General features: G+C 44.4%; 46 protein-coding genes and 1 riboswitch (2 of these 47 cut by a window edge). Of the genes, 30 read left to right on the plus strand and 16 right to left on the minus strand.

Annotated elements, in window-relative coordinates:
- The 7 genes from ACWNM1_RS02315 to ACWNM1_RS02345 all read left to right on the plus strand — a co-directional run.
- On the plus strand, positions 1–458 hold the 3' end of the coding sequence (locus tag ACWNM1_RS02315; RefSeq protein WP_076283901.1) for a glycosyltransferase family 4 protein. It extends 682 nt beyond the left edge of the window; only the last 458 of its 1140 coding nucleotides appear in the window; its start codon lies off the left edge, out of view; the stop codon is at positions 456–458.
- A gap of 61 nt (positions 459–519) precedes the next feature.
- Entirely contained in the window at positions 520–1620 is a 1101-nt protein-coding gene (locus ACWNM1_RS02320; protein WP_036676592.1) for a glycosyltransferase, read from the plus strand.
- A gap of 4 nt (positions 1621–1624) precedes the next feature.
- Positions 1625–2965, plus strand: coding sequence for a UDP-glucose dehydrogenase family protein (locus ACWNM1_RS02325; RefSeq protein WP_449599561.1), 1341 nt, complete (start codon positions 1625–1627; stop codon positions 2963–2965).
- A 751-nt stretch (positions 2966–3716) separates the two neighbouring features.
- On the plus strand, positions 3717–5090 hold the full coding sequence (locus ACWNM1_RS02330; RefSeq protein WP_449599563.1) for a sugar phosphate nucleotidyltransferase: 1374 nt from the start codon (positions 3717–3719) through the stop codon (positions 5088–5090).
- 136 nt (positions 5091–5226) lie between these two features.
- Positions 5227–5306, plus strand: a riboswitch (cyclic di-GMP riboswitch).
- 12 nt (positions 5307–5318) lie between these two features.
- Positions 5319–6869 carry a glycosyl hydrolase gene (locus ACWNM1_RS02335; protein WP_449599565.1) on the plus strand — a complete coding sequence of 517 codons (1551 nt, stop codon included), beginning with the start codon at positions 5319–5321 and terminating at the stop codon, positions 6867–6869.
- 156 nt (positions 6870–7025) lie between these two features.
- Positions 7026–8546 carry a glycosyl hydrolase gene (locus tag ACWNM1_RS02340; RefSeq protein WP_449599567.1) on the plus strand — a complete coding sequence of 507 codons (1521 nt, stop codon included), beginning with the start codon at positions 7026–7028 and terminating at the stop codon, positions 8544–8546.
- A 51-nt stretch (positions 8547–8597) separates the two neighbouring features.
- Positions 8598–11303 (plus strand): discoidin domain-containing protein, encoded by a 2706-nt coding sequence (locus ACWNM1_RS02345; protein WP_449599568.1) that lies wholly within the window; start codon positions 8598–8600, stop codon positions 11301–11303.
- A 520-nt stretch (positions 11304–11823) separates the two neighbouring features.
- Here ACWNM1_RS02345 and ACWNM1_RS02350 read toward each other — a convergent pair.
- Positions 11824–12891 (minus strand): GNAT family N-acetyltransferase, encoded by a 1068-nt coding sequence (locus tag ACWNM1_RS02350; protein ID WP_449599570.1) that lies wholly within the window; start codon positions 12889–12891, stop codon positions 11824–11826.
- Between the two features lie 163 nt (positions 12892–13054).
- On the opposite strand from ACWNM1_RS02350, the gene ACWNM1_RS02355 reads away from it, so the two are divergent.
- Positions 13055–14533 carry a potassium/proton antiporter gene (locus ACWNM1_RS02355; RefSeq protein WP_341050060.1) on the plus strand — a complete coding sequence of 493 codons (1479 nt, stop codon included), beginning with the start codon at positions 13055–13057 and terminating at the stop codon, positions 14531–14533.
- Positions 14534–14718: 185 nt separating this feature from the next.
- Positions 14719–15174, plus strand: a complete 456-nt coding sequence (locus ACWNM1_RS02360; protein ID WP_042185198.1) for a Dps family protein — start codon at positions 14719–14721, stop codon at positions 15172–15174.
- A gap of 79 nt (positions 15175–15253) precedes the next feature.
- Here the strand turns inward: ACWNM1_RS02360 and ACWNM1_RS02365 are convergent, their stop codons facing one another.
- Positions 15254–15958 carry an AIM24 family protein gene (locus tag ACWNM1_RS02365; protein ID WP_042185200.1) on the minus strand — a complete coding sequence of 235 codons (705 nt, stop codon included), beginning with the start codon at positions 15956–15958 and terminating at the stop codon, positions 15254–15256.
- 49 nt (positions 15959–16007) lie between these two features.
- Positions 16008–16475: a hypothetical protein gene (locus ACWNM1_RS02370; protein WP_449599573.1), complete on the minus strand. Its 468-nt coding sequence runs from the start codon at positions 16473–16475 to the stop codon at positions 16008–16010.
- A gap of 226 nt (positions 16476–16701) precedes the next feature.
- Between ACWNM1_RS02370 and ACWNM1_RS02375 the strand changes: the two genes are divergently transcribed.
- The 5 genes from ACWNM1_RS02375 to modB all read left to right on the plus strand — a co-directional run bounded on the left by ACWNM1_RS02375 (position 16702) and on the right by modB (position 21155).
- Positions 16702–17388, plus strand: a complete 687-nt coding sequence (locus ACWNM1_RS02375) for a M50 family metallopeptidase (RefSeq protein ID WP_076283905.1) — start codon at positions 16702–16704, stop codon at positions 17386–17388.
- Between the two features lie 191 nt (positions 17389–17579).
- A complete protein-coding gene (locus tag ACWNM1_RS02380; protein ID WP_449599575.1) occupies positions 17580–18266 on the plus strand; it encodes a hypothetical protein in 687 nt (228 codons plus the stop codon).
- 199 nt (positions 18267–18465) lie between these two features.
- On the plus strand, positions 18466–19431 hold the full coding sequence (locus ACWNM1_RS02385) for a helix-turn-helix transcriptional regulator (RefSeq protein ID WP_339269012.1): 966 nt from the start codon (positions 18466–18468) through the stop codon (positions 19429–19431).
- A gap of 237 nt (positions 19432–19668) precedes the next feature.
- Positions 19669–20457 carry a molybdate ABC transporter substrate-binding protein gene (modA, locus tag ACWNM1_RS02390; protein WP_449599578.1) on the plus strand — a complete coding sequence of 263 codons (789 nt, stop codon included), beginning with the start codon at positions 19669–19671 and terminating at the stop codon, positions 20455–20457.
- A gap of 35 nt (positions 20458–20492) precedes the next feature.
- Complete coding sequence (modB, locus tag ACWNM1_RS02395) at positions 20493–21155, plus strand: molybdate ABC transporter permease subunit (protein ID WP_449599580.1); 663 nt, start codon at positions 20493–20495, stop codon at positions 21153–21155.
- 174 nt (positions 21156–21329) lie between these two features.
- On the opposite strand, the gene ACWNM1_RS02400 is transcribed toward modB, so the two are convergent.
- The 4 genes from ACWNM1_RS02400 to ACWNM1_RS02415 form a co-directional block, all read right to left on the minus strand.
- Positions 21330–22301: a substrate-binding domain-containing protein gene (locus tag ACWNM1_RS02400; protein ID WP_449599582.1), complete on the minus strand. Its 972-nt coding sequence runs from the start codon at positions 22299–22301 to the stop codon at positions 21330–21332.
- A 66-nt stretch (positions 22302–22367) separates the two neighbouring features.
- Positions 22368–23117 carry a polysaccharide deacetylase family protein gene (locus ACWNM1_RS02405; RefSeq protein ID WP_449599584.1) on the minus strand — a complete coding sequence of 250 codons (750 nt, stop codon included), beginning with the start codon at positions 23115–23117 and terminating at the stop codon, positions 22368–22370.
- Positions 23118–23169: 52 nt separating this feature from the next.
- Entirely contained in the window at positions 23170–23793 is a 624-nt protein-coding gene (locus ACWNM1_RS02410) for a class F sortase (RefSeq protein WP_449599586.1), read from the minus strand.
- 42 nt (positions 23794–23835) lie between these two features.
- Entirely contained in the window at positions 23836–24126 is a 291-nt protein-coding gene (locus ACWNM1_RS02415; protein ID WP_449599588.1) for a hypothetical protein, read from the minus strand.
- A gap of 188 nt (positions 24127–24314) precedes the next feature.
- Between ACWNM1_RS02415 and ACWNM1_RS02420 the strand changes: the two genes are divergently transcribed.
- Positions 24315–25724 (plus strand): deoxyguanosinetriphosphate triphosphohydrolase family protein, encoded by a 1410-nt coding sequence (locus ACWNM1_RS02420; RefSeq protein ID WP_449599590.1) that lies wholly within the window; start codon positions 24315–24317, stop codon positions 25722–25724.
- Between the two features lie 317 nt (positions 25725–26041).
- Positions 26042–30784 carry a glycosyl hydrolase gene (locus tag ACWNM1_RS02425; RefSeq protein ID WP_449599592.1) on the plus strand — a complete coding sequence of 1581 codons (4743 nt, stop codon included), beginning with the start codon at positions 26042–26044 and terminating at the stop codon, positions 30782–30784.
- A 96-nt stretch (positions 30785–30880) separates the two neighbouring features.
- Here ACWNM1_RS02425 and ACWNM1_RS02430 read toward each other — a convergent pair whose 3' ends face one another.
- Together ACWNM1_RS02430 and ACWNM1_RS02435 are read right to left on the minus strand one after the other, a co-directional pair.
- Complete coding sequence (locus tag ACWNM1_RS02430) at positions 30881–31120, minus strand: GrpB family protein (RefSeq protein ID WP_449599593.1); 240 nt, start codon at positions 31118–31120, stop codon at positions 30881–30883.
- Between the two features lie 116 nt (positions 31121–31236).
- On the minus strand, positions 31237–32193 hold the full coding sequence (locus tag ACWNM1_RS02435; RefSeq protein ID WP_449599595.1) for a D-2-hydroxyacid dehydrogenase: 957 nt from the start codon (positions 32191–32193) through the stop codon (positions 31237–31239).
- 88 nt (positions 32194–32281) lie between these two features.
- Between ACWNM1_RS02435 and thpR the strand changes: the two genes are divergently transcribed.
- The 3 genes from thpR (at position 32282) to ACWNM1_RS02450 (ending at position 34609) form a co-directional block, all read left to right on the plus strand.
- A complete protein-coding gene (gene thpR / locus ACWNM1_RS02440; protein ID WP_449599597.1) occupies positions 32282–32884 on the plus strand; it encodes an RNA 2',3'-cyclic phosphodiesterase in 603 nt (200 codons plus the stop codon).
- A 76-nt stretch (positions 32885–32960) separates the two neighbouring features.
- The gene (locus tag ACWNM1_RS02445; protein WP_449599598.1) at positions 32961–33851 is read left to right on the plus strand and encodes a cell wall hydrolase; all 891 of its coding nucleotides are present in this window, start codon (positions 32961–32963) and stop codon (positions 33849–33851) included.
- 74 nt (positions 33852–33925) lie between these two features.
- The gene (locus ACWNM1_RS02450; RefSeq protein WP_449599600.1) at positions 33926–34609 is read left to right on the plus strand and encodes a metal-dependent hydrolase; all 684 of its coding nucleotides are present in this window, start codon (positions 33926–33928) and stop codon (positions 34607–34609) included.
- 84 nt (positions 34610–34693) lie between these two features.
- Here ACWNM1_RS02450 and ACWNM1_RS02455 read toward each other — a convergent pair whose 3' ends face one another.
- Together ACWNM1_RS02455 and ACWNM1_RS02460 are read right to left on the minus strand one after the other, a co-directional pair.
- A complete protein-coding gene (locus tag ACWNM1_RS02455) occupies positions 34694–35122 on the minus strand; it encodes an IS3 family transposase (protein WP_449599602.1) in 429 nt (142 codons plus the stop codon).
- Between the two features lie 112 nt (positions 35123–35234).
- Positions 35235–36422, minus strand: a complete 1188-nt coding sequence (locus ACWNM1_RS02460; protein WP_449599604.1) for an MGDG synthase family glycosyltransferase — start codon at positions 36420–36422, stop codon at positions 35235–35237.
- A 267-nt stretch (positions 36423–36689) separates the two neighbouring features.
- On the opposite strand from ACWNM1_RS02460, the gene ACWNM1_RS02465 reads away from it, so the two are divergent.
- From ACWNM1_RS02465 to ACWNM1_RS02485, 5 genes are all read left to right on the plus strand, one after another.
- Complete coding sequence (locus ACWNM1_RS02465; RefSeq protein WP_179085738.1) at positions 36690–37265, plus strand: TetR/AcrR family transcriptional regulator; 576 nt, start codon at positions 36690–36692, stop codon at positions 37263–37265.
- A gap of 203 nt (positions 37266–37468) precedes the next feature.
- A complete protein-coding gene (locus tag ACWNM1_RS02470) occupies positions 37469–39823 on the plus strand; it encodes a YhgE/Pip family protein (RefSeq protein WP_449599606.1) in 2355 nt (784 codons plus the stop codon).
- A gap of 364 nt (positions 39824–40187) precedes the next feature.
- A complete protein-coding gene (gene gltB, locus ACWNM1_RS02475) occupies positions 40188–44783 on the plus strand; it encodes a glutamate synthase large subunit (RefSeq protein WP_449599608.1) in 4596 nt (1531 codons plus the stop codon).
- A 216-nt stretch (positions 44784–44999) separates the two neighbouring features.
- On the plus strand, positions 45000–45911 hold the full coding sequence (locus ACWNM1_RS02480) for an ABC transporter ATP-binding protein (RefSeq protein ID WP_339804174.1): 912 nt from the start codon (positions 45000–45002) through the stop codon (positions 45909–45911).
- Entirely contained in the window at positions 45904–46692 is a 789-nt protein-coding gene (locus ACWNM1_RS02485) for an ABC transporter permease (protein ID WP_449599609.1), read from the plus strand. Before ACWNM1_RS02480 ends, ACWNM1_RS02485 begins: the two co-directional genes overlap by 8 nt.
- An 8-nt stretch (positions 46693–46700) precedes the next feature.
- On the opposite strand, the gene ACWNM1_RS02490 is transcribed toward ACWNM1_RS02485, so the two are convergent.
- Both ACWNM1_RS02490 and ACWNM1_RS02495 read right to left on the minus strand, forming a co-directional pair.
- Positions 46701–47150: a bactofilin family protein gene (locus tag ACWNM1_RS02490; RefSeq protein WP_449599611.1), complete on the minus strand. Its 450-nt coding sequence runs from the start codon at positions 47148–47150 to the stop codon at positions 46701–46703.
- Positions 47151–47190: 40 nt separating this feature from the next.
- Positions 47191–48309, minus strand: a complete 1119-nt coding sequence (locus tag ACWNM1_RS02495; RefSeq protein WP_449599613.1) for a peptidoglycan DD-metalloendopeptidase family protein — start codon at positions 48307–48309, stop codon at positions 47191–47193.
- A 208-nt stretch (positions 48310–48517) separates the two neighbouring features.
- Between ACWNM1_RS02495 and cls the strand changes: the two genes are divergently transcribed.
- Both cls and ACWNM1_RS02505 read left to right on the plus strand, forming a co-directional pair.
- Complete coding sequence (gene cls, locus ACWNM1_RS02500) at positions 48518–49948, plus strand: cardiolipin synthase (protein WP_449599615.1); 1431 nt, start codon at positions 48518–48520, stop codon at positions 49946–49948.
- 240 nt (positions 49949–50188) lie between these two features.
- Complete coding sequence (locus ACWNM1_RS02505) at positions 50189–51028, plus strand: YitT family protein (RefSeq protein WP_231573468.1); 840 nt, start codon at positions 50189–50191, stop codon at positions 51026–51028.
- Between the two features lie 237 nt (positions 51029–51265).
- Here ACWNM1_RS02505 and ligD read toward each other — a convergent pair whose 3' ends face one another.
- Positions 51266–52150, minus strand: a complete 885-nt coding sequence (ligD, locus tag ACWNM1_RS02510) for a non-homologous end-joining DNA ligase (RefSeq protein ID WP_149646489.1) — start codon at positions 52148–52150, stop codon at positions 51266–51268.
- A 144-nt stretch (positions 52151–52294) separates the two neighbouring features.
- Here ligD and ACWNM1_RS02515 point away from each other — a divergent pair, with 144 nt between their 5' ends.
- The 4 genes from ACWNM1_RS02515 to ACWNM1_RS02530 all read left to right on the plus strand — a co-directional run bounded on the left by ACWNM1_RS02515 (position 52295) and on the right by ACWNM1_RS02530 (position 55822).
- A complete protein-coding gene (locus ACWNM1_RS02515) occupies positions 52295–52876 on the plus strand; it encodes an RNA polymerase sigma factor (RefSeq protein ID WP_445164927.1) in 582 nt (193 codons plus the stop codon).
- Positions 52840–54024, plus strand: a complete 1185-nt coding sequence (locus ACWNM1_RS02520; RefSeq protein ID WP_449599617.1) for a hypothetical protein — start codon at positions 52840–52842, stop codon at positions 54022–54024. The genes ACWNM1_RS02515 and ACWNM1_RS02520 overlap by 37 nt, the downstream gene beginning before the upstream one ends.
- A 147-nt stretch (positions 54025–54171) precedes the next feature.
- Entirely contained in the window at positions 54172–54987 is an 816-nt protein-coding gene (locus ACWNM1_RS02525) for a hypothetical protein (RefSeq protein ID WP_449599618.1), read from the plus strand.
- Positions 54988–55012: 25 nt separating this feature from the next.
- Positions 55013–55822, plus strand: a complete 810-nt coding sequence (locus ACWNM1_RS02530; RefSeq protein ID WP_449599620.1) for a hypothetical protein — start codon at positions 55013–55015, stop codon at positions 55820–55822.
- Between the two features lie 47 nt (positions 55823–55869).
- On the opposite strand, the gene ACWNM1_RS02535 is transcribed toward ACWNM1_RS02530, so the two are convergent.
- Together ACWNM1_RS02535 and ku are read right to left on the minus strand one after the other, a co-directional pair.
- Positions 55870–56817, minus strand: a complete 948-nt coding sequence (locus tag ACWNM1_RS02535; RefSeq protein ID WP_449599622.1) for an ATP-dependent DNA ligase — start codon at positions 56815–56817, stop codon at positions 55870–55872.
- A 12-nt stretch (positions 56818–56829) separates the two neighbouring features.
- On the minus strand, positions 56830–57671 hold the 3' portion of the coding sequence (ku, locus tag ACWNM1_RS02540; RefSeq protein WP_449599624.1) for a non-homologous end joining protein Ku. Its footprint extends 130 nt past the window's final position; 842 of the gene's 972 nt are visible here — the last part of the coding sequence; its start codon lies beyond the right edge, outside the window; the stop codon is at positions 56830–56832.

The following is a 57671-nucleotide window of genomic DNA, read 5'->3' on the forward strand; positions in this document are numbered from 1 at the left end:
AGTTCTGGCTGGCCGGAGACGCTCTGTTTGGAGAAGAGGCTTATAAGCAGGAATTGCTTCAAAAGATAACAAACGACGAGCTTACTAATGTAAGCATGCTAGGGCATGTGGATGATATTCAAGGCCTTATGAATACTGCTGATTTACTGATTCACACTTCGGTAACTCCTGAGCCTTTTGGCCAAGTTATCGTTGAAGGAATGGCAGCGGGATTGCCGGTGATCGCCTCCAATGAAGGCGGGCCGGTAGAAATTGTAGTTCAAGGTGAGACAGGGCTACTGATAGAGCCTGGTGACGCGGCGATACTAGCAGACTCCATTAAATGGATGCTGGATCACCCAGAGGAAAGACGGCGGATGGCGGACAATGGGATGAAACGAGTGAAAGAGCATTTTGTTATCGAGAATACGGTCAAGGACATCGTTGACTACTATAAAGGTTTGTTGGCGGGCACCTGACAGATGATATGACACGGTAATTCTGAAGATGATGCTCCATAAAACTTTGAGGATGATTCACATGAAAATTGCGATAGCGCACGATTACTTAATCCAAATGGGCGGCGCGGAAAGAGTGGTGGAAGTCTTTCATCACATGTATCCCGAGGCTCCAATCTACACAACGGTTTTTAACGGAAGCCGCCTTACTGACAATCTCAAAGATGCGGATATCCGTGCCTCCTGGCTGCAAAAGATTCCGGGGGTAAAGACCAATTTTAAAGGGGTGCTGCCACTTTATCCAATGGCCATCCGTGATTTGGACTTTCGCGGTTTCGATATCGTCCTGAGTTCCAGCAGTGCTTTTATGAAAAGTATTCAAGTTCCTAAACATACGTTTCATCTTTGTTACTGCCATACGCCTATGCGCTTCGCATGGGATTATGACACCTACATGGAACGTCAATCGAATTCCGGGCTGTTCAAGAAAATGCTTAAGGTATACATGCAGCAGCTCAAAACGTGGGACCAGCGAACTTCCAAAAATGTGAATCAGTTCGTAGCCAATTCATCAGTAGTGAAGACGAGGATTCAGAATTATTATCACCGGGATGCAGATGTCATATTTCCACCGATTAATACAGCCCGGTTTACAAGCTCTTCAACCATTGGTGACTATTATTTAATTGTCTCCCGGCTTGTTTCCTACAAGCGGATTGATCTGGCAGTAGAGGCTTTTAACCGTAACGGACTTAAGCTTTATATCGTAGGGGATGGACCAGATCGCAAGCGTCTCGAAGGCATGGCTAAGGATAATGTATCGTTTCTGGGCCGGCTAGAAGATGAGCAAGTGACTGGAATGATGGCACAGTGTAGAGCGTTCATTTTTCCAGGAGAAGAGGACTTTGGAATTACACCGCTGGAAGCGAACGCTGCAGGAAGACCGGTAATTGCTTATCAAGCAGGTGGGGCACTGGATACTATTATTCCTTATGTAAATGGTGTGTTCTTTCAGCATCAAGAAGTGGAGGATCTGCTTAAGGCTATTTATGAGGTAGAGTCCTACGCTTGGGATATCGATCAAATCATGGAGCATGCACGTAAATTCGATGAGCAGGCGTTTATGGTTAAGTTCAAGCAGTATGTTGAGCAGGCGTATGTCAATTTTCTAAAAGGAGGATGATTATATGAAGCTGACAGTAATCGGTACTGGGTATGTGGGTCTTGTATCTGGCGTGTGCTTTGCACTGGGCGGACATCATGTCATCTGTGTGGATAAGGACGAGGAAAAGATTAAGAAGCTGAAACAGATGGAATCGCCCATCTATGAGCCGGGAATCGAGGAACTGATTGAACTGAATCTTCGTGAGGAACGGTTATCTTTTTCTGCAGATCTTCAAGCGTCGGTGCGCCATTCAGATATTATCATTCTTGCTGTAGGTACGCCATCATTGCCTAACGGTGAAGCTGACTTAACCTACATTGAGGGTGCAGCTGCTGAAATCGCTAAAGCGATGGAAGGGCACAAGATTATAATGACTAAATCTACAGTTCCTGTAGGGACAAATGAGAAAATCTCCAAAATGCTCTCTAAGTTTACCCATCATTCTTTTGATATCGTGTCTGCTCCCGAGTTTTTACGTGAAGGGTCAGCGATTCGCGATACCCTCCATCCCGACAGAATTGTCATTGGTCTTGATAATCCAGAGTTGGAACCAACCATGCGCGAGCTTCATAAGGGTTTCACAGAAAATGTATTTGTAACAGATATACGCAGTGCTGAAATGATCAAATATGCTTCGAATGCATTTTTGGCCACGAAGATCTCCTTTATTAATGAGATCGCCAATATTTGTGAAAAAGTGGGAGCTGATGTAACCGAGGTAGCACAAGGAATGGGTATGGACCAAAGAATCGGGTCATCCTTCCTGCAGGCTGGTATCGGTTATGGAGGCTCCTGTTTCCCGAAAGACACTAATGCGCTCATTCAAATTGCGGGCAACGTCGATTACGAATTCAAATTATTGAAATCTGTAGTAGAAGTGAACAAGGGACAACGGTTTATGATCATCTCCAAGCTGCATGAATCACTTGGCAGCCTTCGCGGTTCGACGATTGGGATATGGGGGCTTGCTTTTAAGCCGAACACTGATGATGTCCGCGAAGCTCCCGCCAGAGAGATTGTTGAGGCACTGGTGGCTGAAGGAGCAACGGTCAAACTATATGATCCAATCGCAGCTACAAATTTCAGGCAGCAATATGATCATCCGCAGCTTCGCTGGTGCAATCTGCCAGAGGAAGCGGCTGAGGGCAGCGATGCCGTATGCCTCCTGACTGATTGGAGCCTACTCAAGGAGGTTGATCTGCATCAGCTGGCGAAAAGCATGCGCAATGGGGTGCTGATCGATGGACGCAATGTGTATTCCAAGGAGCAAATCGAGGGTACCGGCCTCGTTTATCATTCTGTCGGTCGCCCGCAGATGGGTGGATTGAGTGGTTATTCTGCTAGTGTGGCTGGAGCGGTTTAATCTATATATATTGAACTTGAGATTTTTGTGTTAAGTGTCAGTCGCAACTGCGGTGAATGTTTGGACTTCCAGCCGCTGTTGTCTGCAGATTTCCTGATTCTAACCGCTAATAGCGGTAGAAATCCGCAGACAAAGGCGGACGCTATCGCTGCTCCAGTTCCAAAATTCTCTTCCGCCACTTCGTTCCCTTATTTTAAGGTTCTAAGCAATTTATAAAGTTAGGTACTCTGATTATATACCGCAGTAGCAGTAGCATTTGTAGTTGTCATTGCCATTGTCATTGTCTCTGTCTCTGTGGTGGCAACTAGTCTTGCTCTTGTAGTTGCAGTTGTTCTTGCAGTTGTTCTTGCAGTTGCAGCTGCCTCCCCCGGAGCAGAAGCAAATCTTTTGAAAAACGTGCTTGCTTCCGGCTGGTACAGCCCGGTGCGCACGGATCAAGTATTAAGAAGAAGTTGGTTAGGTTAAGAACGGAAAGGGAATTTGGAACTGTAGAAACGGAGTGTTCGCCCGAAAGATTTCCGTAGGAAAGCTAGCTTCGAAAGCATATGCTATCCTCGGATTTCTACCGCTAGAAGCGGTTCAATAAGGAAATCTGAGGATAACAGCGATAGGAAGTCCAAAATCCCTTGGAGTGGTTTCTACCTAACAAATTTTTTTAGTGCATCTGCTCGAAATAAGGCTAAGTGGAAGCTGACGTTTTGAAAACAATTCAAATATGCTCGATTTCCATAATTCAAGGAGGGTTCATTCTATGAAAATGGTACTTCTATCAGGCGGTTCAGGTAAACGGTTATGGCCGTTGTCCAACGACTCACGTTCAAAGCAATTTCTAAAGGTACTTGAAAGCCCTCAAGGTGAACCAGAATCCATGGTACAACGTGTCTGGAGACAGCTGGAGGAAGCGGGGATGGCAGAATCATCTTATCTGGCCACCGGCCGCGGCCAAGTAGAAATGATACAAAGCCAACTGGGAAGTCATGTGCCAATTATCGTTGAACCGGAGCGTCGGGATACTTTTCCGGCTATCGCCTTAACAGCTACCTATCTTTATTCAGTGGCAGGTGTTTCTCCAGCAGAGACGGTAGCAATATTGCCTGTTGACCCTTATGTAGAAGCATCCTTTTTCGATACCATAGCTATGCTTGAGGGGATCATGCTGGAAAGTGGAGCAAATCTGGCACTAATGGGTGTTGTTCCTGAACATGCCTCAGAGAAATACGGATATATTATTCCTACCACCGAAGAGGCGGGGGGAAATGGTTTTATGAAGGTGAGTCACTTTCAAGAGAAACCAGACCGTATACAAGCAGAACAGCTCATCGAGCAAAATGCATTGTGGAATTGTGGAGTGTTTGCCTTCCGCTTAGGGTACTTGTTAGATATTTTGCAGCGTAAAGGGTTGCCTTTAGGATATGAAGAATTGCAGAAGCAGTATAAGCTATTGTCTTCCATCAGCTTTGATTATGAAGTGGTGGAGAAAGAAGAACATATTGTAGTACAGCCGTATGATGGATTCTGGAAGGATCTTGGAACGTGGAATACGCTGACAGAGGAAATGAGCAGCAAGCATGTAGGAAAAGGTTTTGTAACGGCGGATTCTGAGGGGACTTGCTTGATTAATGAGCTGGATATTCCGATTACGGTAATTGGTGCGAAGGATCTGATCATTGCGGCTAGCCCGGATGGGATTCTAGTTACCCATAAAGCTGAGAGCCCACGGATTAAAGAAGTGCTGAAGACCTTTGAACAAAGACCGATGTACGAGGAACGCCGCTGGGGTCATTACAAAGTTATTGATTATGTGAAATATGATGAAGGCAATGAAGTGCTGACCAAACGGATTTTTATATCTGAGGGGAATAATATCAGCTATCAATTACATCGCAAGCGTAGTGAAATATGGACAATCGTCAGCGGAGAAGCAAGTATTGTGCTGAATGAGAAAAAACATAATGTGAAGGCTGGGGACGTGGTACGTATACCGGAAGGAACGAAACACGCGATCCTTGCTTTGACGGATGTCGAGTTTATAGAGGTACAGACGGGTTCTGAATTAGTAGAAGAAGATAACATTCGTATTACTTTAGACTGGAATGATATAGAACTACAACAATTCATTTCATAGGTCTAACCTATCTATTTAACCAATCCAAAATTTCTTGAAACAGGTAAATTGACTCAATTATCAAAAAAAGTCATAAAAACACTAAATATATCATTAATTGTCGTCGATACTTACGGTAAGAGAGATTATTTCTCTTAAATTGAAAAGGCAAACCTATCGAAAGGTAGGGACGCAAAGCTATAGGGCCTTCGAAAGAGTGGCAGCCTGGCTACCGAAAGGGAGATTATTTTGAAAGCTTACCGTACGTATCGATTATTTGGCGCATTTCTGTCACTCGTCTTGTTTCTGACTGCACTTCCGCTTACTGTTGGAATTTCGCCGTCTGTTGTCATAGCTGCTTCAAATTCTGGAACGCCAGTTACCCCAGGAGCCTCACCTGAAGCCGTAAAGCTGCTTAACTATTTTTACTCAATTTCAGGAAAAGGTATTATTGCTGGCCAACACGACTATTTAGAAAGTCCAGATGAAATTAACAATATGCTGAAGGGAACCAGCGGACAATATGCGGCTCTTCATGGTTATGAACTGGGCGCGATCAGCGGTCAGTCAGACGGAACGATGGCCTGGCAGCGTCAAAATGTGGTGAACAGCGCCATCAACTGGAATAAAGCGGGCGGGATTGTAGCTATGACTTTTCATGCTAACCTGCCGGGCACCTCTTATGACTGGGATAATGTGAAAAAAACACTTAGTCAGAATGAGTTCAATAGTTACGTTACACCGGGTACCAAGCAATATAACAGTCTGATCGCTGAACTTGATAAGGTGGCAGTCTCTTTAAAAAGCTTGCGCGATGCCAATGTTCCGGTGCTTTGGAGACCCTATCATGAAATGAACGGAAACTGGTTCTGGTGGGGGAAGAAAAATAACTTTTCTAAACTTTGGAATATTATGTATGACCGTTTTGTTAACGTTCATAAATTAAATAATTTGTTATGGGTATGGAGTCCGAATGCTCCGAATGTTTGGTCAGATCCTTATGCGTTAACTTATCCAGGAGCAGATAAAGTAGATATTCTGGCAGCAGATATATACGAAAATGATTACCAGCAAAAATACTATGACAGCTTGTTGACTCTAGCCGCTGGCAAACCGATTGCGATCGGGGAGAATGGTGAAATGCCAAATCTGGAGAAGCTTCAGCAAACACAAAGTAAATGGACGTATATGATGAGCTGGGGAAAAATGCTTTACGAGAATAACAGTACAGATACAATCAAAACATTTATGAATAGCAACTATACCCTGACTAGAGATAAATTAAATGATAGCTTGGCACCCACGCCTAGCGCAGCACCAGTGCCGGCACCTCCCGAAGAAGAGGGTGAGGCAGCAATTCCTCTTGCGAAGGGGCTTGCAGGTGAATATTATAACAACATCCAGCTGTCGGGAGCAGCAGCTCTTACTAGAACTGATGCAATTATCGATTTCAATTGGCGGCAAGGATCGCCGGATGCCACCCTCGGGATTGATCGTTTCTCCATACGTTGGAGCGGTAAAATTAAGCCATTATATGATGAGCAATATACATTTTACACTACCTCAGATGATGGCATCCGAGTGTGGGTGAATGGGCAATCCGTGATTGATAGTTGGACTAAGCAAAGTGGTACTGAGCGTAAGGGGAATATAACGCTGAAGGCTGGCCAGCTATACGATATCAAGGTGGAGTATTACGAGAATGAAGGCGATGCGAGAGTCCGCTTGATGTGGGAAAGTGCTAGTCAAGCTAAAGAGACAGTTCCAGCAAGTGCCCTTTTTCTTCCGGATGTCTCCTGATTGATGAAAATTAAAGGTCGATCCTTAGTGGCTCTGCGTTATTGTTGCAGAGCTACTAAGCTATAGTCCTCATTAGGTCAGAAGACGATTGTCCGATAACAGGTATGTTTATTTAGCACCTGTGGAGGCAGTACAGCTACCGAAAGGAGGATTTATTTGCGTAAATATTATAAGCAAAACAGATTGTTGTTTACTATATTACCGGTGTTTATTATTTTTTCCTTGCTGCCTTGGGGAGAGGTTAAGAGTCTTCCGAAGGCTATGAGTGTTTCTTCCTCTCTTCCTCCGGCTATACCAAGCAATCCATCAGCTTCTGAAGAAGCCAAGCAACTGCTGAGTAATTTGGTGAATCTACGTGGCAAAGGAATCCTGTCTGGCCAGCATGATTATCTAGAAAGTCCAGATGAACTGGTTCATAAGCTGAAGAATACATCGGGACAAAATGCCGTTCTACATGGTTATGAATTGGGGGCAATTAATAATCAACCCAAAGGGACGATCGCAGAACAGCGACAAGCTGTTTTAGACAGTGCAATTGAGTGGCATCAAGAGGGTGGCATTGTAGCCATGACATTCCATCAGAGTTTGCCGGGGACTTCTCCGGAATGGTCCAATGTAAACAGAAGTCTCAGTCAAGAGAAGTTTAATGCTTATGTTACGCCTGGGACGGCTCAGTATAAGAGTCTAATCTCTGATCTAGACGAGATCGCGGGCTATTTGGGACAACTGCGTGATGCCGGAGTTCCAGTCTTATGGCGACCATACCATGAAATGAACGGCGGTTGGTTTTGGTGGGGGAAAAAGGACAATTTTTCAGCGCTTTGGAATATTGTCTATGATCGTTTTGTAAACACACACAAGCTAAATAATCTACTGTGGGTGTGGAATCCAAATGCGCCGAATGAATGGGCAGATCCTTATGCTGCATATTACCCCGCTTCGGATAAAGTCGATGTTCTGGCTGCGGATATCTACAATAACGATTATAAGCAGTCCTACTATGAGGATCTGCTCACACTGGGCGAAGGTAAACCTATCGGAATCGGGGAGAGTGGACAGCTGCCGAACCCGGATGTATTAACTGAGAAACAAAATAAATGGGTCTATATGATGACTTGGGGAAAATTACTAACAGAAAATAATACGCTACAGTCAATTAAAAGCTTTATGAATGACTCGTTTATAGTATCGAGAGAGGATTACGTTCTCACAACAGGAGGCCCTTCGATAGCACCGGTAATCCCGGTAACCCTAGCGGGTTTAACTGGAGAATACTATAACAATACTGATTTAGAGGGAGAAGCGGTACTTATCCGCGATGATCGTAAGATTGATTTTAATTGGCATGGCGGGTCACCTGCACAGGAGATAGATGAAGATCATTTTTCTGTTCGCTGGAAAGGGAAGCTCAAACCCAAATTCAGTGAAAAATATACGATTTCGGCATCCTCTGATGATGGAGTCCGTGTCTGGATTGACGGAAAGCTGATCATCGATAATTGGAAAAATCAAAGTGCAACCCTTCATAAAGGAAGTATCCCGCTCACAGCCGGAACACTTTATGATATCCAAATTGAATATTATGAGAATGAAGGAGATGCTAATCTTCGCTTGCTGTGGGAGAGTTCCAGCCAGAAGCAGCAGGTGATTCCACAAGGGGCATTGTTCCTTCCTTAATCTAATGAAATGATAGGGCTAGACATTCCGGAAGAAAGAGAGGACCTATGGATGGGAATAACGAGGAGAATATCTAATAGAAAAAATAGGATAACTGCAAACAAACCATTACTGTTATTACTGAAATTCACCGCATTAACCGTCTTGTTTCTGTTGTCTGTCTCTGTTTTCGGAACGAATAAGACGAACGATTATAAGGTAGGTGCCAATATACCAAGATTAGCTACAGGAAGTGATGTTGCAGCAGAAATACCGGATGGTACTGTGATCTGGAATCTGGGACAACATGATGGCTCAACAGCTGAGTTCGCTGCGAGTGGCACTTCTGGCAGTAAGAAGGTATTTAATGTTCCTTCTTCAGCGCTCAAATCATCGGCTCTTCAGAGCTTGCCTGCAGGCTTGAATGGAAAGACCCAGCCGGAATTAACGATCACCTATCAGCTAAATAAGATCCCGGAGAATGGGGTCTTATTTAGCGTAGGAATTCTGGATGCTTATAAATCCGTGCCACAAATGAGTGTGTTTTCCAATCATCAATTGTCAGGGATCATTCAAATTGCGGGCGTATCGGGCACAGAAAGTGAATATAGCTTTCAAAAATCCTATGAATTATACATTCCCAAGGAGCAATTGAAGCTGGGAACGAACGAATTGAAGCTGCAAACGGTTCGATGTTTATATTGCAGTGACAAAGAAGACGAATATTCCTGGTGGACTTGGGATAATCTCCGTTTAGAATCTCTTAACGCTCCAATTTCCGAGCCTATTCATGGCAGCTATACACTGACCGGAACAGTAGTGAATAATAAGCAGTTTTACTTTGATGAAGGCGCGGTTACGCACTTGCCTTATGTTATCAAATGGCTAGGGATGGCTTATAGCGGCAATGTGATGCGTACCAGCTGTGCTAGTGATGTCGGGAGATCCTGCTCAGATATGCTGGAATATTACAAGGTATTGCAGGATTACAACATGCAGGCGGTTGCTCTGTATTTGCATACTGGTGATATTAAGCTTAAGGCAGATGGATCGTTGCCTGCTGATGCGGAGAAAAAGCTGACAGATTATTTTGAACAATATAGCCCTTATTTTCAATATTATGAGGTAGATAATGAGCCAGGGTTATTCAATCGTTCTAAGGCAGTTAACTTGGCGATTGCGGACTGGTTGAATAAAAAGGGTAAGCAAATCGCGCCCCATTTACAAACTGTTGCTCCGGGCTGGGCGTATTGGCCGAGCTACAGTGAAGATTCCTGTGGTAATCAGAAGGGAACTGGGAAGGAATGTGGAGATCCGGATGGCTGGGAACGTGATCCAGAGCAACGTATGGAGCTGGAGAAGGTTACGGATTTGACCAATGGACATTCCTACGGCGACTCTTATATTTTTAGTAATGGAGGAAGCTTTACTGAGAATTTGAAGACCTTCACTGGCGCAGACAATGGACTAGGCAAAAAAATGCTGACCACTGAATTTGGTACCTCGGACAGTCATGTGGATGCCTATCAATACGGGGCAACGGAGCGGACAGCAGCTGTATTCGACCGGATCATGCGTGCACATATTGGTTATGCGGATATGTTTGTGCAGCATGCTGCTTTTTTTAAGGATTTCAGTTTATTCAAATACGGGTTTAATTTAGAAGAGCATGATCCGGCAACCACAGAGATTTATTATACAAAAGAAAATGAGGATTCACGTGTCAGCATCATGAGAAGGCTCAGTCTTGCCTATGCTACACATGGCGCTCCATTAACTTACCAAGTTGCAAACAAAGATGTGTTAGCCGACAAGCTGGTATATGTTCGGGCCGTGGATACTTCTACATTGAAGCCTCTTGCGGGAAGTGGAGCGACCTCAAATAAGGTGCTGGTTAATTTTGTTAACTTTGAGTCTACTCCACAGACCGTGAGTGTAAATGTGACTATGCCGAAAAACGGGGTGTATGAAGGGGAACGTTTTGGAAACGGGGATACGTATGAAAAAGCAAGAAGTTATGTAACAGGTAAAAAGGCTACTCCCACGTTAACCTTTACGGAGACACTTGCTCCGGGAGAGGCTGTGCAGTATATTTTGCAGCCTTCCACTGAAGTAAAGCCGTCGGCACCTAAAGGATTCAAAGCCGAAGCAACAAAAGGTTTAGCTGTAAAATTAAATTGGTTGGAGGCACCAGGAGCAAGCTATGAGCTGCTTTGCGCTGAAGGTAGCGGTGGGGAAATGAAAGTGATCGCTACTGATGTGAAGCTTACAGAATACACGGATCATAATTTACGTGAAGGGACGTTATATACCTACGCGGTAAGGGTATCCGGCTCTAATTTACTGTCCGATAAAGTTCAGATTACAGCCACCGGACTGGTTCCTCTGGATCGGACAAAGTGGAAGGTATCCTCAAATGTGAATACGGCAGCATCAGCTCCGAGTCTGGCCATCGATGGGGATCGGCGCACTCGCTGGGATACGGGGAAACATCAGGCTTCTGGAGAGTATTTTCAGATTGATCTGAGTGGAGTACATGAAATTGAAAGTATAGATCTGGACAGTACGTTATCACCTTTTGATTATCCAAGAGACTATGTAGTTTATATTTCTGACGATGCTCAAAACTGGAACAAACTCACGTCTGGAAAAGGTACGAAAGAGCTTACTAAGATATCCTTTTCTAAAGTAAAGACGAGGTATATCAAAATTGTACAGACCGGTTCCGGCGGGAATTATTGGTCCATTCAAGAGCTGCAGGTGTATTCCAGAGAATAAGGGTATCATTTGAATTTATATAATCGTTTGTAGCGCTACTAAATAACTGTGAGATAGATCTACAATTGAATAGGGAATTCTTCCCTATAAATTTTGTGTTTTAGGGTTAAACAGGTGGAATATAGGGAATTTCTCCCTGTATTCCAGCGGATATCGCCGTCTTTTAGAAAATCCTTCGTATTATAGGGAGAAATTCCGCATAACTGGGCAATTGTGAGGAAATTATCCTAAATAGAGGGAGTTTTTCCCCATAAAACTCCCTCCCCAACGCCCCATCACAATTTCTTAGACTGAGTGCAGAAGGTGGGGGAGTTTTGGATATGAAATTTTGCAAAATGTACAACAATGATTGCCTCGTACACTCCAATGATAAGTTAACAGAGGCTTATTCACCCGCGATGGTGATTTTGCTCATAGATCAGAATGTATATGTTCCACGGCATATATTATCTTTCTCTTTCTCGCAGAAACGGAAGCCGTCCTTAATAGGACGGCTTCCGTTTATTCTTGTTTAAATCCGTTAAATGAAACGAAGTCCAGACATATACGGCAAAGGAATTGTCTCTGATTCCCCCGAGGAATCAGAGGTGTGAAGCGGGCTCGCTGGATCAAAGAGCAGCGAGATCAGCTCCTTGTCGTCCTGCACGGACGACAAGTCGAGGCCCTTGCGGCAGCCTTCGGTCTGCCGCAAAAGCGCTGCCCGGTCTGCGATGCAGACCGTTCCGCTGTTCGCGCCGGCGCTTAAGCTGGCGCCGGCATCCCGCAGGAGCGCGAGCAGGCTGCGCTCCTGCCACGGCACAGGCACTTGCAGCGTGCCCACGCCGCCGCACAAAGCTGCCTTGGCCAGCAACGCCGCGACCGCGCTCGGCTGGCCGGCCCATTCCACCGCCGTCGCCGCGCTCGGCGCTGGCACTTCCGCCGCCGCGGGCACAGCCACCGCGGCGAACCCCTCAATGCTGCCGTCCCGGACGGCTACGAGTGTGCGCTGGGCTAAGCCCAGCACACCTGCGTAAGCCTCGGCACCCAGCAGCAGCGCCAGCTCACCCGGACTGTACACCTGTCCGGCTTCGCGTTCATTCAGCAGCCGGTTGACGGCGAAGAAGTCGCCCGGCTGCATAGGCCGCAGCGTCCATTCTTCCCCTGCTGCGGCTGCAAGTGCCTGAGCTGAGCATGTGTTCAGCTCGGCAAATTGCGTACCTCCGAACGGTACGCACCCCGCTCGGGTGTATAGCGAACGATCACCCGAGACAAAAATCAGCGATGCCTCGGCCTCGGCAGCATGACTCTGGCATAGCTGTAGAAGTTGGCCCGCCAGTCCTTGGCCCCGAAAAGCGGGATCGGTGCAGACAGCACCTATGGAGAATACATTCAGGAAAGCATCTCCAGTCTTGATCGTGGAGGGAACGAGCCCCATGAAAGCAGCAACCGTTCCGTCATCGGCAATAGCCGCGTAGGAATGGCTGAGTCCAGGGCGGAAAATAAGTGGAAACAGTTCTTTCATTGAAGTGGCACCCGGTTCACGAAAGACAGAATCTGCGAGCAGAGCCGCTTGGTCTAGCTCCGCAGGTTTAATTAATCTCAATTGCATAACATTCAACCTCCTATATGTACACACGATGGGGAGAAAGCATTTACATAAAGTATAAGGCCCGGGGAATGAAATCTCCAATCTTGTTTATATTATTCAATGTCTCAAAAGGATATCGAAAAGGGTAATAAGGTACATAAATAAAAAGGGAAGTGAATAATCGGTGTCCCAACTTGCAGATAATATTATATTATTACTGGCAGCACTCCTGCTTGTAGGCGTATTTTCCACCAAGTTCTCCACTAAATTTGGAATGCCAGCTTTAGTGCTGTTTCTTGCTGCGGGGATGGTGCTAAGCCAATTTGTTTTTTTTAACAATGCTTCCTTAACGCAAATGGCCGGGATCTTCGCATTGGTTGTCATATTATTCGAAGGTGGCATGCAGACGAATATTAAGGATATTAAACCTGTTATTCGGCCGGCATTATCCTTATCAACGGTAGGGGTAATCATGACGACAGCCATTGTTGGGGTATTCGCTAAACTGATCCTTGATGTGTCATGGCCAGAAAGCTTTCTGTTTGGAGCGATCGTTGGATCGACAGATGCGGCTGCAGTCTTCTCGGTACTCGGCGGTAAAAACATTGATAAACGTCTGACCTCGACGTTAGAAGCAGAATCAGGAAGCAACGATCCAATGGCGGTATTCTTGACAGTCTCGCTAATCGAATGGATACAGCATCCGGATATGGCGATATGGGGGCTGCTGTTGTCTTTTATATGGGAGATGGGCATTGGCTTAGTACTGGGTTTTGTACTGGGGAAGATCGCAGTTTTCTGTATCAATCGAATTAACCTGGATTCTACAGGTCTTTATCCAGTAATGGCGATTGGCTTTGCTGTTCTGACCTATGGTTTATCAGCATGGGTACATAGCAGCGGTCTGCTGGCTGTTTATGTTATGGGCCTTACGCTTGGGAATTCCGAGCTAATGTATCACCGTACCATTATGAATTTTAGTCATGGCTTTGCTTGGATGATGCAAATATTTATGTTCATACTGCTTGGTTTGTTAGTATTTCCACAGGAGTTGGCGGAAGTGGCATGGCAAGGTATCTTGTTATCCGTCATTCTGATGGTTGTAGCTAGACCAATCGGTGTATTTATAAGCCTGCACTTTTCCAAATTTACGATCCGCGAGAAGACCTTGATTTCTTGGGCCGGTCTTCGTGGAGCCGTTCCGATTGTGTTAGCGACTTATCCGCTGCTGGCTGATCTGCCTCACGGACGACTATTCTTTAATGTTGTATTCTTTGTCGTACTGACCTCGGCGGTGATTCAGGGAACTAGTATTTCCCCGCTAGCATCCCGATTGAAGCTTGTGGGGCAAGAAGATTCAGATCAGCCTTCCCTGATGGAGCTGGTTGCTCTTGGCAAGACAGACTCGGAGTTTAACCATATTGGAATTAACCCTTATATGCCGATTGCTGGACAGAAGATTTCAGAAATAGGTCTGCCAGATGATATCTTATTTACGGCAATTATCCGCAATAAAAAGATTGTCACTCCGCATGGCAGTACTGTTATTGAGCCTGGGGATACTGTGTATGTCCTAAGTCCAAAGAGTAAGCGTGATGAGATGAGGGCTTTCTTCCGCAGCAGGAAAGGAAAGACCGCGGAGGAGGATGTTTCTTTAATCTAGAGAAGAGACTCTTTTACCAAAGTGTGACACACATAATAGGCTTCATAACATAAGCTGTGCTAGAATCGGCACAACATATAATCTCCAGAATAGTTGCAAAACACGAAAGAGTGTGTTAAATTGTATATAGATTTAGAACGAGTCTAAATACAATTTTAATATATGAACCATAGGAGGTTTTATTAATGACAACACAATTAAAGAACCACACTGAACTGCAAGCTGCTTTGAACCGCCAAACTGCGAACTGGTTCCTGCTCGGGGTAAAGCTTCATCATTATCACTGGTATGTTAGCGGATCTCAATTCTTCACACTGCATGAGAAGTTTGAAGAGCTATACAATGAAGCTGCGGGTTATGCAGATGATTTGGCTGAGCGTTTGCTTTCTATTGGTGGACAACCAGCCTCCACAATGAAGCAATATCTTGAATTGTCCGACTTACAAGAAGCCCGCGGCGGCGAAGATGCTAAAGGTATGGTACTTGAGCTCGTGAGAGACTTTAAGACTGTTGCTAAAGAACTGCAAGATGCAATTGCTACTGCTGAAGAGTTGAGCGATCAACCAACTGCGGATCTGCTGATTGGCATCAGAAGCAGCATTGAGAAACATGCTTGGATGCTGAATGCCTTTATTGGCTAAGACAACATCTTTATAGGGATAGAATACACAAAGAGCGCCTGCGTATGGTTAACGCATGGCGCTCTTTTTTTGAAGCATTCTATTTAATAAATACTCCACCAAATGGCACGGCTTCGCGCAGAAATCGTTTAATAATTCCATCATCGTTATTATCTCTTTCAAATCGGCGATTCTGGCGTCCGGCCTGAAACAACACAGGGCCGTGGCCCGTCATCTTCCAATGATAACTCATATGCTGGCTAGCTAAATGGTTGCCGTAAACCGTAAGCTCCAGCTTTGCATTTTCAGGATAGGCAATAATGCTGCCAGCATCCACATAGAGCGGATTGTAAGGATGAAGCTCAGCTTCACATACCGTACCTTCGGTTAATATGCCAATGATGCCGTTACCCGTAAATTTCACTTTCACAATATCTCGTGTAACGAGCACATTCTTCATACTCAGCACTCGTGTATCCATCGTAACTCCCTTGCTGTAGAAGAAGAGATGTTTAAAGTCGTACAATAAATCGCTCTTTCCATCAAGCTGCAGAATCTTTACCCGATAACCTGGTGGAAGGGCGGCGACAAAATGGCAAGGGCCAGACATATCCGAACGAATCAATTTTCGCTTGCGATAGATGCCCTTTACATCCATAAATCTGTCTGCCCGTCCAGTGGCAGGCCCTTGATAAGCGATAATTTGTTGTGGGTGCAGCACATGAACCTCTTCCTTCTCCCCAAGGGTGAAGGCTACGGCTTGTCCGCTCCCGCTGTCGCTTTCATCTTGGACATCGATGTTCATATTTCATCTCCCTCATGCTGTAGACGTGATCTTTACTGAATGTTCAAGATTAGCGCAGGCGGTCTCCTTTTCTAGAACGGTGAAGCATGCTGAAACGAACAATACGGATGAGTATAAAATACCCCAGAATTAGACCAATCCCCGTAAAAATAGTCACTTTGATTTTATGATAATATTCTTCGCGTGCCGTCCGGTCATTTTGCAACTCATCAACCATCTGCGTTAGTTGGCGATTCTGCTCCTGCAGGGCTTCGTTCTGTGTCCGGTAGGCCTCCATTTCCTGCATGGTATTCGTAAGCTTATCTTTCGCCTGTTGTAGCTCTTCAGCTGTCTGCTGAAATCCTTCTTTCAATTCATTGACTTCATTTGGAAGCTCAGAGAAGCTTTTGAATCCATTATAGATATCACTGAATATATTGGCTTGTGCTACTGGGGCCGGAAGAGATATGGAAAGGGTCAGCAGAAGCAGGAGCGAACAAAACAGCTGTAGATATTTACGGTATTTACGTTGTTTCATCTATATAATCACCACCCAATTTAGGCTTTTATTTCTTTTATTTTAACACAGCTTGACAGCTTCTGACAGCGTACGCTAAACGTGAATAGGGCTTCTTGGGTCAGTAATATTTGCCTGTTTGAAGTGAGGTTACACTTCCTTGTAAGGAACGATTTGGCTGTGCTCAACATGATTGAGAAGAGGGACTATTTATCGTATACTTTGGACGGAAAGGGGCTGCTGCGGAATGAATAAATGGCTTAAGACAATGTTATTTTTGGTCGGATCTGCTTTTTTAACGAGGTTGATTCCATTCTCATCTTTGTTTCGGAATTTGGACACGATGATTCATGAATTTGGTCATGCGCTGGTGACTTTACTGCTGTCTGGCAGTGTGCTGCGGATTGAACTATACGCAAATCATAGTGGGGTCACCTATTCAGCCATTCAAGATGGAGGCAGAGCGATACTGGTGTCGCTATCCGGGTATGTGCTGGCTTCCTTATTCGCATTGCTGCTCTTCTATCTCTACAGTAAAGGACGGCATGATTGGGGACTTATCTTAGCTACTACAGTAGCATTGATTATGCTGGTAATGTACGTGCGGGGAAGCTTCGGAATGATGTGGTTAGGCGGGTTTATTGCGCTGAATGTTTTAATGCTGGTGGTGTGGAAAAAGGCCAGCAAATATTATTATTTGTTATTAGCTTTTTTGACCTTGGAAGAGTCTGTAATGGGAAGTTTATTTCTCGTATATGCGGCCGTTGTATCCCCATCCCGTGCGGGAGATGCCAGTAACCTGGCAAGGATGACATCGGTGCCGGCCATATTTTGGGCAGTCCTATTTTTTATATTTTCTCTGCTTTGCGCCAAATGGGCGCTGGGACTATTTTTTAAGCGGGAGCGAGTGCAGCCTAAGCTTCAGAGTCGTTAAAGTTAAAAACATAAAATTTTCGTCATAAACAGACAAAAGGGGCTGTTTTTGCGAGAGTCAGTCTACTTCGTATGTAGAATGGCTCTTTTTTTGTCGATAATATAGAACCGAACATACATTCCATGACATGGAGTTGTCCGCCATTATTGGTACATTAATAGAAGACCCAAAAAAAGAAAGAGGTGGAAAATATGATGGAAAGTATTACTCCTATATTTACGTGGGGTCAAGATCGTATTTTTGCAGGTGGAAATCGCGATGTTGTTTTACTTGTCGAATGGAAAGGAAATTTGCCTACAGAAAATAGCCGACCAAGCAGCCACAAAGTGGTTGCACGTGATATTGAACTACGAGTTTGGCTTGAGCCACATGTAACCTTTAAGCGCTGTTATGGATGTGAAACGGAGGCTGGAGAAGGAAATTCACTCTTGCTTAAGCTTGGAAAAATAAAAACAGGACAACGCAAATTCATAGGATTGGAGTTCACTACTTCTAGTTCTGTAGCAGGTAAATATGAAGCACTATCCCTACAGTGGAAGTATAAAAAACCAACCGTAGAGCGTGTTCGTGAACTTCCCGTGAAGGTACTTGAGCTGGAGTACGCGCATCATACACGCATTCTGAGCGATACTTGCTGCTTTTATGTTGAGAAGCATCTGGAATTGTTGAAGACGGCTGAAACGGTTGAAGAAGCAGAGGCACTACGAAGTAAAGGCCAGCATAGTGAAGCTCACGAAATGCTCAATCGACATGCGGATAAGATGTTGCTACTCGCAGTACGCTCTGGAGATCCTTTGCTGCTTAAAGAGGCTGAAATGTTGTATAAACAGATCGGGTTCGAGCATCAGCAACGAAGTAAAGCCGTTGGTGGAATTTAATATAGGACTCACTACACGAGGATGCACATAAGCGAAAAAAGACCTATACATAAGTTGGATTTTTCAGCGGATTCGGCGGAAAATTATAAGAAGAATTGTAATATAAAATGTGGTAACATAGTAAAAAAGTTCTATCACAACTTTACTTTTTTTCATAAAATAATGGGTCTATTTAACCATAAATCAAGGGGAACTGAATATGACAGACCGATTAATCCGACTGATGCGCATTATTACACTTGTTCAAGCCAAGCCAGGGATATTAGCCCGCGAATTGGCGGAACGCTGCGGCAACAGCGAGAGAACGATTTACCGGGATATGGACGCGCTTAGCGCCATGCATATTCCCATAACCCACCTGGGGCATGGAAAAGGTTATGCTTTTATTGGGAATTTTGCACTCTATCCCTTGGATTGGTCGGAAGAAGAAGCAAACGCATTTTCGCAATTACGCTATATTATGGAAGATATAAAACCAGCATTACCCATAGATTTTGAAAGCGCGTATGAAAAAGTAGTCGCAGCTGAATATAAACGTAAGGCTGAGAGAGAAGAAACAATAGAACGTGCAAGAAGAGAAGTAGGGGTGGGGTGGGCAGAAAGAAACAGTTCGCATATGGAACAACACTCATTTCTTACTCCGATCCTGGAGGCTTTATTAAAGCAAAAGAGTATTCAAGCGAATTATAGTGAGAATGCATTAGAAGAGAAAGGGATCACCATTGATCCTTATTGTCTGGTCCCGCTGGAAAGTCGTTTTCATCTCATTGGATTTTGTCATCGTCAGGGTGTTATTCGTACATATCATATCAACGATTTTTCTAATGTGAAGCCATTAAATCGTTTTTTTTCGAAGGAAGCGTTTGATGTGCAAGCCTTTATGAAGCAGAAATGGTCACTCGATAGGGATAGTTTACAGGTAGAATTCAAAGTGAAATTCTCGGAACGGGTAATGGAAGGAATTAAGAAGGACGAATTGCCTTTTAAGCCAAGTAAAGTGGATCGTCAATCTAGATGTTTTCACTTTAAGGTTGCCGTGGAACAAGATATAGGATTTGTCCGCTGGATTAAGAGATTCGAAGAGGAAGCGGAAATCATTGAACCGTACTATTATCGTGAAGTAATCAGGCAGCAGTTGGAAAAATGGAGTTCGCACTATAAATAGTGATACGCTCATTTGACCTTCGTTCAATTCGAAAGGTGGGGTGCTTGAGCAACCATTTAAATGGTTGCCGGTGGCATCCTTTTTTTGCGAGTAAGTCCAAGATACTCATTTCTAACTATCTAATTATAACAATATATAACTAAACATATCCAAACACAACTCAATCTATAGAAAATCGAAAAAACGTATGCTAGAATAGCATCTACATATATACATGTGAAAATGGGAGGAATGGAAATGTTTAAGAAATGGTCAGTCAGGATCTTTGGTGTATTAGCAATTTTTTTGGTTGTGAATTTATCTGCGAGCGCAGGGTTGGAGGTAGAGGCCGCCGCCAAGAAGACAGAAATTATAGTATCCGCTGCAGCCAGCTTGCAAGATAGCTTAGATAAAATGGCGCTTCTCTATGAGAAGAAGCATCCCGATATTGATTTGGTCTTTAATTATGCTGCATCTGGCACATTACAGAAGCAGATTGAGCAGGGTGCTCCGGCTGATCTGTTCTTCTCTGCAGGGGATAAACAGATGAATGCATTAGTGGATGCTGGACTGATTTCTGACCATAGGGTTCTGCTTAAGAATCAGTTGGTTCTAGTCATACCTTCGAATTCAAAAGCTTCATTAAATACAATCACTCAACTTACGGATAAATCCTTTAAGAAGGTAGCGGTAGGGCAGCCTGAATCTGTGCCCGCTGGCCAATATGCTCAGCAATCGTTAACTGCGAAGAAGGTATGGGATACGCTGCAAAACAAACTTGTATTTGCGAAGGATGTACGTCAGGTTCTGTCTTATGTCGAAACGGGGAATGTCGATGCAGGCTTTGTATATAAGACAGATGCATTGACTTCAAAAAAGACGAAGATCGCCCTTACTGTAGGCCCGCATGTTCACAAAGCCATTAATTATCCGGCGGGTATCGTGAAGGATTCGAAGAATCAGAAGGAAGCTAAAGAATTTTACAATTATCTTCAAAGCAAAGAGGCTAGTGATATTTTTGCAAGCTATGGCTTCTTGCTTCCTTAAATAAGAAATCATGAGTAGAAGCGGGGTGAATAAGGATGGAAATAAATTGGACTGATTTCTTCGCCCCGGTATGGCTTTCCGTAAAAATATCAGTACTCACCAGCATCATTGTGTTTATCCTGGCAACGGCTGCAGCTAAGGCTATGGCAGGTCGCAAATTCCCTGGTTATAGCTTGGTTGAAACTGTAATGCTGCTTCCTCTCGTATTGCCGCCGACAGTTGTCGGATTTGTGCTGTTGGTCGTCTTAGGTCGTCGCAGCTGGATTGGCAGATGGTATGAACAAATGACGGAGCATACAATCCTTTTTACATGGGGGGCTGCGGTTATCGCCGCGGTTGTCGTAGCTTTTCCTCTCGTTTACCGTACGGTGAAGGCGGGCTTTGAAGGCGTGGAAGCGGATCTTGAAGATGCGGCGCGTGCGCAGGGAGCGAGCGAACTGCAAGTACTGCTTTATGTCACATTGCCCCTTGCAGGTCGGTCACTCGCTGCTGGGTATGTTCTAGGTTTTGCCCGCGGTTTAGGAGAATTTGGCGCAACGATCATGGTAGCTGGAAATATTCCTGGCCGCACGCAGACTGTACCTACAGCGATCTATGTCGCGGTGGATGGCGGCAACATGACCCTTGCTTGGATGTGGGTGTGCTCCATTATTGTTATGTCTGCTGTGATGTTGATGTTTGTGAACCGGCGTACTTAATTATGCTCGACAGAGATCGCTCCTCTGACTTCAGTGGGAATGTCGATTGGAAATCTTAATAAATTAAAAAAACCTAGCCCATCCAGGAGTAACCTGGATGGGCTAGGTTTTTTCTTTAGAAACGCACCGTTAAAACAAAACCTCTTTAATAAGAAGCAAGCAAGCCTATGACTATCAGGTTTCGTAAATAATCGTCCCGGTTTCCGTGAGATCATATCCGTGAATGGACCCAAGCTCACTTTGGAAGGCTGGCGAGCGTAAAATATCAATCACGGTGGCGATCCATTGCTCATGCTCCGGTTTCTTAAGCATCACTAGATCATAGGACTCCTGAATCAAGGGAATGAAATCAATGCCATCGACAATCTTAGCAGCTTTCTCGGTACCGATGGCCACATCAGCTTCTCCTCGTGCCACTTTACCGGCGACCGCTAAATGGCTATTCTCCACCTGCTCATATCCAAATAGGCTTGCAGCAGGAATGCCGTGCAATCGGAGTTGCTCATCCAATAACACACGTGCACCAGCGCCACGTTCTCTATTAATCAGTGTAAGTCCATCCTGTTGCAGATGAGACCATTCATGAAGACCTCTAGGATTTCCCTTTTGAACATACAATCCTGCACTTCGGGTCACCAGACGAACTACAACATAAGAGAAGCCTACAAGGATTTTACGAATATAGGGAAGGTTATATTCTCCAGTATCCCCGTCGAGCAGATGCGTACTGACGATGTCCGATTCGCCCTGATACATGGCAATCAGACTATCTAGACTGCCAGCGTAAGAACGAAGAGGGCGCTCAGTGGGCAGGCAACGCTCTAAATAGGTGGCCAGAATATCGAGTGACATATCCTGACCCGTAATCACGAGGCTGTGTCCTGTAGCTTTACTATTAAATTGGCCAGAATGTGTGGCAACTTGTGTTAGATTTGCTCCAGCGAAAGTCAGCGGCGATGTCGATAGGGTCATGCCATTTCGAGCATTCTGTTTGTAGGCTTCTAAATCGGATTGATCCACACGCATCTGTTTTCCTACACGGTAGGAGGGAAGCTCCCCTTTTTTAATCAGATCATATACTTTTAATTTCGAGATCTTCAGTAAACGGGCAATTTCCTCAGTCGTATAGGATGTGTTATCAGACATGACAAAAGCCTCCAGAACTTCATAATAGGACAAGACTACCTTATTTTGAAGTCCTGTGCAATTAGGCTATTGTGATTTACCTGCCTGCTGTGTATTGGATAATTTGATTAATTCTGAAACGGTGACAAATCGAAAACCTTGCTTTTCTAATTCCGGCAAAATAATTTTAAGCGCTTCTCTGGTTTGAGATTGTCCATGCACATGATCATGAAACAGGACGATATCACCATTATGTGCATTTCGAATAACCTTGTTCGCGATACTCTGCACGCCAGGGCGATTCCAGTCACGTGTATCTTGATGCCAGGACCACAAAATAGGCTTTAGGCCCATGTTGTTTGAAGTATCAACTAGTGTCTCGTCATACATGCCACCCGGGGGTCTGAACAAAGCACTATGCTTTCCAGAAACCTTTATGATTTCTTCTTCGGTTAAATTAAGCTCCCGCTCAAATTGGGCTTTATTAATAGGTTTTCTAAAATAGACGTGATTGTAGGTATGGTTAGCTAATTCATGTCCTTCGGAAATGACTCGTTTCGCCACATCTGGATACGCTGCAATTCTTTTTCCTATGGCAAAGAAGGTGCATTTCGCATGATATTGACTCAATACCTTTAATATTTGATCGGTTTCAGAAGGGTCAGGACCGTCATCAAACGTTAATGCAATCACTTTTTGGTTAGTATGTACTTCCCAAATCATATCTCCTCTTTTTTCGTAGTAGTCGCGGTTCTTGCTCGGGCTACCAAGAGCGGAGTTCGTGAAGCATAACAAAAGAGAGAGGGTAGTCATCATAATTTTGCTGCTAGTTTTCATGAATTCACCTGTTTTTTTTATTTTAGAATGCTCCTTTGGAGGGTTAAAATATTCATAGTTTCAGTTTTGTGAAGACAATCAGCCTTTTTTCATGTTCTTTCTTCTTTCTGCTATATCTCCCTGTACAAGTAATAAGATTCATTCTGGCTTCGGTAGACTTTCCAAAAATTCGTTCCAAGGGTGCTTCAGCAGTGTTGAAGATTTCTACAGACTCTACAATATAAGTTAGTTTTCGCCCGTCCGCATTGGATACCGTTATTTCATCACCGTGCTTAAGCTTTTTGAGGTTGAAAAAAATAGCTGGACCAATATAACTATCCACATGCCCATCTAAAATTACATTTCCCTTAGCACCTGGTAATATTCCTGGGTACAGAATTCCTGCAATATTGCTGTCCTTAGGGACGTCCATTTGTCCATCTGGAAGCAACGTAACGGTCTCTATTTTGGCGCTTACTTTAATAGCTGGAATGCTAAGCTGAGTAGGCAGGATAGGTTTGGGTAATGATGGTTTAATATCGATCTTTTGGATAGCTTTCGTAGGAGTTATCGTTTCTTGCTGCTGTGTTTGTAGTGATCTCGTTTCTGGTCTGCTTTCCTGCGAATGTGAGTCAGTACAACTGACAGTGGTTAAAGTGATGAAGGTTAAGATAAATGAAGATATCCATTTTTTCATGTGTAAGAAAAGAAAGAGGGGATTCCCCCTCTTTCATCCTCCCTATTCAGTTTGTTCGCTAGCACCGCCATGGCCTGTTTTTGGCATTTTTGTTGCTTTCATGTGAATGCTCTTAGCCTTCATGCTCTTTGCATGAATTCCTTTAGTGGAGTGGCTCTTCATATGCATTTTCTTTTCATGCATTTTATGTTCTTTTTCTTTCTTCATTTTCTCAGCATGTACTTTTTTCTCATGTTTCGTTTCGGTTGGTGCAGCAGAAGCAGAAGCCGCAGAAGCAACGGACAGCATCAAGCAAGTGGATAAAAGAGCTACGGACAATTTCTTCATAATCATTTAGTGGATTCCTCCTAGATGTTTTTTCCCTACGAAGATTAATATCTCCATTTCAATTGCTTTTAGATTGGTGGATTGTTTCCATTGCAGTTTGGGATTGGAATAACGTTGTATTTTGATGTGAAAATTGTTATGAAAATGCTTTATAATGAAGTTCAATATATAGACATTTGGTTAGGGGTGGGAATATGACACTTATTGAAAAAAGAGAACACCGGCAATATCCGGAAATTACCCGCCTAGAAACGTCGAGAGCTGCTTATGAGCGTGATTATTCACGCTTGATTCATTCGCCTACTTTTCGTAGGCTGCAAGGCAAATCTCAAGTGTTCGGGGCTGGCACGGGTGATTATTACCGGACGCGTCTAACTCATTCACTTGAAGTCGCTCAGATTGCTCGTGAGGCAGCGAAAAGTCTGCTTAGATCTTATCCAGAGGTAGAGACAAGTAAAGCTGAGAACCCAGGACTTGTAATAGATCCAGAGGTTGTAGAATGCGCGGCCATTGCTCATGATTTTGGTCATCCTCCTTTCGGGCATAAAGGGGAAGAGGTACTAGATAACATTCTGGACCAGCTTATTGAAAAGAAGACGAATGAGGCTGCCTTGCAATCTGGAGCAACGGGTGCAGATAGGCTGCTCATTCATGAGCAGATGAAGCAGCGCTATGAGCACTTTGAAGGCAATGCTCATAATTATCGGCTGATTATGTTTCTGGAGAAGCGTGAGAATATTGATGGATTAAATCTGTCGGATGCAGTGCTTCTCGGAATTAATAAGTATCCGTTTCCTGGCACCTCACTAAAGAAAGGGATGTACCTTCACGAATGGGCATATATTTCGGAGATTCGCAAAGAGTGGGGAATTCCTGCAGGTAAGAAAACGTTGGAAGCTCAGCTGATGGACCTTTGCGATGATATCGCTTATTCTGCACATGATTTGGAGGATGGAATTAAAGCTGGAAAGATTGAAGTGCATGAACACTTTATGCATGATTCCTATATTCAGCGGCTGATCGTAGAGAAAATTACAACGTTAGAGGATTTCTTCTGGAAGGGTTGGGAGGAGGAAGGTATCCGCGCTAAGGTCGAAGAGGTGCTTAGTTCATTTCTTCGAGTATGGATGGAAAAGATGCCAACCTGTGAGAACGACTATTCCAGAACTCGGCGTGAAGTTAAGGCTTATTGGGTCAGCACCTTTGTCGCAAGTCTCGGAGTGATTCCTGATGGAGACTGGAAGAAGGTCACCTTTATAAAGGAAGGAAAAGAAGATGAGGATATGCTACGGACCGTAAGTGTGCTGAAAAGCTTCGCTTGGGTCACGATGATTCGTGATTTACGAGTACAGCGGCTTCAGAAACGTAGTGAATGGATTCTGCGCCGTCTATGGGGAGCTTTTCTTGATCCGCAGACATCCAAAGCCATTATTCCATCGGACTGGCTGCAACGCTTTGAGAAGGATCAGAGACAAGCAAATCCTATTTGGACGTGGGAACATATGGTGATTGATTATATCGCAGGGATGACGGATGCCTTTGCTGAGAAAATATACAATGAGCTATACGGGTTGAAAGTCGGATCGATTTATGACTTGGATTAGATAAAAGAGAAGATTAAGTTAAGGCCAGCCTCCAATACATTGGGGACTGACCTTTTTTTGTTTTTTTATAGAATGGGTATTATTTTGTTAGTTTTTTGTTATTATTTATTTGACTGTATTAATGCTTATTAATCCTGATATTCAGTGTTTTTCTAACAAAATAGCTATTTATTGAAATAAGTTATTGTTTTAATGTTATTTTGATGCTAATATAATAACTAAATTGTTATTGGGAATAAATGGGGAGGCTGATAAAGAAGGCGAAGCTTCAACTTGAGTAATAATGAAAACCTTTACAAAACGGGAGGGTAAAACGAATGAAGAGGATCAAAAAAGGCTTTGCTCTATTTCTTACAGCAGTAATGCTCGTTACAATGGCTGTGCCTGCGCTAGCTAACGGAAAATCAAATGAAAACCTCAAGGCGCACTGGGCTGGAGAAAGTGTAGAGAAGTGGCAGGGTAATGGTGTTATTCAAGGTTATCCGGACGGCTCTTTTAAGCCGGATCATAAAGTAACGCGTGCTGAGCTTGTAAGTATTATTAATAAGCTATTTGGATTTAGCACTCTTTCGGAAATGTCATTCTCGGATGTACCTGCTAAAGCTTGGTATGCAAGCGCTTTATCTATAGCGAAGCAAGCTGGCTATTACAAAGGTTTTCCTGATAATAAAGCGAAAGCGGATACTGAAGTAACTCGTCAAGATGCTGCAACATTAATTGCTTCTGTTTTTTCACTGGCGCCAGGCACTAAAGCGAGTGCTTTTACAGACCAAGCATCCATCAGCGATTACGCCAAAGAGGCTACCCTAGCATTGAGTGGAATTCTATCCGGCTATCCGGATGGTACATTTCGTCCGAACGACCCAATTACAAGGGCGGAGGTAGTCACTATCGTTGACAGATTGGTTAGCGGCTACTACAACACAGCCGGTACATTCACTGGGGGAGATATCCATGGGAATATTGTCATTAACCAAAGTGGGGTTGAACTAAAGAATGTAGCTGCATCAGGGAACCTTTATTTTACCTCCGGTATTGGTAATGGTGAGGGTGTCTTGGAGAATGTAACAGTACAAGGTAATGTGCTTATATCTGGTGGTGGCGAGCATTCGATTCATTTAAAAAATTCTAAATTAGCTGCTGTAAAAGTGAATCGTCCTGAAGGAAAAGTTCGGGTCGTTATAGAGGACCGTACGGTCATCACTCAACTGACTATTGATAGTGCTTCTATTATAGAAGTAGGCTCAGGTTCTTCAATCGATCAGCTTGTGATTGGTACTGGTGCAACGGGAACGTTGATTACAACAAAAGGTACCATTAGCAAGCTTGTAGTAAGTGCTTCCTCTGTAGTCTTAAATGGAGTGACTATAGTAGAAGGAACATACACTGTGAAGGATGGAGTTCTTGTAGGACAGGGAACAAGCACACCGGCGTCTGGGGGCTCAGGTGGTACTAGTGTAGAGCCTACAGCAACACCAGAAGCTGGGGTCCATATCGTTGACGTAGATGCATCGGCTGCCACCAAATCGTTATTTGCTTATCTGGATAGCATGAGTGGTAAACAAGTTATGTTCGGTCATCAGCATGATACTACCGTCTCTTTTGCTGGAAAGGATAAGAACGGAAATGTTATTTCTGACGTATACAGCTCCACTGGTGATTATCCTGGGGTTTTTGGTTGGGACACCCTTAGTTTAGATGGATATGAGAATCCTCCTGGAGTTAGCGGAGATTATGAAGCGAGTAGATTAGGATTATCCGCTGCCATGAAGCAGGCTCATGATTTGGGTGGTATTGTAACGCTAAGTACACATCCGTACAATTTCGTTACGGGTGGAAGCTTTAACGATACAGGGAATTCCAAAGGAGCAACGCGCTCGGTAGTATCACGTATTTTGCCGGGCGGAGATAGGAATGGAGAGTTTAATAAATATCTGGATCGCATCTCTGATTTTGCGAACAATCTTAAGGATGACGATGGCAACCTGATTCCAGTTCTGTTCCGTCCTTTCCACGAACAAAATGGAGGTTGGTTCTGGTGGGGAGCGGCTACAACGACAAAGAGTGAATACGCGGAACTGTACAGATATACAGTTGAATACCTGCGTGATGTTAAAGGCGTTCATAACTTCCTATATGTATTCTCACCAAACGGATCTTTTAATGGAAATGAAAGTGAATATTTAACGACTTATCCAGGTGATCAATTTGTTGATATTCTAGGAATGGATCAGTATGACAACAAGGAGAATGCGGGTTCGGAGGCTTTCCTGGGTGGTCTTGTTAAAGACCTTAAGATGATTTCTCAGCTTGCTCAAGATAAAGGTAAGATTGTTACCCTATCTGAGTATGGTTATAGTGCTGCTGGTATGAAAACAACAGGCAATAATGAGCTGGAATGGTTCACTAAAGTATTGAAAGCGATCAAGGCTGACCCTGATGCGGCAAAAATATCTTATATGCTGACTTGGGCTAACTTTGGTGAAGGTAATAATTTGTATGTTCCTTATAAGAATGTTCCTAATAAAGCAGATCATGAGTTGCTTCCTGATTTTGTGAATTTCTATAAAGATGATTTCACGGCTTTTGCGAGCGATGTGAAAGATGATAATAAGTACAATCTCGAGGTTGAAGTAGCAGGAAAGAAACCTTTCCTCCACATCGTAACTCCGAATAATATTAGTACAATAACAGATGCCGTAACCGTCATTCGGGCCAAAGTACTAAATGCAGTGCCTAGCAAAGTGACTTATACTGTGGGTGATTCTGGAGTAGAGGTGGAAATGACGCTAGGTGCGGACGGTTACTATAGCGCTTCATGGCAGCCAGATGCTAGTCTGAATGGCAGTTCAGCAGAGATTACAGTGAGGGTATATGGAACTGGAGATGCTACACTTACACAGACTAATTCTGTATTCTTGAAAATCAATGAAGCGCCAATAAAGGTACTTACTTTTGATACTGACAAGGATTTGGAGCAAATCCAAAACAATGGTACTTGGTCAGGGCTCGCCAATAACGCAGAGACGATCAAGACGGTCTTGCAGCATGCGTCACTAGATGCTGACGGTAAGCTTGTTATTAACATTACTGAAGGTCTGTCTGCTGAGGATACTTGGCAGGAACTAAAGCTGCAATTGAATGACCTTGCACTGGATGGAGTGGACCTGTCTCAAGTTACACGTGTGAAGTTCTCCGTGTTAATTCCGGAGGCTGCTCAGAATGAGGCTAACAATGCTGCGGTACGCAGTGTGATTCAGTTGCCACCAGATTGGGATACAAAGTATGGTATGGACTCATCCTATAAATCTTTGTCCGATCTTGAGAAAGTTAACGTGGGTGGATCACAATATTATAAATTTGATGTTTCGATTGATCTGGATAATGCCGCTAAATCAGCCGAAGCCACTGGTCTAGCGATATCTATTGTTGGCAGTGGTTTGGAAGTTGATGGTGAATTGCCAATCTACGTAGATAATATCGGGCTTTATAATACGTATACTGCACCTGTTGCTGATAAGGCGCTGGTGGATAATTTTGAAGCATATGGCTCCAGTAATGAAGCTTTGGCAGCTAAATATCCTAAGGCTGGCGGAGATGATGTGAGCGTTGCTTTAAGCTCTGAGCAAAAAGCATCCGGAGATTACGGAATGAAACTGCACTATACGATTAATAATGCAGGTTATACCGGAGTAGGTAAAAGTCTGGGTTCGCTGGACTGGTCCGACTATAATGCACTCAGTATGTGGGTGGCTTCTGATGGAGACAACGCTTATGCTGAGAAAGGTGAGCCGCTTAAGCTAGTGGTGCAGCTTGTCATTGATGGAGGATATTTCGAAGCTTATCCGGTCATTAATCCAGACAAGAACGGTAAAATAGTATTAAGTTTGAAGAATTTGACGGAGATGAGCTGGGGAAAAGCCGGAGAGCTTACACAGGAAAGATTGAAGCAAGTTCAGAGCTTTAATTTGTATGTGAATGCGATGGACGGACTGAGCCACGAAGGTTCGCTCTACTTTGACGATATTAAAGCGGTCTATGACGGAACACTTCCGGATATGTCGGAAGAAGGAAATGGAGGTTCCCAAGAACATGCGCCTGGCGTGTTATACGCCTTCACTACATCATCTGATATTGCAGGATGGGCTACAACTAACGGTTCGTCCGCTAACGCTCAACCTCCAGCATTTGATGCTAATGAAGAAGCGGCAAGTGTACAATTTGATTTGATTAATACTGGCAATGATACAAATGGCAGCTCCAAAGAATCCTTTGAACTTGCTATTAATCCTGAGAAGCTGAATATTACAGGGCTGGATACAATCAGCGCTAAGGTTAAGCTCTCGAGTGGTACAGTTAAAGCGCGTCTATTCATCAAGACAGGTGCGGACTGGAAATGGAGCGACAGCGGTGATCCTGTGCCTGTAGATTCTAAGGGTTATACGACCTTATCTATTTCACTGCCGAATGCAGCAGCAGGGGTGGGGGTAGATTTGGCTGCTGTAAAGACGATTGGGATTAAAATTGAGGATGTTTCCAATGATGGAGGAACTGCGAAGCTTTATTTGAAGGAAGTATCTCTGGAGAAAGCTGTCCCGGATGTTCACTATGGCTTCGAGACGGGGAATGACGGTTGGGCTATCAATTCTGGTGCAGCCACAGTATCTTCAGATGTGTATGCTGAAGGTAATCAATCATTGAAGCTTGATTTCGCATGGAATGGAGAGGATAAAGATCCTTTTATAGCAGCATCAAAAGTAGCTGCACTTGATCTGAGTTCATTCTCCAAGCTTACTGCTAAAGTTAGAATCGTCTCTGACCAGCCTGATGTTCAAGCGAAGCTGTTTCTTCAATTAGGTGGCTATGCAGTATGGGTGGATTCGGGTGCGAAGATAGCTGCTCAGGATGGATTTACGGAGTTCACGATTGATCTCAGCAACAATTCCAATCTATCGCCTGAGAATTTGAAGAAAGTGGATGCCATTGGCATTCAGTTTGTTACACCTTCTACGGCTGGAACCGCTACAGCTTATATTGACGAGATCATAGCTTCTAACTAAGAGCGCAGCGATCCAGGTATGAAATAAGGGTCCCTGCATGTCCATTAGGATTGTCTAATAGACATGCAGGGACTATTTTGTATGATCAGTTTATAGTTAAAGATTTGAATAGCATTCAAGTGCTGTTCTTTCTAGTTCGGTTACAAATGCTTCTTTTCCATCTATATAAGCTTCAATGTCCTTCGGAAATTGATTCACAAGATCCTCTTTTAGATTACCGTATTGTTCTGCTGCCTCGCCACTCATACCGAACTCGCCCATACATTCGTAACCGAGCTCTGTCATTTGCGCGTTGAAGTCATCGATGACTTCGATATTTCGTACAACAGGCATCATATCAATGATTGGTTGTATTGTGTGACAGTAGCATCCATTTCGCTAACCTCTCTTTATGTTTGATTCCCGGATTTTTTCATTATAGAACAAGTGTTCTTAATAATCAAATGCTAAATTTAATATTGGCGGGCATAATCAACGAGATTTAGGGATGGAGTGCCAGTAGATAAATAGGAATTTATATTTTCGGTAAAAATATTTACGATTCGATTAGCGTATTGATCGGTTATGCCAGCAGAATGAGGAGTGATGACTACCTGCTCCATTGTCCAAAGTGGATGATCCTGCGGGAGGGGTTCGGTTTCGAATACATCCAATCCAGCACCACGAAGCTGGCCGCGATTTAGTGCCTGTATTAGAGCCTCAGTATCAGTAGTCGCTCCACGTCCAACGTTAATGTAATAGGAGCCTTGTTTAAAGGCAGAGAAGATTGCAGTATTAAATAATTGCTTAGTTTCATCGGTGATAGGGAGAATATTGATGATGAAGTCGCCTTGGCTCACAGCTTCTGGCAGATGGTCAGTGGTATAGACTTGATCAAAATCAGCGAGTGGCTTGCCTGAGCGACTTACTCCGATCGTCTTCATCCGGAAAGCTCTAGCGATTCTGGCAGTTTCGCTGCCGATGGCTCCAGTTCCAACAATAACAGCTGTCTTTCCGAACAATTCACTCTCACTTCCGTCAGAATTCCAGTAGCGGTTCATCTGATTGCGAACGGCTGTATGCAAATTACGTGTGAAGAGAAGCATGAAGCCAAAGATTACCGCAGAAATAGGCTCGGCATGCACTCCGCTCCCACTAGTCAATAGGATTCCACGTTCCTTAAAACGCTCTAACGGGAGCTTCTCAATTCCAGCAGACCAGGATTGGACCCAGCGAAGGGGCGAATCTGGACGAAGAAGCGTATCGGAGATACCTTTAGCCCAGCCAATTACGATTTCAGCATCAGCTAGCAGCTGTAAATCCGGATTTTTGCCGTCACCTTGTATGAATGTATAACCGGGTGCTGCTGCTTTGATCCTTTCTTGTTGCTCAGCTGTAAGTGGTTGTAGACATACTATGGACTTAGTCATGATGTATTCCTCCTGCTCTAAGGTTTGATGAAAATGGATAATGTTATAGGATAAGGATACCAAATCTATAGGAGAAGGTGAAATTGATATGGATGCTAACGTGTCGGATAAAGATTCAGAACGATTATTTATTGCTGTGAAATTACCCTCAGAACTTGGGCAAGTTGTGGCGGAAGAGTGCTCTAACCTATCTCAAAAGTTTCATTTTGCAAAATGGACTCATCCAGAGGATTACCATATTACCCTGCAATTTTTAGGAGACACCCCAAAGACGAAAATCCCGGATTTAATCATGTCGTTGAAGCAGATGTCAGAGCAATGCCGCCCCTTCAAACTATCCTTAGACAAATGGAATACATTTGGTCTGCCAAAGGCTCCAAAAGTTTTATGGGTAGGGGTTTCTGGCGAACTAGAAGAGCTGAATTTACTGGCTGCGAGAGTACACACTGCTACACTTCCTTTAGGTTTTTCAGCCGAATCAAGGGAGTACAAACCACATCTCACAGTGGCTCGAAAGTACCTTGGAAATATTTCATTTGATGATAAATTGCTGGAAAAATTACTGAAATTGGATGATGAAAAAAGATCAAATATCTTTCATAGAGACTGGACGATTGATAGTTTTGTGTTGTATGCTACCAGAATGTATGCCATTCCTATGTATGAAATGATTGAAAATATTACATTTTAAATCGGTATTTAAGTTTTCAAAGCTTCCGTTTTCGGTTACATACAATAGGAATGTGCCGTGAAATAGGAGGAATATCATGTTAATCTTTAAACAAAACCGCTGTATCGCGTTGCTTGTTGGCGTTATACTAGTGTGTTTCTCTGCCATAAGCTTAATGCAGCCTAATCAGGTTGCCGAGGGGAAAATAGATAGTCTGCAGATGGATAAGCTGCAATCCACCAGCCGAGCATCGGTAATTAATTATTTGCAAGAAGAATCAAAATCTAGTAAGACGAGGGGCACTACAAAAGTTTCACAAACGAATAAGCTTTACAGCACAGTTAACCTGTTCAGTTCCACTTGGAAACCAGAGCAGAGTGTAGAATGGCTTAGTAAGAATAAAATAAAGCCACAAAATACATCGCAGGCTTCCATAGTTCGGGTAAAGGCTGATGTAGCACAATCTAATTCAGCTGCGCAGAAAGCGACAGCGAAAAAGAGCGCTCAGACTGTGGTTAAGACAGTCTCGGCATCTCAGAAAAATCCCCTCACAACATTATACTTCTCTCGGACCGAGCTATTAAGCCAGGAGCAGCAAAGTAAAGCAACCCGGCGCTACGCAGTATCCGAAGAAGAACTGCTTCTGCTACAAAAAATTGTAATGGCAGAGGCGGAAGGTGAACCGTACCAGGGCAAGGTGGCAGTTGCCAACGTTGTTCTGAATAGGCTACGGTCAGCCAATTTCCCCGACACGATATATAAGGTCATTTATCAAAAGCATCAATTCAGTCCTGTAGCTAACGGGCGTCTTAAACGTGTCAAACCTAATGATGATAGTATTAAAGCGGTGAACGCAGCGCTCTCTGGGGTGAAGGAAGTTCCCGATAGTACTTATTTTTTCCTATCGCTTAAGCTTGCGCAGGATCTTACCGTACATCATTCGCAGGAGTATGTGAAGACCATTGGTAATCATACGTTTTATAAATAATTGACCTAATCTGTGAACCTCAGCTATTTATAGGGTAAACTAGACTATATAACCCTGGAGGTGGAAGAATTGTCATGAAGATCACTTATTACGGACACTCAGCGCTGCTGGTAGAAACAGAGCAAGCGAAAGTTATTATTGACCCTTTTTTGTCAGGAAATCCGAACTCCGGTATTTCACCTGATGACATTACTGTAGATGCTGTCCTGCTGACTCACGGTCACTCGGATCATTTAGGTGATGCTGTGCAAATTGCCAGACAGAATGATTGTCCGATCTTTGCTGTTTTTGAGCTTGCAGAATACTGCCGAATGAAGGGTGCCAAGGTAAAACATATGAATATAGGTGGCAGTCATATTTATGATGCCATTACTGTTAAATATACTCAGGCGTTTCATTCCTCATCGATTCAGGAAGGCGACGTTTGGATTTATGCTGGACAACCCGCAGGTATTTTATTGACGATTGAGGGGAAGACGTTATTCCATGCAGGGGATACCGCACTATTCAGCGATCTGCGTCTGATTGGTGAAAGAACTGCGATTGATTTGGCGGCTCTGCCGATTGGCGATATGCTGACCATGGGACCGGATGATGCGCTCCTTGCTGCGCGCTGGCTTCAAGCGGATAAGGTCATACCGCTTCATTACAATACATTTCCGGGTATTGCTCAGGATGCTGTGGATTTCTGTGATCGTCTTCGTTTAGAAGGGGTAGAGGGATTCCCGCTTAAAGCTGGCGAAAGTATAGAAATTTAATAAATCCTGATTTACATGTTTACACAAAAAAGCAGGTAGCCGGTGGTCATAGCCCCGTCAAGTAGACAGTAAAAAAGAAGCCTTTTAAGCGGCGATCTGGTTCCGGTACTCTTCCGGAGACAGGTCGCCGAGTTTTTTCTGGAAGCGTTCCTTGTTGTAGTAAAGGATGTACTCCTTAACCAAATGTTCAGCATCTTCAAGATTCTTTGGTTTCTCCAAATACAATTTTGAGTCTTTGGGATTGAGCTTTTTTAAGTATTCGACCTGTGCCTTCAAATACGCGATTTCTTCGTCTTTACTGTCAAAATGTTTTCTTCCACCTTTTCCGCGTCGGTCCTCAAAGGTCTCCCCACTTTTAAATTTAAGTATCCACCTCACCAACTGAGCATCGCTCTTGATGTCGAGTTTTTCTAGAATCTGTGAATAGCTCATATGTTCCTCTAAGTGAAGTCGAACCGCCTCGTTCTTCAACTCTTCTGAATACTTCGTAAACGTCTGCCCTTTTTTAGCCATGAAAAATCCCCTCCGGTCGACTGTGTAAAACACATGATACCATGTGCTCTTTTTTCACTGTCAACCATGAGGGGATAATACCACGGGGATTTCCCTGGCTACCTGCTTTTCTTTATGGTGTAATGCATACTGCTTCTTCGCTTCGTGCTTGAGATCTTGACCCTCTGATATCAGCTGTTTTGTCTACCGGTTTACCCAACATCTGCAGAACGGTAGTCGCGCAACTTTGCGGTTGATGCTTATCTGGGGCAAGACGGCGTTTACGCTGTTCTTCGAGAACAGAATACTCACGGAGCATCATAGAGAACCATTTATTCACTACCTCACAGTCAAGTACCTCTGCTAGCCCTAGCTCTACGAAATATTGGCAGTTTTTCTCTTCCTGACCTGGAATAGCTTTATAGAAGAGCATTGGAATTCCCTTAGCCTGACCTTCGGTACAGGTCATACCGCCAGGCTTTGTGATTAGAAGGTCGGAAGCATCCATCAGTTTATTGATTTCACTGGTGTATCCAAGAATCCTGACGTTAGGATGATTAAGCCTTGGATTGGACTTCATTTTGGCTATAAGCTTCTCGTTACTGCCCATACAGAAGATGAGTTGGATGTTATCCATTCTGGCTGTGAGTGAATTCATAATCTCTTTACCGAACATCAGTCCCCAGCCTCCACCCATTATGAGAACAGTAGGGATATCGGCTAGACCTAGTTCCTTGCGGAGCAGCGTCTTGTTGGATCGTTCCCAGAACTTCGGATGCACAGGAATGCCTGTGACCGTTACAAGCTCAGGAGCGATCCCTCGGCCTGTTAGAATTGATTTGACGCGTGGGGTAGAAACGAGATATCGATTGACCTCGGAATTTACCCAGCTACCATGTGCATCATAATCTGTAATTAACGTATACAGTGGAACCTCCAATCCACGACGCTTTAGTCTGGAAATGACAGCGGCCGGAATGGGGTGTGTGCAAATAATCAAATCAGGCTTTAGCTGTTCGATCACTTGAGAGGCATGTGTATAAAAAATCCGGTGAAGTGCCATCTTAGTCAACGGGTTCAATGATTTATGATATTGTGTCTTATACATCATGCCGACCAGCTTAGGCTGGCTGCTAACTGTTTTTCGGTAAGCGGAAAGAATCCATGGGGCGACCATCGGGTTAAGAAATTTACCTAGCTCGATGACTCGGCACTGGACATCCGGATTCAGCAGCTTTATTCCTTCGGCCAGAGCATAGGCTGCTCCTGTGTGGCCCGTACCGAAGCCTTCCGAAAACAGCAGTACTCTTTTCTTTCGCATAAGTTCACCTGCTACTTTCCTTTTCAATAGAAATGCGGAATTTCTTCTTAAATAGATGAGGGAAAACTGTTCTCTACTCACATTATACAAATAAGACGTAAATAGAAAGTTAAAACCCTGCAATAAATAAAAAAATAAAAGATTTTCTAAAGTATTGCAAACTGCAAAGCTACATGTTAAAGTAATGAATGACCAATTGACCGGATTAGTAAAGTGGTCAGACAGTCAGCGGTAATGATATTTTCTGGAGAAAGGAAGTGGGCACAGGTGGCAGTGGTGGATCGAAGACAGCAGGTGCTTCAGGCCGCAGCAAAATCATTTTCATTATTCGGCTATAAGGCGACTACCATGGATCAGGTTGCTAAGATCGCAAATGTCGGGAAAGGAACCATCTACACCTTTTTTACAAACAAAGAGCAATTGTTTGATGAGATCCTGCGCGATATGATGGTAGAAATGAAGATGATTGCTGATCGCGAGATCAGGCGAGACAGACCTTTCTTTGATAACCTGCATCGTGTGCTGGATGCCCTGCTGGAATTTCGAAGTGAGCAGGAGCTATTCATCAAGCTTTCCCAGGAGAGTCGCGAATTCGGAACGCCGCAGGCAGGAGAAGGGCTCGAGAAGATCGAGAACTTAGTTTTAGAATATTTAGAACGGGAGGTGCAACAAGCCCTTGAAAAGGGAGAAATCAAACCTTGCGATCCTAAAATCGTATCTGTAGTCATGTTCAGGCTATATATTGTATTGACTGCTGAACTGAATAAAACACATACTCCCTTGGACAAGGAACAGATCAAGATGTACTTTCATTTGTTTCTCGCCGAAGGATTGGCACAGTAAGCGTTGATTCAGGATAGGGATGGCGTGATCAGATTGCTTTCCCTTAACAACTTCCAAGCTGTTTTAGGCATTGAAGAAGAGCCGAAAGGCGTTTTTTTATCCCCTAAATTGACCGAATGGGGAAAACGGTCACCTAGTGTTACGTAATATTTCGCAAACAAAGCATTTTAAAGAGAGCATAAGCTCATAAGGAGAGAACCAGAATGAAATCATTATCCGTATTTACCAAGGATCTTGGCGCAGCACTGAGAAATCCAAAGGTGCTGATTCCGATGATTGCTATCCTATTTATTCCGGTGATGTATAGCGGATTCTTCCTAAAGGCATTCTGGGATCCGTATGGCAAGATGAATGAGTTACCGGTTGCTGTTGTCAACCAAGATGTCGGTGCTAATTATGAAGGAAAACAACTTCAGGCCGGAGATGATCTGATTGGGGAGCTTAAGGTAACCGATGGCTTTCAATGGAACTTTGTTTCACTAGAAGAAGCGCAAGCAGGAATGAAGGACAATACCTATTATATGGCGATTATTGTTCCAGAAGACTTCTCTGCTAAAGCAACAACGCTTTTGGATGATGAACCACAACCGGCAAAAATTATTTATGAGCCAAATGAAGGCTACAACTTCCTGGCCGGACAGATCGGTGGAACGGCTGTATCAGAAATTAAATCTAAAGTATCCGCTAAGGTAACAGAGGCTTATGTGGAGTCTGTATTCAATCAGATTACAGAAGTTTCTGATGGATTGGGCGAGGCGGGAGATGGAGCTTCCAAGATCGCAGATGGCGCTGGTAAGCTAGATGACGGAGCCTTGAAGCTGAAAGATAATCTTCTTGTACTGACAGATGGTACAGGTAAACTTCAAAATGGTGTAGAACCACTTACTAAAGGTGTGTCTGATTTAAATTCAGGTGCTACTGCAATTCAAACGGGTTCTAGCACTTTGGCAGGCGGTTTGCAACAATTGTCGGCTGCTCATACACAGCTTCAAGATGGTGTTGCACAAAGCGCTGCCGGCAGTAAACAGCTTAGTGACGGCTTGAAGCAAGCTGTAACAGGTGCCACACAGCTTCAAGCAGGTACGAAGTCTGCTGTAGATGGTACTACTAAATTACAAGCAGGAACACAATCTTTAGTTGACGGCAGCGCGAAGCTGGAAGCAGGTTTAACCTCCTCCGTGGATGGCAGCGCGAAGCTAGAGGCAGGCTTGCAGGCTTCCGCAGAAGGTAGCACAAAGGTTACTGAGGGCGCTAAAGCGGTCGCTCAAGGCTTGCAGCAATTGGCACAGGCTAGTCCTGAGTTGGCACAGAATCCGGCCGTACAGAAGCTCCTAGCAGCTAGTGCAGCTGTTGCACAAGGTAGTGAGCAACTGCAACAAAGTCAAGAGCAGCTGGCACAGGGTGCTACTGCACTCCACAGTGGGCAAGAGCAACTGGCACAAGGTGCAACTCAACTGCACTCAGGTTCACAGCAGGTAGCTGCTGGTGTAACTCAGTTGCATGATGGAGCACAGCAATTAAATGCTGGTAGCACACAGCTTTTGACAGGACAGCAAAAACTGGCACAAGGTGCATCAGCACTTGTAACAGGTGGCAATAAGCTGAATGCAGGGATGCAACAATTTGGTGCGAAGCTTAAAGAAGCTGCAGCTGGAGGCAGCAAGCTGGCTGAAGGCGGTAAAGCGCTTGGCGATGGTACCTCAAAACTGCTAAGTGGTGTAGGCGAACTAGGTTCCGGTATCAGTGCTGTAGCAGATGGTTCGAAAAAACTGGCTGACGGTGCAGGCGAGCTGAAAGATGGTATGGATGATCTGAAATCTGGATCAACAGAACTGGCAACTAAGCTTAGCGATGCTGCTGAAAAAACAGGCAGCGTAAATAAGTCAGATAAAATGATGGAAATGTTCGCACAACCGGTTGTGGTTGAGGATCAAGTTGTAAATCATGTACCAAACTACGGAACAGGATTTGCTCCTTACTTCTTATCCCTTGGGTTGTTCGTAGGTGCTCTGATTTCTACGATTGTTATTCCAATGCGTGAATCTGCTGTAATAGGCGCAAGCCGTATGAATCGTTTTATCAGCCGTACGCTTACGTTCTCAATCATGAGCTTTATCCAGTCTATGCTGGCTGCTGTGGTTGTATTGTACGGACTTGGACTAGAAGTACAAAGTGTACCGCTATTCTTCCTATTTACATTCTTGACTAGTCTAGTTTACACATGGGTAATTCAATCCATTGTTACTTGGCTGGATCAACCGGGACGTTTTGTTGTTATCGTTATTCTGATTTTCCAATTAACAACTAGTGCCGGAACATTCCCACTTGAATTGATCCCGAACTGGATGAAATTCTTTAACCCACTGCTTCCTATGACTTACACAGTTAGTGGTTTTAAATCAGTAATTTCTACAGGGGACTTCAGTGCAATGTGGAGTGACGTAGGTGTGCTTGCAATCTTCGGTCTTGGGTTCCTTGCTCTTACTTTCGCTTACTTCATGACCCGCAGTCGGGACAATGAAGCTGGAATGAACAGTGAACAAGCTATGACTGTATAATTTGAAAAAAAGTAATTAAAAAGCGTCTCCTCCGGGAGACGCTTTTTTTGAGTTTAAATCATAGAATCCTTTTTCTTGCAAACATTCAAGGGTGATGAAAATTCTTGAAACGCTTTCATTGCATAAGTTCTTATGCGTAATTTGTGCATAATTATACATAGATGAGTTTTTTTGAACTTTTGTCCACTAAAGCTGTGTCGCAAAAAGAAATGTTAATCAGCATCATAAAAAAGTTTAAATTGCGCTGTTGTCACCTCGGTGATAAAATAATAGCACTAATCTGGCTTGAATAATTATTAAAATTTTAATCTGAAAAATTTTCCAAAGATTACGCCATACTTTATAAATAGAAAGGTTGCGTTCGATGAGACACACTGAACTGCCCGGAAAACAGGGCCTGTATGATCCCCAGTTCGAAAAGGATGCTTGCGGCATGGGATTTGTAGCCCATATTAAAGGCAAACCGTCCCATGATATTGTTAGTAACGCTTTAACAATGCTCTTTAATATGGAGCATCGTGGCGGACAAGGTAGCGAACCCAACTCTGGTGACGGAGCAGGTATCATGCTTCAAATTCCGCACCGTTTCTTTGCTAGTGAAGCCCAGAAGCTTGGCTTCGCTTTGCCGGAACAAGGCCATTATGGCGTAGGCATGATTTTTCTATCTCATAACGAGAAGGTTCGGGCTCAACATGAGGCCCTCTTAAGCAAAATTATTGCTGAAGAAGGTCAGGAAGTACTCGGCTATCGTGATGTACCTACCTATGATGAAATGCTTGGCAAAACCGCAAAGGCTGCAAAACCTTTTGTACGTCAAGTGTTTATCGGTCGCTCGGCCTCGGTTACGAACGAATTGTCTTTTGAGCGTAAGCTTTATGTCATCCGCAAACGTGCAGAGCTTGCGATTCGCTACGGTGGTGTAGAAGAGGCTGAAGCCTTCTATATCCCAAGCTTGTCATGTCGTAAGATCGTGTACAAAGGCATGCTGACTACAGAACAAGTCGGACAATTCTACCTGGATTTGCAGAACGAAGAGCTGGAATCAGCAATCGCGTTAGTTCACTCCCGTTTCAGTACGAATACCTTCCCAAGCTGGGAACGTGCGCATCCCTACCGCTTTATGATCCACAATGGTGAGATCAATACCTTGCGCGGAAATGTGAACTGGATGCATGCCCGCCAGTCGCTGTTCAAGAGTGAAGTGTTCGGCGAAGATCTGAGCAAGATCAAACCTGTTATAAACCCGGATGGATCGGACACTGCAATGTTCGATAATACCTTTGAATTTCTTTATTTGAGCGGACGCTCCTTGACACAAGTAGCCATGATGATGGTTCCTGAACCATGGAGCAATCATGACAGTATGGACGCCGACAAGAAAGCTTTTTACGAATACCACAGCACTTTGATGGAGCCATGGGACGGACCTGCTGCAATGGGCTTTACAGATGGTGTGCAAATCGGCGCTATTCTGGACCGTAACGGCTTGCGACCTGCTCGTTATTATGTAACAAAGGACGACATGATTATTCTATCCTCCGAAGCGGGTGTACTGGACATTCCAGCAGAGGACATCTTATATAAAGACCGCCTGAAGCCTGGACGCATGCTGCTCGTGGATACGAAGGAAGGCCGTATTATCTCCGATGAGGAAGTCAAATCGGCTATCGCTACTGAGAAGCCTTACCGCCAGTGGCTGGATGAGCATTTGATTAGTCTCGAAGAGCTTCCAGATGCACCTGAGCTACCAAATCCTAAGCATGACAATGTGCAGCAGCTGCAGCAAGCGTTCGGCTATACTTTTGAGGACTTGCGCAAGGTGCTTGAACCAATGGCATCTACTGGCGCTGAAGCTGTAGGTTCCATGGGTTATGATGCGCCGCTCGCTGTGCTTTCAGACCGTCCGCAGCGTCTATATAACTATTTCAAACAAATGTTTGCTCAGGTAACCAATCCACCAATCGATGCTATTCGCGAAGAGCTGGTTACCTCTACTACGACTACGATTGGACCAGAGCGTAACTTGCTTAAACCAGAACCAGAAAGCTGTCGCCAAATCTCGCTGCACACACCGATTCTTTCGAATGAAGATTTTGCCAAAATTCGTCATGTTCGTCGTGCAGGCTTCAAGTCGATGTCTATTCCGATTCTTTTCCCAGCTGAGCTCGGAGCAGAAGGAATGCGTATCGCGCTTGAGCGTATGAACGAGGCTGCTGATCGCGTTATGGCTAAAGGTCATAACATTCTGATTCTGACGGACCGCGGTGTGGACCGTGATAATGCTGCGATTCCTGCTCTACTTGCGGTATCGAGCTTGCATCACCATTTGATCCGGCAAGGAACACGGACAAAAGTTAGTATTTTGCTTGAATCCGGTGAACCTCGTGAAGTCCATCATTATGCACTTCTGCTTGGTTATGGTGTGAGTGCAGTCAATCCGTATCTGGCCTTTGAAAGCTTGGATGATATGATCGGCCAAGGCTTACTGCGGGGAATCTCGCATGAGAAGGCTGTGAAGAACTATATTAAAGCTGCAACTAAGAGCGTAGTTAAGATTCTTTCCAAAATGGGGATTTCGACTATTCAATCTTACCGGGGCGCGCAGATCTTTGAAGCTGTCGGTCTGAACTCGGAATTCGTGGATCGTTATTTTACTTGGACACCTTCCCGTATTGGCGGTATTGGTCTGGAGGAAGTAGCAACCGAGGCACTTATCCATCATAACCGTGCTTTCACGGAGAAAGACGGAAATGATAAAGTGCTTGATTCCGGTGGTGATTATCAATGGCGAAACGATGGGGAAGATCATTTGTTCAACCCACAGACCATTCATCTGCTTCAGCACTCCGTGCGTAGTGGGGATTATAAGTTGTACAAGAAATATGCTGCACTTGTTCAAGGTGAAAGTGAGAAGCATCTGACGATTCGTTCCTTATTACAGTTCAAGTCAGCTTATGAACCGATTCCATTAGAAGAAGTAGAACCAGTGGAGTCCATTATGAAACGGTTCAAGACGGGTGCTATGTCCTTTGGTTCCATTAGTAAGGAAGCGCATGAGACCCTCGCTATTGCAATGAACCGGATCGGTGGTAAGAGTAATACTGGTGAGGGCGGAGAAGATCCAGCCCGCTATATCCCGGACAGCAACGGCGATTCCCGTCGCAGTGCGATTAAACAAGTAGCTTCCGGACGTTTTGGAGTTACATCTAATTACCTTGTTAACGCTGATGAAATCCAGATTAAGATGGCTCAGGGTGCTAAACCAGGGGAAGGCGGACAGCTTCCAGGACGTAAAGTTTATCCATGGGTGGCTGAAGTGCGCGGTTCAACAGCTGGTGTGGGCTTGATTTCACCTCCGCCGCATCATGATATTTATTCGATTGAGGATTTGGCAGAGCTGATCTACGATCTGAAGAATGCCAATCCACGTGCAAACATTAATGTTAAGCTCGTATCTGAAGTCGGAGTAGGTACGATTGCTGCTGGCGTAGCCAAAGGGCGCGCTGATATTATCCTGGTAAGTGGCTATGACGGGGGAACAGGTGCATCTCCGATGAACTCCATTCGTCATGCAGGTCTGCCATGGGAACTTGGCTTGGCTGAAACGCATCAGACGTTGATGCTGAACAATCTGCGTGACCGCGTTGTACTGGAAACAGACGGGAAAATGCTTAGCGGACGCGATCTGGCAGTTGCTGTATTACTGGGTGCTGAAGAGTATGGCTTCGCTACTGCTCCGTTAGTAGCTGTGGGTTGTATCATGATGCGTGTCTGCCAAATGGATACTTGTCCGGTTGGTGTAGCGACACAGAATCCTGATCTTCGTAAGAACTTTACGGGTGATCCACAGCATGTAGTTAACTTTATGACCTTTGTGGCACAGGATTTACGCGAAATTATGGCGAGTCTTGGCTTCCGTACGATTGAAGAGATGGTTGGCCGTACAGATTGCTTAGACGCTGCTCAAGCTTCGCAGCATTGGAAGAAGAAGGGCGTAGATTTGAGTAGTCTGCTGCATGTACCGGAAATGCCAGAGGGAAGCACACGCTTCTGCAGTAAACGTCAGAATCATGGTCTGGAAGAGACGCTTGATGTCTCTAAACTGCTGGATCTGGCTGCACCTGCACTGGAATCTGGAACGGCTGTAGAAGCATCGTTACCGATTACGAACGTTAATCGTGCCGTTGGAACCATCCTTGGTAGCGAGCTGACACGTAAATACGGGGCAGCCGGCTTGCCTGATGATACGATTCGTCTTCATTTCACCGGTTCTGCTGGTCAAAGTTTGGGTGCATTCGTGCCTAAGGGGATCACACTTACGGTGGAAGGCGATTCCAATGACTATGTTGGTAAGGGACTGTCGGGTGGTAAGATTATTATCAAACCATCTCCAAAAGCTACCTTTGCAGCTGAGGACAATATCATTATCGGAAATACTGCATTCTACGGAGCAACAGCTGGAGAAGCTTATATCAACGGTATCGCCGGTGAACGCTTTGCCGTTCGTAATTCTGGAGCGAAGGTTGTTGTAGAAGGTGTGGGTGACCACGGTTGTGAATACATGACTGGAGGCCGTGTGGTTGTACTTGGTGAAACAGGCCGTAACTTTGCGGCAGGGATGTCAGGTGGTATCGCTTATGTTTACGATCCAGAGAGATCCTTCATCGGCCGCTGCAATCTCGAGATGGTACTTCTCGAGAGAGTGGAAGAGCCAGAAGAGATCGAAGAGCTGCGCGAGCTGATTAGCCGTCATGTAGAGCTTACAGGCAGTAAGGCGGGAGCGCAGGTATTGGATCAGTGGGCAGATAGCTTGCCGAAGTTTGTTCGTGTCATTCCGAAGGATTACAAACGGATGATGGAGCAGATTCGCAAAGTGGAGCAAACCGGATTGACCGGCGAGGCTGCTTTGATGGCTGCATTTGAAGCGAATATGCGCGAGCTTGCACGTGTAGGTGGCTAAATACCTGCATTCTGAAAAAACAGGTAATATTGAATGAAGTGATATAAGGGACTTGGACTCTTCGTTTGCAAGAGGCCAGGTCCCTTTTTGTTCTAATCGAATCGAATCCTCGGTCTAAACAACGTTAGACTGTTTCTTTTTTGTAATTTTCTGAAAAAAACGGTATGGTAAACTTGTTTGTAAATGAAAGGAAGTGATACTGTGTCAAATACAGAAATGCTGTCTGAACCTGTTGCCCGTCTGCAGGGAGTTACCAAGAAAATAGGCTCTAAGACGCTGGTGAGCAATTTAACGCTGGATATCCCACCGGGTCAAATATTCGGGTTTTTGGGACCAAACGGAGCAGGGAAGACGACAACAATACGAATGATGGTGGGATTAATTTCCATTAGCAGTGGGGATGTCCTGATTAGTGGTCATAGTATTAAAAATAATTATAAAGAGGCTATTGCAAGTGTTGGGGCTATTGTAGAAAATCCTGAAATGTACAAGTTTCTGTCCGGGTATCAGAATCTTAGACAATTTGCACGGATGGTACCGGGAGTCAGTAAGCAACGGATTGATGAGGTTGTGGAGCTGGTCGGGCTTGGTCAAAGAATTCATGACAAAGTGAAGACTTATTCCCTAGGTATGCGTCAGAGACTTGGAGTAGCTCAGGCGCTACTAAACCGACCAAAGCTACTGGTTCTAGATGAGCCAACCAATGGGCTTGATCCACAAGGCATACGTGAGCTTCGTGACTATCTGCGCCTACTCTGTCGTGAAGAAGGAACAACCGTATTTGTCTCGAGCCATTTACTTTCCGAAATGGAGCTCATGTGTGACAGTGTAGCCATTATTCAGAATGGGCAACTGCTTGAGGTAAAACAGCTAAAAGAGGTAGGCAATGTTACGATGCCTATCGGAGAAACTTTGTTTGAGGTTGACGATGCCGAAGCTGCACTTGCTCTCATTGGACAAGGAACATTAAAGAGCGGTGGGCTTGTAGTTGAGGCCGCACGTGAAGAAATTGCTGAGTTTAATGCCAGACTAGTGGCTGGTGGGATTAAAGTGTACAGTATCAAATCACTTGCCCGTACGTTAGAGGATCAATTCTTAGAGGTTACAGGAGGTGAAGGCATTGAGTAAATTTACAGCGTTGATACATAATGAGAACATCAAGATATATAGTCGTGCTCGCACATGGATTATGCTGATTATTCTTGCAGTGTTTAGTGCGTTTCTTCCGGCTCTTATGTATTTCACAACGGATAACCCTGCATCGCGCTTAGGCGTTTGGGACAGCTTCCAAATGATAGTGAGTGTCGTATTCTTCCTGAATACGATCTTCGTTGTTGTTATAGCCGCTGACTCCGTAGCGGGCGAATTTACCTGGGGAACCATCAAAATGCTGCTGATTCGCCCGTGGAGCCGTTCCCAGATCTTGCTCTCGAAATACATTAGCATTGTGTTGTTTAGCTTGCTTTGTACTGCAGTATTGATTGTTTTTGGTTTAGCTTCATCGTTTATTTTCGCCTCACCAACTGGTGACGCATTGTCTTCGATTACAGCTTGGAGTCCTGCTGAGTATTCCTTTATAGATCTCCTATGCCGCTATGTCACTCTTTTCTTGACGGTTACGCTTGCTTTTATGATCTCTTCCGTATTCCGTGCAAGTGGATTGGCGATAGGTTTATCTATGTTTATCATGTTTGCCCAAGGTATTTTCGCGGCTTTGCTTAATCCGGATGTGTTCGAATGGGCCAGATATTTAATTTTCACTCATATGGATCTAAGGGTCTACATGGGATCTGATGTTGGTCCAGGTGGTGCTACACTAGGCTTCTCCATTGCTGTGCTGGCAGTGTATTATGTTATATTCTTAGCAGTTTCCTGGTTTGTCTTCCGTAAACGGGACGTTGCTGGATAAAAATAGGATTAACCGGCTTCAAGCGTTTCTTCTGCTTTGGAGGAACGTTTTGCTGTCTTGTTCTTTTTGGTATTACTTTTGAGCTCACCTGCTTGTTCAGAGGTGGGCTGTTCTTGCATGGCGATGGACCCATTAAGCAGGCTGCCCTCCATAATACTTAGTGCTCCTGCAGAAATATTACCGTGCAGCTCGCCAGTACCAGTCATAATGAGCCTACGGTCTGCGGTAACATCTCCATATACTTTACCAGCGATAACGATCTCTTCTGCCCTAATACTGGAGCGTACCGTGCCTTCCTCACCTACAGTGACTACACCACTGCATATAATTTCTCCGCTAAAGGTACCTTCAATCCTCAGGTTCGTATCGCAATGTACTTTACCCTCGAGCGTACCCCCATGCCCAATCAGAGAGTCAGTAGACTTGATAGAGGCACGCTGCTGCCGCTTGTTCCACATGTATAAATTCCTCCTATTTCATAAATTTTTACATTAACGTTTAAGGTTTAACATAATCCAATGGATCCACAGTTTTGTTCTGCTTCACTACCTGAAAATGAAGATGAGGTCCTGTGCTTCGGCCAGTGTTTCCAAGCAAGCCGATCTTCTGCCCCTTATTAACCTTGTCTCCCGCAGATACATTCATTGCCTGCAGATGCATATACCAGGTTTCAAGCCCGTTCGAATGCTTGATCACGACATACTTGCCTCTCGCACCCATCTGCTCGGAGGTAACGACCTCCCCGTCTAAGGCGGCATATACAGGATCGCCTAAGTTCCCGGCAATATCGACACCTGAATGGAACGCGGATAAGCCTTTGAAAGGATCTGTTCGGTAGCCGAAGCTTGAGGAGATGACCCTAGAATCGGTAGGCCAGAGTACCGCTGCATTTAGTCTGGCTTTTTCAGCTTGAGCTTTTTTTGCCTGTTGATTGGCTTGAACGTTATTCGCATGCTCCGCCAGAGTGATAGTTTGAGTAATACTTTCCACCATTTCATCGAGCATACCGTGGATCTCTTCGAAATCGTCTTTTGTTTCCTCCACTAGATTCAGCGATTCGTTCTGATAAGACGCGATATATTCTCCGCCTACCTGTGATGTGATTGTAGCTTTAAAAGATGTCTCAGTTGGAATTGGCACAGCGTTACGGCTCGATAAGCCTAAGGTTGAGTTTGAAGCGGTTGACCCCTTTTTTGATTCTTTTGTTTCAGCGGCGGAGCCTTTGCTTTTGTTAATCAAAGACTGCAACTCCTGTTCCAGCGCATTTACACTCTTCAGCTTGTCTTTAATATGATCTGCCTCTTCTGATAGCTCGCTGACTTGAGTACGAAGCTGCATTAGATCCTTATCCTTGTCAGCGACCTTCATTTCCATGCGGAGATTGGTTAGTGATAGTGCGGCTGCCTCAGCTTCCAGTTGTGAGATCGACTGTGAGGCATGGAAATGCATAGAGGTGACCAGACTGGAGAGGGACAGGGCTGCTGCCGCCGGCAGGGCGAACGCAAGTGGCTTGGAGATCTGGAGTTGTTTGACTGGGCGTCCGGCATCCCTTACGACGAGCAGCGTAATCCGGTTATGATCTGGCTGACTCTTCATGGCTTCTCCTTTCTGCGGCATATGGCAGCCGCCTTACGATACACGAAGCTAACGACCTTACTTCCATTAGGCTCATCCCGAATTGTCTTACTACTCTATGTATTCCATATCTTTCAGGAACATGACAACGGTTTGTTTGAATAAAGAAAGAGAGTTACGGCAAAACCAATAATAGAATCGTCGCAGCGAGTCTATTGATAACTGTTTTATTAATGAAGGGGGTAGGGAATTGAAGATCTTTGCGATAATTCTAAGTCTATTTATTATTCAGGTCGCAGTAATTGTATTTATGGAGTTTCGTCGCCCGCAAAGGGCTTTGGCGTGGTTGTTCATTTCATTCTGTTGTCCGCCGCTGGGTCTGGCATTCTATTATTTTCTGGGCCGTGATTATAGACAGAATCCAAAATTAAACAAAAGATGTACTACACTATTTCGTGAAATTCGTTCGCATGTCTCTGGCAATATTAAGGTAGTAAAGGATGTTACTGAGAGTGGAAACACTCAGTTTGAGAACAATAAGGGTCTATTGGGTTTGCTTTCTAAGATCGCAGAAGGGCCAATTACTGGTTATAACAAGAGCAGGGTATTATCATCTGCGAGAGAAGCGTATGATGCTATGCTGGAAGCTATGGAAGAAGCGAAAGAACATATACATATGGAATTTTATATTTATCGTGATGATGAGATCGGTGAGCAATTTCAAGATGTTATGATTCGGAAGGCACGTCAAGGCGTTAAGGTACGCTTGCTTTGTGATGGTCTGGGCAGTCATAAATTAAGTCGTAGGTTTATTCGAACGATGAGAAATGCTGGGGTGGAGTTCCACTTTTTTTTACCTCCGATTAGTTCTCTGTTGGACCGTCGTTTTAATTTCCGTAATCATCGGAAGATTCTGGTGGTGGATGGCCTTGTTGGCTTCACGGGTGGAATGAATATAGGGGATGATTATTTGGGGAAGGATCTCAAACTGGGATACTGGCGTGATACCCATCTGCGTCTCGAGGGTGACTCTGTATATTATATTCAGTATGTCTTCTTAAAGGATTGGAGACTGGCCTCTGGCGAAAGTACAAGCCATCCGCGTCTGTTCCCAAAACATAATTGTGAGTCACAAGAAGCCGTGCAGATTGTTGGGAGTGGTCCGGATGCTGCAATGGACGCCTCTCAAGAAATGTATTTTGCCGCCTTATGTGCAGCTAAACAGCGGATTTGGATTACTTCACCGTATTTTATTCCTGATCCTGCCATCTGCCGGGCCTTGAAAAGTGCAGTACTTCGTGGAGTGGATGTAAGAATTATCATTCCGGCGAAGCCTGATAATGTGCTTGTCTATCATGCTTCTTTGTCTTATTTAGAAAATTTACAAGACGCTGGAGTGAAATTCTATCGCTATACTAAAGGATTTATGCATGCCAAAATCATGATTATCGATAATCTGCTCGCTACAGTGGGGAGTGCAAACCTGGATATGCGCAGCTTTTATTCTAACTTTGAATTGACTGCTGTGCTGCTACATCCTGATGCTATATCCGCTCTAGTCACAGGGTTTGAGAAGGATCAAAAGCACAGTGAATTTATTGATCCTGTAAAGTTTAAGGAGAGAGGGCGAATTGTCAAACTCGGTGAAGGGCTGTGTCAGTTGTTATCTCCGCTATTATGAGCGGAAAGAGGACTAAATCTGATTTTTTCGAAGGATATAACGTGTTCCATTCATTATTAAGGCTTATTTTGTGATATAATAATTGTATAAGAAGAAATGTAAGAAAGTATAGATTATAATTATACTTCCGAATGTTTCAACACTATACTGTTAAATTGTAGGGGGAGTTCTATGAATGTGAGTCCACAAATGATTGCCAAAGAGGAAAAGAACAAGCTGCAGAAGACTGGAACACATAAAATGGCTAAGTTCGCGCAGCGAATGATCATGTTATCCATTGGGGCAGCAATGATGGCTGTTGCACTTGAGATATTCCTCGTACCGAATCAAATGATTGATGGTGGGATTACCGGTATCTCCATTATTTTATCACATCTATTCGACATTCCTCTGGGGATTTTATTGACACTGTTAAACCTTCCGTTCTTGTTAATCGGTTATAAGCAAATAGGTAAGACCTTTGCCTTATCTACCTTATATGCAATTGTGCTTATGTCTATTGGTACTTCAATGTTGCATCATGTGAATGCTTTTACGGTTGAGCCAATGCTTGCTGCCGTTTTTGGGGGAATCATTCTTGGTGTAGGTGTTGGGCTAGTTGTACGTTTTGGTGGATCTCTAGATGGTACAGAAATTGTTGCGATTCTAGTAGCCAAGAAGCTTCCCTTCTCTGTAGGTGAAGTTGTTATGTTCTTCAACCTGTTCATCTTATCCGGAGCTGGATTTGTGTTCGGTTGGAATAATGCGATGTTCTCACTAATTGCTTATTATATTGCATTCAAGGTAATTGACATTACACTTGAGGGTCTGGATCAGTCGAAATCGGTATGGATTATTAGTGATAAATTCCGTGATATCGGTGAAGCCTTGACGGAACGTCTTGGACGTGGTGTTACTTATTTAGATGGAGAAGGCGGATTTTCCGGGGAGAATAAGAAAGTGATCTTCGTGGTTATCACCCGTTTGGAAGAAGCCAAGCTTAAATCCATTGTTGAGGATTGGGATACTGGTGCATTCATCGCAATAGGTAACATTCATGATGTTAAAGGTGGCCGTTTCAAGAAGAAAGCGATTCATTAGCTTACCATCCTAAAAGGACGCCGAAGGCGTTTTAGCTTGGCACTTTAGTACTATTAACTGAAAGAAGGTATTTTTACGAATAATGGAGCAATAAATACGGTGAGCAAGACTCAATATGCCGTATTCTTAAACAATATACCTTCTGTCCTTGAGTGGGACGCCTGATAAGCCCGTAGCATGAAATGATGCTGCGGGCTTATTGCTGTTTTTGAGCTCATTATTCGTGGCATTCCATCTCTATGGGAGCTTAGCAATGAGTTGTTTGACGGGCTGCGGTGGCACTTTTTCCAAAAGATCTCCCATCTGTTGCAGGCGTTCCTCAATATTGAGCAGATGAAAATCAGTAGGAGATACGTTTTGCTGAACCTCTTTCCAGAGCAATGGTGTGGATACTGTAGCAAGCGGCCTGGCACGCGGCGTGTAAGGTGCAGCTAATGTTTTGCCACTGTAATGCTGGAGGTAGTCAAAATAGATTTTATCTCCCCGATTCTTCTTCAGACGCTCCAAGGTGAATAAATCGGGATGCTTTTCAGTGACGTAACGACCCACAAAGTGTCCGATTTTTCGTAATCCATCAAAGGTAACGCCAGTCTCGATAGGAACGATGATCTGCACCCCGGTAGCCCCGGAGGTTTTGGGCACAGAGGATAAACCAAGGGAGGTTAGGACCGTCCCTACGATTGCAGTTGCTTCCATTATACGGGGCTCGACTTCACGCGACGGATCTAGATCAATCATCCATTCACAAGGCAGCTCGCTACCTACATAATGCAAAGAAGGATGAAACTCCAAAGCAGCCAGATTACCCAGCCAGATCAGCTCAGGTAAACCTTGCAGCTTGATATAGTTAATATTCTCGTGAACAGCGGTCTGGACAAAGGCTGGAAGAGGATCAGGTGCATTTTTCTGATAAAAGGACATTCCAGAGATACCATGCGGATAACGTATTACGGTTAGTAGACGATCTCGACAATAACGCAGCAGGTAGGGAGAGAGCGCGGCGAGCTTTTCCAGATAGATACGCTTCGTAATCCCGCAATCCGGCCATAGCAGCTTCTCTGGGTTGGTAATGGTTATCTCTTGGCCGTCTACAGTAATTGTGCCTTTGATGGCTGCTGGCATCCTGAACCTCCTCTCTGTTATAGGAATGAGGGTATTATGTGCCAGTCTGTTCCTTTTCATTGAAAAAAATATTTCCAAAGTGTCCCTTTTGGATGATCATTAGAGTTATAAGGTTATACGGTTATGTGAAAGGGGAGTTTGCTGATTTTGGACGGGATCGAACACACCGTCGTTCGGGTACAGGCAGGCGAGGTAGAGTCCTATGCCCTTATCGTCGAAGCTTTTCAAAAGCCGATTTACCGCTATTGCTGCCGGCTGCTTGGGAGCCGTACGGAAGCGGAGGATGCGGTACAGGATATTCTAGTGAAGGCATATCAGCACATAGGCACATATCGCCCTATCACGAGCTTTTCTTCCTGGCTATATAAAATTGCCTATCATCATTGCCTCAGTCTGATCCGCAAACGCCAAAGACATTTGAAGATTATGGCGCTTTTTCAACCGGATCCTCCTGCAGAAAGCCCGGAACAGTTGATGGACCGTTACATATTTAACGAACATCTCACCTTTGCCCTCTTGAAATTGAAATTAGATGAACGAAATCTGTTAGTTCTGCGAATCTTTGAGGAACAGAGCTTCCCGGAGATTGCGGAGATCCTCGATAAGAATACTGATGCTGTGAAGAAGAAATACAGGCGTACGATTACGAAGCTTGGCAAAATGATGAATGCTCAAAAAGGGGGGACGGAATGGTGGGGCAACGAAGCTGTGTTGAAGAGAAAATGATAAAGAAAATGGACGCATTGGGGAACTGCGACGAACTAGATGTAAAAGCAGCAGTTATGAATCGGGTAAGGGCAATTCATGATCAACAGAAAACGATGGTCGGAGAAATGGCGAACCTCAGAGACGAGCTGGAGTCATTCTCAGAGCCGGGAGATCCCGTTATGCAGAAGCAAGCGAAGATACTCCCACATCCATCTAAATTTAGAAAAAGACTTCTCTCAGGGGTCTCCGCAGCTGTATTGCTGGGGATGATCGGATTTGGTGCCCTTCAGCTGTCTGGACTTGGAGGTTTAAAGGAACATGGTAGCCTGTCTGCAATTGACATCACCAAGCCTTCGGATGGAGCTATTACATTAGTGAACAGCGGAGGGAAGGCTGTTGTACAGACGGTGCACTATAATACCCCTGTTCCTTCGACCTCTCCTGCGATAGAGAAGTATATGAGTTTATTAGCGACTTATAAAGAGCAGGTGCTTGCTCACTTAAATGCTGGAGAAATGGCTGCTTATTATGTGAATGATACTGAGTTTACTAAGTTGGCCAAAGGTTTAGGCTATGGAAATCAATTGCAGTTCGCTTTCAGTTCTCCAGTGTATTCTAAATATCAAGATTTCGTAAAAGAATTAAAAGGGACTGGCGATTTCTGGTCCGAGCTGCCTTCCATACTCGCTAATGATTATGAATTTGAGTATGCTACTTTTAAAGCCGCTCCTCCTTACTGGCCGATAGACAAGGAATATAAGGAAATGCTTGAACAATTTCAAAAAAAAGCAAAGGTCGATAAGACAGGCCAAAAGCTGTTTATGGAGAAGATCGTTGTGAATACCATAGAGAGTGCTGAGGTTACCTACCATAAGGAGGATCAAACAATTGAACTATCCTTAAGTCAGAGCGCCTATATGGGTGGTATAACGCAAGTGTCTATCTTGGAAGGTCAGACTGCCGAAAAATGGTCTATGACAGGTACTGGTAAAGAAGCAGTTTTTATCGCAGCGAGTACAAAGAAGGGGGAGCAGACTTGGTCTTCCCAGAATCGTTTGTATTGGTATGATGAATCCAGCCAGACGATTCGTAGTTTAAATGATGGATTGAATAACAGTTTAACCCGTGAACAATGGCAAGTGATTGCCAATAGTTTCATTCGCTAGCTACTGTTGTTCTATCCGTACAATATGAGAAGCTGTCTCAAAAGTAGTGAAATCTACTTGGGGCGGCCTCTTTTTTTATAAGAAAATGTCCCTTTTTCCCATGCTCAGGTGTTATAGAAGTGTAGTTAGAAGGAGGTGATTTAGAAATTGAAGCTAAATGATGAACTCAAAAAAACACTGATTGCGCTCTCTGCAGCAACCTTGTTAGGAACAGGAGTAGTTGTGAGTGGGGTTGCGCCTGGCTTGTTTCTTTCGGTCGCAGCTGCCTCTGGGCAGCAGACTGCAGTACCAACCGATCAGAAGCTCCAGAAGGAACTGCAGGCCCTGGTAGCGGGATTGAAGGAAGGTACGTACTTGGCCTACTACGGACGTGACAAAGTCTCCAACCCTCAGGATACGATCAGCTTCTCTGGCAAAGGATTTGTTTTTAAAGACTACAAATCCTTTGCTGCTAAATTCAAAGCGTTGAAGGGTCCAGCTACTCCACAGCCTGGAAATCTTCCTAAGGGCTTCGCTCTGGCGACAGCCATCATTTATCCACCGTCTGTAGCAAACGATTCAGAGCTGTATTTGCAATTAGAGCAGGAACTAAAGGCAGCAGCGGCGGCAGGTGATCCCAACAAACAGTTGTTTAGCAAGATCATCAGCTGGAGCCAGACGAACTTGTCTATGCAGCTGTATGCCAAAGGAAAAGCCAATTTTAGCATTGTAACTGGAGTGCCGCCCGCCAAACTTCCCGAAGGAGCGGTGCCTTTTGTACGAGCTTCGGAAACTAAGAAAGAACTGACGGTCAACGGTAGGAAAGTAATTCTTACAACCGATTCGGCTAAAGAAGCAAGTTTCAACACTAAGCTAGTGTGGCTGGATAAATCAGGCGCAATACAATATACCCTTTCAGACAATCGGGTCAGTAAGCTGACGACAAATGAAATGTTGGCTGTAGCTAAAAGCATGATCAAATAACCAAGGGTTAAGGGAGGATATTATAATGATGATTAAAAAAAGTGCGGCCATCACGGCTTTGAGCCTGATAGTGTTAATGAGTGCGGTAAGTGGAACAGCAGGCGCAGTGCCTGCGGGAAGCAATAATAAAAGCAAAGGTACGGTTCCGGTTGAGCAGAAATCACCACAGGTATCGCCAACGATTAAGGATTTGATTGCCAAAGAATATGCTGTTCCCCTACAAGCGGGAGAAATTAAGGCTCTCTATGTTAATGACAAAAAATCTAATCCAGAGGAAGATTTGAGTGTAAGCTATATGCCGTACAGATTCAGTTCTACAAATGAAGCAGCGCAGAAGTTATCTTCATTAAGCGGAAAGTCACTCTTGATACCAGCTTCTCTCCCGGAGGATTATAAGCTGCAGGATGTCGTTTTAAATCCAGTGCTTCCGAAGTTTTTCAGTACAGAGTATAAAACCCTCAGAGATCAGGTAAAAGCTAAAGCACAAGCTGCTGGTAAAAAAGTAATCTCACAAAGCTTAAAGTGGAGCGATACAGAAACTTCTATCACTTATCTGCGAAATGGGGAGAGATTGAATCTAAAATCAGCTCCAGCATATACGCTTCCGGAAGGGGTTACTTTAGCGCAGCTGCCTGGCGACCAGGATGAAAATTTGACCATCAACGGGGTTGAAGCAGTTTACACGGTGTTTGGTCCTCACCATGGAGATCTAAAAGTCCAGCTTGTATGGTCCAGTGCGGATGGAAGTATTGATTATACGCTTGCGAATACGAAAAATACTGCGCAGACAAAAGCAGAGCTGGAGACCATTGTAACGAGTCTTACAGCGCAATAAGAAACGTCCTCTCGATAAATTCGGGAGGACGTTTTTTTGGAAAGAGTTTATCCTTTTTGCTCCATAGTACATGATTCGGGAGGAAGATCTACCCTAGCTTGAGTAACCGGCTGACGAAGAGTGCCTGAGGTATTCCATTCCAAAAAATGAACTTTGAAGACAAGCTTCGGTTTTATCCAAAAAGCACCCTTCCCTCGCTGGGGATCAGCTGTAAAGGGCATTTGATCTATTTTTAAATGCTGTACCTCTGCAGTTAAGTCGCGTTTATCCTGTACAGTCAATTTTCCTGGCCCGGCATGTCCGATATAATGCAAATTTCCTTTAACATCATACAGCCCAAGAAGTAGCGCATTGACAATGCCGTCTCGGAACGTTACACCCCCGGCTACTGCCGTAAGATCAGAAATGATTTTGCGTTTCTGCCAGCGTTTATCTTTTCCACCGGGAGCATAAGTACTGTTGATATCCTTACAGACGATTCCCTCTAAGCTCTGACTCTGAGCAGCGGCGAATAATTCTGTTGGATCGGTATAGCTGGGTACGGCCTGAACATGGGGATGCGGCAGCAGAATATCGTTTAACAGCTGCTGCCGTGAGAATAAAGGCTGATCCATCGTCGATTGGCCATTATAAAACAGAATATCAAAAATCATATAAATGACAGGAACCTGATGCCTAACGACGGAAATGGTGGAGCCATTCTTTAAGCTGTCCCTTCGCATCACCTCGTGAAATGAGGGCTTGCCGTCCTTGAGCGCAATGATTTCACCATCAAGAATAACGGAATCCGCCTTGCAGTAAGCAGATACATCAGTAAGCTCAGGATATTGCGCTGTACGATAGTTGCCACGTCTGTTAATAAGCTGAGTAGTGCTTCCGTCGTAATAGGACAACATACGAACGCCATCCCATTTAATCTGTGCGATCCATTGGTTGCCTGCTGGAAGCTGCCCAGCCAGTATGGGTTCAAAAGGAATAATAGGCTGAAGCTTCATGAGCAGAGCCTCCTACGATACGGTTGTTTTGCTTTTTGCACTGCGACGTTTTGGTTTTGGTGCGATGACTGGAATCGGCCCGGAAGCCTCGTTTTGCTGATCGGCAGATTCGGCGGTGGCTGTTTTGGTCTTGGATGTTTTTCTTTTGGCCGCAGGAGCCGCTTTAGACTTAGTCTTTGTGGTGCCTGCTAAAGAAGGACCAGGGTCTGTAGGGATATGCTGTACAGCCTGAATACTGGCCTGCAATGCAGCCATTAGATCAATCACATTGTTTTCTTGTTTGGCAGGAGCAATATGAAATTCCTCACCTGCAATTTTATGTGAGATTAGATCAAGCATACGCTGGCGATAATCATCGGTATATTTTGCCGCATCAAAGGGCGTGGATAGCTGTGAAATGAGCAGCTTGGCCATATCCAGCTCTTTATCATTCACCGTTCCTGCTTCGGGCAGGCCAGGCACTTGTGAGACCGGTCTCACTTCATCAGGATAAAAAATAGTCTCGATGGCGAGACAATCCTCCAGCACACGAATAGCAGCCAGACTGCTTTTGGAACGAATCGAAATTTTGGCGATGCCAATTTTACCAGTTTGACGCATGGCCTCCATAAGAAGCCGATATGCATTTGTCCCTGCCTGATCCGGGGATAAGTAATAGGTTTTTTGAAAATAAATTGGATCGATCTCCGTCAGATCAACAAAATCGAGTATGGTAATGCTTTTGCTGCTTTCGTCGGTCAATTGATCCAATTCCTCTTTGTCGAATAGAACAAACTTCCCTTTTTCATATTCATAACCCTTGCCGATTTCTTCCCAAGCCACCTCTTTGTCACACACCGGACATTTACGTACAT

This window comes from Paenibacillus sp. Marseille-Q9583, from assembly GCF_976954365.1.

What these genes read in the sequence shown, in the direction of transcription:
- ACWNM1_RS02365 (WP_042185200.1), bottom strand. Translation starts at nt 15,958, where the DNA reads ATGAACATCGATGTCCAAGATGAAAGCGACAGCGGGAGCGGACAAGCC.
- ACWNM1_RS02325 (WP_449599561.1), top strand. Translation starts at nt 1,625, where the DNA reads ATGAAGCTGACAGTAATCGGTACTGGGTATGTGGGTCTTGTATCTGGC.
- ACWNM1_RS02495 (WP_449599613.1), bottom strand. Translation starts at nt 48,309, where the DNA reads ATGCCGCAGAAAGGAGAAGCCATGAAGAGTCAGCCAGATCATAACCGG.
- ACWNM1_RS02450 (WP_449599600.1), top strand. Translation starts at nt 33,926, where the DNA reads ATGAAGATCACTTATTACGGACACTCAGCGCTGCTGGTAGAAACAGAG.
- ACWNM1_RS02460 (WP_449599604.1), bottom strand. Translation starts at nt 36,422, where the DNA reads ATGCGAAAGAAAAGAGTACTGCTGTTTTCGGAAGGCTTCGGTACGGGC.
- ACWNM1_RS02470 (WP_449599606.1), top strand. Translation starts at nt 37,469, where the DNA reads ATGAAATCATTATCCGTATTTACCAAGGATCTTGGCGCAGCACTGAGA.
- ACWNM1_RS02455 (WP_449599602.1), bottom strand. Translation starts at nt 35,122, where the DNA reads ATGGCTAAAAAAGGGCAGACGTTTACGAAGTATTCAGAAGAGTTGAAG.
- ACWNM1_RS02370 (WP_449599573.1), bottom strand. Translation starts at nt 16,475, where the DNA reads ATGAAACAACGTAAATACCGTAAATATCTACAGCTGTTTTGTTCGCTC.
- ACWNM1_RS02345 (WP_449599568.1), top strand. Translation starts at nt 8,598, where the DNA reads ATGGGAATAACGAGGAGAATATCTAATAGAAAAAATAGGATAACTGCA.
- ACWNM1_RS02420 (WP_449599590.1), top strand. Translation starts at nt 24,315, where the DNA reads ATGACACTTATTGAAAAAAGAGAACACCGGCAATATCCGGAAATTACC.
- ACWNM1_RS02425 (WP_449599592.1), top strand. Translation starts at nt 26,042, where the DNA reads ATGAAGAGGATCAAAAAAGGCTTTGCTCTATTTCTTACAGCAGTAATG.
- ACWNM1_RS02410 (WP_449599586.1), bottom strand. Translation starts at nt 23,793, where the DNA reads ATGAAAAAATGGATATCTTCATTTATCTTAACCTTCATCACTTTAACC.
- ACWNM1_RS02320 (WP_036676592.1), top strand. Translation starts at nt 520, where the DNA reads ATGAAAATTGCGATAGCGCACGATTACTTAATCCAAATGGGCGGCGCG.
- ACWNM1_RS02430 (WP_449599593.1), bottom strand. Translation starts at nt 31,120, where the DNA reads ATGATGCCTGTTGTACGAAATATCGAAGTCATCGATGACTTCAACGCG.
- ACWNM1_RS02490 (WP_449599611.1), bottom strand. Translation starts at nt 47,150, where the DNA reads ATGTGGAACAAGCGGCAGCAGCGTGCCTCTATCAAGTCTACTGACTCT.
- ACWNM1_RS02435 (WP_449599595.1), bottom strand. Translation starts at nt 32,193, where the DNA reads ATGACTAAGTCCATAGTATGTCTACAACCACTTACAGCTGAGCAACAA.
- thpR (WP_449599597.1), top strand. Translation starts at nt 32,282, where the DNA reads ATGGATGCTAACGTGTCGGATAAAGATTCAGAACGATTATTTATTGCT.
- ACWNM1_RS02360 (WP_042185198.1), top strand. Translation starts at nt 14,719, where the DNA reads ATGACAACACAATTAAAGAACCACACTGAACTGCAAGCTGCTTTGAAC.
- ACWNM1_RS02530 (WP_449599620.1), top strand. Translation starts at nt 55,013, where the DNA reads ATGATGATTAAAAAAAGTGCGGCCATCACGGCTTTGAGCCTGATAGTG.
- ligD (WP_149646489.1), bottom strand. Translation starts at nt 52,150, where the DNA reads ATGCCAGCAGCCATCAAAGGCACAATTACTGTAGACGGCCAAGAGATA.
- modA (WP_449599578.1), top strand. Translation starts at nt 19,669, where the DNA reads ATGTTTAAGAAATGGTCAGTCAGGATCTTTGGTGTATTAGCAATTTTT.
- ACWNM1_RS02330 (WP_449599563.1), top strand. Translation starts at nt 3,717, where the DNA reads ATGAAAATGGTACTTCTATCAGGCGGTTCAGGTAAACGGTTATGGCCG.
- gltB (WP_449599608.1), top strand. Translation starts at nt 40,188, where the DNA reads ATGAGACACACTGAACTGCCCGGAAAACAGGGCCTGTATGATCCCCAG.
- ACWNM1_RS02505 (WP_231573468.1), top strand. Translation starts at nt 50,189, where the DNA reads ATGGCTAAGTTCGCGCAGCGAATGATCATGTTATCCATTGGGGCAGCA.
- ACWNM1_RS02520 (WP_449599617.1), top strand. Translation starts at nt 52,840, where the DNA reads ATGGTGGGGCAACGAAGCTGTGTTGAAGAGAAAATGATAAAGAAAATG.
- modB (WP_449599580.1), top strand. Translation starts at nt 20,493, where the DNA reads ATGGAAATAAATTGGACTGATTTCTTCGCCCCGGTATGGCTTTCCGTA.
- ACWNM1_RS02445 (WP_449599598.1), top strand. Translation starts at nt 32,961, where the DNA reads ATGTTAATCTTTAAACAAAACCGCTGTATCGCGTTGCTTGTTGGCGTT.
- ACWNM1_RS02405 (WP_449599584.1), bottom strand. Translation starts at nt 23,117, where the DNA reads ATGAAAACTAGCAGCAAAATTATGATGACTACCCTCTCTCTTTTGTTA.
- ACWNM1_RS02385 (WP_339269012.1), top strand. Translation starts at nt 18,466, where the DNA reads ATGACAGACCGATTAATCCGACTGATGCGCATTATTACACTTGTTCAA.
- ACWNM1_RS02480 (WP_339804174.1), top strand. Translation starts at nt 45,000, where the DNA reads ATGCTGTCTGAACCTGTTGCCCGTCTGCAGGGAGTTACCAAGAAAATA.
- ACWNM1_RS02380 (WP_449599575.1), top strand. Translation starts at nt 17,580, where the DNA reads ATGATGGAAAGTATTACTCCTATATTTACGTGGGGTCAAGATCGTATT.
- ACWNM1_RS02375 (WP_076283905.1), top strand. Translation starts at nt 16,702, where the DNA reads ATGAATAAATGGCTTAAGACAATGTTATTTTTGGTCGGATCTGCTTTT.
- ACWNM1_RS02400 (WP_449599582.1), bottom strand. Translation starts at nt 22,301, where the DNA reads ATGTCTGATAACACATCCTATACGACTGAGGAAATTGCCCGTTTACTG.
- ACWNM1_RS02415 (WP_449599588.1), bottom strand. Translation starts at nt 24,126, where the DNA reads ATGATTATGAAGAAATTGTCCGTAGCTCTTTTATCCACTTGCTTGATG.
- ACWNM1_RS02535 (WP_449599622.1), bottom strand. Translation starts at nt 56,817, where the DNA reads ATGAAGCTTCAGCCTATTATTCCTTTTGAACCCATACTGGCTGGGCAG.
- ACWNM1_RS02350 (WP_449599570.1), bottom strand. Translation starts at nt 12,891, where the DNA reads ATGCAATTGAGATTAATTAAACCTGCGGAGCTAGACCAAGCGGCTCTG.